We start from the raw sequence: 46731 nt of genomic DNA, 5'->3' as shown, positions 1-46731 counted from the left end.
TGAAACGCTGCTGCGGCAACGATAGTTTAGGGGTTGCCCTACGCAAAAATAGCTCGATGCCAGGATTCATTACTCATACAAACAAAAAGCCCCACGCTCATACAGCCTGGGGCTTTTTGTTTTTCATAAATTGCGTTACTAATGCCACACAGCACTTTTATACGGTATTCGGTTGGGTTAAACGTTTATCGCCTGTCAGTTTATCGTCTGTCACCTGTCACCTATCCTCCTTTGCTTGTCGTGCAGACATGATTTGCTTTTGCTGTTCTTGTAGCCAGTTTTCAAAGAGTTCATTCAACAGGCGCATTTTCATAAATTCATCCAGTTGTGCTGGAATAAATTTTTCTAACCGCAAAATCACAAACCATTCAGCGATACGGGTAGGGGGCAATATCTGACCTGGTTGACTGCTAGAGAGCATTTGCACCATTATCGGATGTAATGCATTCAGTTCAATCGGGCCTACCAAGCCACCAGTTTGGGCTTCCGGTCCGAGTGAGTATTCCCGCGCCAAATCAGCAAAAGAGTTTTCTTTTGCCTGAATTCTGAAGTATAGTTCTTGGGCAATTCCCACATCCTGGGTTCGCAGTAGGGAATAAATTACTTTGTCCAGTTTTGCCTTGGACTGAAAAAAGTAAGATTCCAGTTTATTACCCCAAGTGGCTTGCTTGAATTTTTCAATTTTCAGCTTACGAGTGGTAATAACTTCTAATTGATCGGGAGTCAGCCCTTGATGTGCCATCCAAGCCTGGATGTCTTCTTCATTTTTAAACTGTTTTTCAGCGTAAAACTGTTGTTTAGCTTGGGCTACTTCCTCAGGAGTACACTCTATAATTACCTTAGCAGAGCGTGAGTTTTGCTCTATCGCTTCATCAATGATTAATTCCCGCTGCAACTGTGGCAGCATTTGGTAACTTGCCAGTAAAGAAATCAGTTCACTAGCTGTAATTGTACGATTACCGATTTGGATCGCTTCAGTCATTAGCTTTCGGTCATCTCAAGAATATCTAGTCTGTTAAAGAAGCTATACCTTACCTCATTGTCTAGGAACTTTTACCTTAATTCTACAGAGTTAGGTATATTAACCTCACTTTCGCAATAATTAAATAGTTATTTGCTAACATACTTAAAAATATACAGTTTGTATGAGTTTTTATCAAAGATTCTACGCAAATGCTAGCAGATGTGAAGATAAAGATAAAAGACAGTTTTCGCCACTACGACTTTAGAAGACGAAGTTTATCAGACTAGCTAGGGTGTTTTGAGGTTTCTATTATTATGCGTAGAGGCACAGTGGTCTTAATGTTGCGGTTCTTCTGCCAACCTCGAAAGAGCGTTTGGTAGATAAGGGTAGAAGCCAAGAGCTTTTATGAGTCCGCGTACCACTACGCGAAAGCAAGCTACGCGCAGCGTTTCGCATCTAAGCGTTTAGAATTTTCTCAAGTAGAGCAGGCATGATGTGCTGAGGGCGACGCTCCTATGTTACTAAAGCTTCTTTACAAGACGCTGGGCGAACGCTATCGAGCATCTAGTGGGTCTGTTTACAAGTGTTTTGGGTATAAAGGGGGACGCATTATATACTGCCTTTTCACATAAGGGTATTTATGTATCCTATAACCAAAAATCCTTAGGTCTACAAAGACTCTAAATAATTCAAAAGATCCGCCATTTCTTGAGCACTAGGTTGGAATTTTGGCATTGGCGGTGTTTCGCCACTAATAACTTGGTGAATCAGCCCATACCGAGACTTGTGCTTTGAAACAGCTTGCAAACTCGGTCCCACTCGCCCGTCTGCTTCCAAGCCATGACAACCAGCACAGTTAATTTGAAAGATCGCGTGTCCTTGAACTGGGTTTCCTGTTAGGGATAGAACACTCTTAACGTATGGATCGGAGGCTTGAACCAACTGAACACCAAAAAAGCCCAAAGGGACTCCTAGCAGTATAGCCAGCGTCAATAAAACGATCCGCTGAATCAAAATTTCAGGTTTGGTAATCTGGTTATCCAAAAGGTTTGCTGTGAAAGTCTAGGTGTGCTAAAAAGTTTTCATTTCCTACACATAGCTTAAAAGTTCTTGATTGTGTCTGCAAGCACAGAAGACTATTTTTTTGTGGACAGTCGCCTTTCAAAAGGCTGTAGGGCGCAGGATTCATACGAAATTTGGTAAAATTAAAAACAGGCAACGAATATTTAATAATTACAAAGAGGAGATTTACAGTGGTTGAACCCCTGCTATCAGGTATTGTCCTTGGTCTAGTTTTCGTCACTCTCGCCGGACTTTTTTACGCTGCATATAAGCAATACAAGCGCCCCAATCAGCTGGGGGGATGAGGGAGTGCCCAGTGCTGAGTGCTGAGGAGCCAGTGCGTTGAGCGGCTCTGCCGATTTGTACCCCTGCTCTTAAGCAAGCTACGCGTAGCGTCTCCGACAGGAGAACAACTGGCGTTGCCGAGTAGGATGAGGGAAGGGGGATAAGGAGGACAAGGAAGCAAGTTTTCTTCCCCATTCCCCATTCCTGTCATTCCACAATTCTGTAGAAAGTAAGTGATGTGTTGCCGTAAACTTTCTGGCGGCAAATTTCCCAAGCGGGAATCTCTAGCGGTGTCCAACCTTGTGAGGCGTGTTCAACTGCGATTTCGCCGCTAGGATCTAAAAATTGATGGTGAGCGATCGCTTCTAATACTGGCTGGTACAATCCACTGGCATAAGGTGGATCGAAGTAGATTCTATCAAACTGCTTACCTGATAAAGTCTTTAACTGCTGGGTAATATCTCCCCGCAATACCCGAAATTCCTGGTCGGCATTAGTTAACTGCTGCCAATTTTGTTGGATGGTGGCACAGGCTCGGCTCGATTGTTCAATTCCCACTACTACGCTGGCTCCTCTACACAAAGCCTCTGCGCCCATTGAACCAGTACCGGCGCACAAATCTAGCCAGCGACAACCTGCAATTTCTCCTTGCCAAATATTAAATACTGCCTCCCTTACCCGCGCACTAGTGGGTCTAGTTTCTTTCCCTGGTAAAGTTTTTAGCTGGCGATTGCCGTAAATTCTCAGGCTCATTGGTTATTAGTCATTAGTCATTGGTCATTAGTTTAGACAAAAGACAAAGAACAAATGACAAAAAGAATATTAGGCAGGAATTTTTTCGCGGACTTGAGCAACGAAATTAGACAGGATTTGTAATCCAATATTAGAGGATTTTTCGGGGTGAAATTGGACTGCCATGAGGTTTTCGTGTGCGATCGCAGCTGTGATGGTTTGAGTACCGTGAGTGATAGTTGCTGCACGGATTAGCGGGTCTATTGGGTCAACATAGTAGGAATGGACAAAATACACCCAAGGATCTGAGGGTAAATGCTCCCACAAAATACTTTTTGGTTGAGTAACTTCCAGTTGATTCCAGCCCATGTGAGGAATAGTGATGTCAGGTTCGGGACGGAACCGCCGCACTTTTCCTTTGATAATTCCTAGTCCTGGTTGGGTACCTTCTGCACTTGATTCAAAGAGAATTTGCAATCCTAAACAAATTCCCAAAAAAGGTTTTCCAGATGCGATCGCTTCTTTAATAGGTTGTTCTAAACCACGCGATCGCAGGTGTTGCACTGCTGGATCGAATGCTCCCACTCCCGGTAGGACTATAGCATCTGCTTGCTCTAATTCCTTTGGAGAATAAGTAACATTAGGAGTTGCCCCAGCTTTTTCCAAGCCTTTACAAACTGAGTGCAAATTTCCCATCTCATAATCTACGACCGCAATTACTGGCATTTACCTGCTCCTTGTAAATTTATTATGGAGGGTTTTTCTATTCTAAATAATATTTGTTTGTTATGAAGAAAAGAATTCTATTAACTTCTTTTGACACTTGGCTAAAAGATCAACAGTCAAATTCTTCTGATGATTTATTACTTGAAGTTACCAAACTTGAGTTGATACCACATGACTTAACTTTTTTACGCCAGTTACCCGTAGATGTGCAACTTGCTAGTACTCAGGTAATGGAAAAAATCAAGGCAATCCAACCTGATTACATCATCTGTTGTGGCATGGCTGCAAGTCGTACACAATTAAGTGTGGAAGCAGTTGCTAGCTGTGGAGAAAGTATTTTACAGACAGAAGTTGATTTAGAAAAATTAGTGGTGGGAGCAGAAAAAATTCAGATTAGCCACGACTGTGGGAAATTTGTTTGCGAGGGTCTTTACTATTCAGTGTTGGACTACTTAAGCCAAAATCAACTCACGGCACGTTGTATTTTTGTCCACGTTCCGGTTCTCAATCAAGAAAATTTGATGGGGATTATTGCCGATTTCGTATTAATTATTAACAAACTGGCACTTTCATCAAGCTGTTAATGTCTTTATGGTGAAAGAAATATCTAAGTATATGTTGCCATTGTTACTAATTTTCCCGATAGCCCAATTAACTCCTGCCACGCTACCACCTGAAGAAGTTGTACAACCACAAGAAGTACGACCTTTACCAGGTAAGTTGGATACAGTGCCAACGTTTAACAGCAATAGTCCAGAATTGGTTTTGAAGGAAGGAATCTTACTTTCTACCTTTCCACCAAATGGGAAAAAAGTGCCAACAGCGCATCTGAATTTTCCTTTTCGGGGACGATTTGATATTTTTGCCCATCACGTTGCGAAGGCTGAACCAGCAGAGAATTTACGTTCTCTTTATTTAGGGATAATTTTGCATAACCCTAGTTCGGAAACAGTGAAGGTAAATATTTGGCAGGCGGCGAGTTATTTGAGTCAACCAGATGCACCATTTATTCAATTACCATCTTTTAGCCAAAACCTTTTAGGTAAAGTTTTTGCTGGGCCAGGCGATCGCGTCATGTCTGATGTGCTTCGGGGAGTGCGACAAGAGATTTTTCCTGCCCAATTTGAGATTCCACCAAAGCAAAGTCGGATGTTACTCAATTTACCAATTCCTGTGCAAGGATTGACACCACCCCTGAATGGTCGGTCTACATTCATGCGACTGCAAAGTGATGGCACTGTCTATGCAGCTAGCCTAGCGATGTTTGCACGGGAGAATCCTGATGGCAGCGAGCGATCGCCTACCTTAGAAGAATGGCAGAATTTACTAGATAATGGTGATTTAGCTGGGCCACGAGATAAAACTCCCACTCCTTTAGAAGAAACTGGCAAGCCAAGAATTTATGGGCGTGTTGCGGGAGTGGTTGGTGGTTCGCGATGGACAGCCTTATTAGTAGATAAGCCTAAATCTAGATATCTAACTATTCCCCAGGCTGGTCAAGTGTTTTCCTACGCTCTGAGTACCCTGCATGGCGGTACATTAGGAACTAGTCAAATTCAAAGCGCACCCATGCTAGTGCGCTATCCTGACACCGCATATCGCGCTCATGGAAACTATGGAATTCAATATAATCTGAAGTTGCCGCTATACAACAATACTCAAAGTTCTCAAACTGTTAGTGTGTCGATACAAACGCCACTTAAGGAAGATCGGTTAGTCAAACCAGGGTTACGCTTTTTGAGTACACCCGCTCCTCAAGTATTCTTCCGAGGGACAGTGCGGGTACGTTACAAAAATGAGCTAAATCAGCCACAAACTCAGTTTGTGCATTTAGTGCAAAAGAGAGGTCAAGTAGGGGAACCGTTAGCTTTATTAAAGATGAAAGCTGGCGATCGCTCTTTGGTAGAAGTAGACTTTCTCTATCCGCCAGATGCTACACCACCGCAAGTATTAACAGTTTCAACTCAGATTGAACCTCGGTAACGAGTCATGGGTAATCGGTAAGAGTTTTTTTCTAATTACCTGTTACCAAAAAATAATTAAAGCCTGTTCTCAAGTTTTTCACCCCAAGTTTCTATATTTAGGGTGAATACTTATTCCGCCCCATGCGTTGCAATAGAAATAGCAGACTATAGCAGGCAATAAAGGGACGGCATGGCAACCGATCAAAAAACGAATCAAGAAACTGAATTAAATTTGCTCCAGCCGCTTGTTGGAATCTTGATATTACTGGTAGAGGATGAGCCAGATATTGCAGATTTGCTCATCTTCATTTTGGAAGCAGCTGGTGCAGAGGTAATGGCTTTAACCGATGCAGAAGAAGCTCTTGCCTTAGTTGAATCGCTTCATCCCGATATTCTGGTGTGCAATATGAAATTGCCCGAACATGATGGAAATTGGTTAATTGAGCAAATTCGAATGCATTCTCGCCAATTTTTAAGACAGTTGCCTGCGATCGCCATCACTTCTTATACACGGGAAGTATCAAGCTATAAGGCTTTGAATGCTGGTTTTAATCGATTTCTAGTCAAGCTTGAGAGTCCAGAAGAAATTGTAGATGAGATTGTTCAGCTGTTATCTACCGATCTGTAAATATAACTAGCAGCCTCGATCTCGTTTTTGATACTGCTTTCACACAATAGTCTATGGGAGCGCACAGCTAGCTATACACTCCTAAAAACGATTTTAAGAAAGGAAACCATAGAACCCTAAGTAATTAGGGTAAAATGTTGCATATATATTTGTTAACCTCGTTGAAAACCCTTTGCTGGCTTTTGTTGCCCCTTACCCTTGGGCTTAGATTTGTTAACTTCTCCTAAAGCTTCCTGAAATAAGTTATGCAAATGTATGGGTACACTGGCAATGTCTGGCAGCTCTGGCTCAATAGGTTTGTGGAATTCTTGCAAAAGTGCATCCAAGTCACTTTCAAGCCTAAACTCTGGACGTTGCAAAAATGTTTGCAACACATTTTCTAATTGAGTTGGATGCTGTTGTGCTAATCGATGCCAGATAAAAGCATTAATACTTTTATCTTCTAAGTAGTAGCGAACTAGTTTTTCGGCTCCTTGCACACTTTGCCAGTCCTCTGCCGATAAGATTGCTTGTACTTTACTATATGTTGGTAAAAACATTTGTCCCCAACGCGGATGAGAGAGAGCCGTTACCTGTTCTGCTTTCTTGAGTTCAGCAGGCAAATCAACCTTTGGCATAACCATTTTGCTCTTGCTGCTTTTGCTGTTAAACATCTCAGAGACTACGTTGGAATCTGCACCAAATTCTTCTGCGGCTGCTTTTATTTCTTCGTCGCCAATTCCAGCTGCTTCTGCCACTTCAGCAAGAGATTTAGAAGTATCAATTCCTGCGGCTGCAAAGGTTTTTTCAGTAATTACTTCTTGAAATTCCGCTATTTTTTTATTAACCTGGTATCCAGGTAGTGTGATTTCATCAGTGCCAAAAAAGTCCACAAACTGCTGATGATATTTTTCTACTGACTGCCAAGCTTCTTCTAGTAAGTCTGGAGCATCGCTGTAAAGATTACTTTTATAGTTTTCTTTGAAATTACCAATTGCTACAGCAAGTTTTGGTTTACCTAATTTACCCATTATTGTGTAGGGGCCAGAAAACATCCAATAGCTATCGGTAACGGGAGAAATGCGAGTTAGCAAGATTTCTCCGACTTTCAACCGAGATATTGCCTGTAATGTTTGAATATTGTTTGGCTTGACAATATAGTGTTTATCTGTTAACCAGTTCGTCAATTCAAAGCCATCAGTTAGAATATTCGTTATGGCAAATAAGCCAATAAAACTATGATGCCAACTATTGATTAAGCTGCGATCGCTTTCTGCTAAATCTGGATGGCTTTCGATAAACAACTCTAATGGAGATTTATCACTGACTTTCCCGGCTGTCAAAAAGCTATCGATGGTTAAGTCCTGCTGCGTATTATCCCCACTTCCACGGCGCAACTGTTCTGCTGCATAGGTTTCCAGTGCTTGTGCCAGTTCGCCTTCAGCATCAAGGACAAAATCAACTAAGGCTTGTTTTAATTCGTGCGATCGTTCTAATATGACATCCACAAGTTAATCTCTCGGTGCAACAGATGTAAATTATAGCCTTTGAGAGAATTTCAGCATCTAGCAATAGCTAGATTTATGGAGATGCACACTTAGCAGAATGGCTTTTTGGACACGGGATTTATTTGTTTTTTGTCAAGCCTGTGGTGCATTTGGCATTGTTCACTGGATTGACAGTTTCAGTGGCGACATTGTTTATCAGCTTTAATATTTTGACAGGTAGCCTCAGCTTTTATCTGGGCAATTCCGAAGGACTGACACAACAGTGGTGAAATGCCATGCTTACCTTCAGTACCTATCCAGCAACTTTGTTTTAGGGAACAGTGAAACTGCTGCTGTACACGTTGATTCCAGCTGGATTTGTGATTTATTTGCCGATTGAGGCATTGCGATCGCTAGCTTTGATTCATTCTCTACTAGCTGTGGCTGGTTCAACTACCGTACTATTGGTTGGTGCAGGTGTGTTTTACCACGGTTTACGTCGCTACTCCTCAGGCAATTTGATACAGATGCGAGGCTAAGTTCTTCCAGTGTTTAAAGTTGAGTTACCTTGAGGTAATTAATGAGACAATACACGATTTAACGTTTTAGAAGATTACTGATAAAGCAAAGTTTAGCCTAATGCTCATTTAAAATGGCGAATTTTCTTCATCTATATTAGTTTCTATTACATAGTACTCTACATCATCCCCAGGTTTAGTAGTCAATAAGTTTATTTGTAGTTTCTGTAACCAAGGTAGCTTGTAATAAATCTGCCCAGCCTCAGCTATTTTCCGAATCAGAGCATCGTAGGTTCGGATTTGAAGATGAGGATTATTTTTATTATGACGTGCTTTTAATCTTCGTTTTTCTTCATTATTTTTAAACTCATGCTCTCTTCCAATGATTAAAACACCTTTCGGTTCTGTAAATGTAGTTATTCCATACGCACTTCTTATTGTTTCTTGATTAGTAGTGCAATAGTCAATGTATCTTGTAAGTTGATTAATTTCTCTATTCGCTGCATCTCCAAACCTGAAATCACCGTTCTTATCTTCAATCCAAATAGTTTCATTTGCTCCTTTTAACTCTAGAACCCACCATGCAATTCCATCTGAGTTCTCTCCTGCAAATAAGTAGTCAGGTTTCAAACCTTTTGTTTGTGAGCCAACACGGGGACGAATAAGCTGTTGAGGAATAACCCAAGCGTTATGATGCCCTGTTAAAAAGAAAACAGAAACAAATGCTAGTATTTCCGGATTTGCTCTCAAAAAAACATCGATTTCTGTCTCATCACAACTTCTGAATACAAGGAAGAGAAATTTATTTAATTGTTCTGGAGTAACGTCAAAACGATTAACTTGAAATTCCTCAGGTGGATAGACACTCATTATTTAGTAATTTACAATTTGAGGTTTGCTTCGGCTTCACTTCCGTGTTATTTGCCACCAAGGTTGCCTAATGGACAACCTTTTTATATCATTTATCAATGAGTTACTTAGCAGTCTTTTTAAGACCTTGCCATCTTTGTCGTAGTTGCTGCAAGTTAGGTGTATGACCGCCATAACGCCAGCCAACATAGGCTTGACAAATTTCATCTATAACCTCAGCAGTTGCTAAAGCATGATGCTGGTATGAGACTCTGGCATACTCTAAAGGTGTTTGTGCTGGATGTTTGCCTAAACCTTTTTGGGTTGTCCATTGCAGCATTTGTTGATAAAGGCTTTCCATTGCTGGCAATTTCTTTAACCATCGACGGTTGCGCCACTCTCGCCACTGACCCCAACCCAGCCAAGCCAAGAAAGCTGCTGTAGTTGACAAGATTAAGCCAGTTAATACGCCGAACCAACCTTGAGAGAATAAAGCTAAAAACCAAGCGATCGCTCTAATCACCCACTTAAATATTGTCTCAAATACATTATTCAACAAACCTGTCAGCGGAGAAGGTAGCCAGCCAGCAACCCAATGCCACAATTGGCGCAACACACTAAAAGTCTGAGTGTCTTCAATTGAAGGTGGTATCAGAGGATGATTGGGAATAGGGTCAAAAGCAAACCAACCATATTTCGGAAAATACACTTCCGTCATCGCATAAGCGTCAGTATTACGGACAACATACAGCCCTGTAAATGGATTAAACTCTCCCGCACTAAACCCTGCTACTAACCGCGCTGGGATACCAATGGAACGCAACATTACTGTGAGAACTGTAGAGAAATGGTCTGGATAGCCTCCCTTTTGCTTAAACAAAAAAGTTTCTACCAAGTCTTCTTTTTCACTCAAATAAGGTAGTTCTAAGGGATTTTGAGGAACAGAGTAGCGTTGCTTTAAATATTGAGCTAAGTAGAGAGCTTTTTCGTAGGGTGAATCCAGACTTTTAGTAGACTTTGCGACTTTTTCTTGATTGTAGTTAGCGAGGATTTCTTCGGTACGTTGCCGGACTTTTTCGGCAATTTCGGGAGGAATTTGCAGATAATGCTTTTTAATCTGTTGCGGATATTTAGTAGAAGCTTCACCTAATTTAGTGCGATCGCGGTATGGTACTTCGGAAACTACTGTGTAGGTGAAACCTTCTGATAATTCTACAGGCGATCGCAATCCGTCTTCTTTATCAACAGCGATCACTGGTGCTGGAAAATAAACTTCCTTGGCATTAGCCATCGCTGGAATGAGGTTAGGCAAATCCGACACCACTGTATAAGTTTGTACTACCTCTTGGGTTTTAGCAGTGAGTACAGATGGGGGAATAAAAATTTGATAAGACCAAGGCGATCGCCTGATAGTCGTAACATTTTCATTGCGAGAAACTTCCCAGCCCTTACCTGTATAGCGATCGAATGCTAATACTCGCCAAAAACCCTCAGCTTGCGATCGCACCCGCATGACAACCTTGGGTTTCATCTCGCCCCGCAGGTTTTGATTCATTTGGCTATTGAAACCGTAATAAAAATTATTATCTACTTTACCTGGTTCACCAGTTTTATTTTGTCCCGTACCACCGCTACCACTGCCTTGATTCTCACCTTTACCTTGGCGGACATAACCGGGATTAATGATACTACGACCTGTGAAATTACTTTTTACTTGAATGGCAGAACTTACAGGAAAATTCCGTAATTGATAGCCGGGAAATCTGGGTAAAACAGCAAAAATTGCCAGCCCCAGACCGACAATTAGTAAAAAAGTTAAAATTAAAAATTTAAAATTAAGACTTGAGGAATTCTTCTGATTGAACTTTTCCTTTTGAGTTTTTAATGGCTGCAAACCCAAGCGCGAGCGGTAATCTAGTACTAAAGTTGGCAAAGCGATCGCTAAAAATAACAACAATACAGGTGCAAATGCTAAAGTCTGACTTAGGGTTGCTGCCACACCTAATAAAATAAGTCCGATCACAATCGAATAGCCCAAATTTTTCCGGCGGGGTGTATCAAAGCTATGCAATACCTGGAGTTGAATTAATAACTCTGCCAAACCCAACCGCGTATCATTCAACTCTCCGACTAATCGCCCAAAGAAAGCACCCAGTGCTACTAACATTCCGATGGCGATGCAGAATTTAATTGCAACATTGCGATCGCGGCGACGATAATAACTCCAAATTGCACCCACAACACTCAGGGGTAACGCCCAAAAACTGAATGAAGTCTCAGCGGCAATATCCGTCGCCACAATTCCCAAAATAACCAACGCTAGCACCAGCACCCGCAAAAAAATTGAATCTTCCACTTCAATCAAAGGCGACCCCTGCGGATTTTGCCGCCAGAAATTACCTACAGGGATACGCCAAAACCGATTCATCCTGGATAAGTTAAACATTTGAGTCTAGTAGAAGCAATGATGTAGATGCAAAAAACACAATGCGGGGGACGTAATTGCCTACCCTGGTACTGTGTCAAAAAAAATTAATTATGGATAGGGGTAGAGATGGAGATACACGAGAAATGGGTGATGCGGTGAATTGAGAAATAATCAAATACTTTCTCAATATCCCCATGTCCCCATATTCTCGCGTCCCTGTGTCTTTGTAATAACTGCTTCTCGTAGACACCCTAATGACCGCTTGTTGAAAAATAGGATGAGCTTCAAAACCAGGAAAATCCTCTTAATATATATCGGCGTTGATTGACATAGTGTGCTAGCGGTGGAAATTTAAATTAAATCGTGGGATTAATCACAAACAACAACGACTGTTCGTCTATTTCTGGAAATTCAACTTCCAGGGTATAAGTTGGGTTAAGTTGCTCGCAGCCTAACTCTACATTTAAGTATCCCGAAGTCGAAGATGTTGTCATTGCTAAAGTGCCACTTCCCCGCAGCGTCAAAGTTCCTTTAACAGGTAACTCAGCTTGCACAAGTAACTTCGTAAGTTTACCTAGAGACTGGTATTCTACTCTGATGTTCAAAGCACCAACACTGGTTAGCCACTGTCTTTCTACTACCGGACTGGTTGCTGAAACTGGTAGAGTCAGATTTTCTAGCAGTTGTTTAGCTGCTAGCAACGACAAAGCCATCTGTTGACGCGGTTGTAAATCTGAGTAATCGCTCTGAATAGCGGGCATTGTCTCTAGAGTACTGGCAGACCGATAGGTGCTTCTTAACACCAATCCAGCTATATCATTTAGTGCTTGAGACTCATTGGGAAAAAAGTTCTCCACCACTTGAACTAATTTTGCCCCCAACGGCACTGAAGATGTCACTAAAGCCTGACATTGTTCTAGCAATTGCTGGAAAACTCTTTCCGGTAAGCGGGTTGGCAAGGTCAACTTTGACTGTTGTACCATCCATCCCCAGCTAGGAACGAGTGTCATTGAAGGCTCATCAACAAAATCAGGATATTCGATTAATTGTGTTTCCCAGGGAAACAACGGTGGGTGCTCTTGAGCTTGGATTTGTAACCGATTCTTAAGGACAGCTTGAAAACGATCTTGCACAGTAGGAATTTCTCCCAATTGAAAGGTCTGGGGCGTTCCTCCCAATTTTGGCTCACTGCTTTTTGAAGCAGTGGCTTCATTGAGGAGTTTTTTTACCCCGTCATTTTCCTCACATTCTACCGATTGCTCGTTATTTTTGACATCATCTGTCAACAACCAATCGAGACACCGGTGTTGTAAGGATTCTGAGTCACTATTCATGAGTAGATGCACCTGATCCGGAAACTAATGAGTTACGAATTTCCCAAGCTTGCTCAAGAATCTTAAACCATCGTTTTTGCAGTTGTGCCATTGACAGCCCTAAAGTTTTTGCTATTTTTTCATCAGCTTGTCCTTGTTGCTTCAACTCTAATAAAGACCGTTGCTTATTGTCCAGCTGTGCTGTGTATACTTGCCATTGCTGGGGAGTTAAACCCAAATTGGTATGCAGAGAAGCTTCCAGCCATTCGTGAACTAATTCCCAACGGTGCAACAGGGCGAATCGAATCAAATGATACTTAAAGCGCTGCTGCAAATAATCTCTCTGACGAGGAGTTAAACCTAAAACCGATTCAATTTCCTGTGCTGATAAATCCTGGAGGCGAAGAGAAAAGTAATCAGCACAGTCAGATTGTTGTCGTTGTTCGAGATAATTCATTAATTCCGTAACCACAACGGAACGCAAGGTGTCTTCTTCGGGTTCGGGTTCGGCTTGTGTTGCCATTGTGGAGCGCAATTGGTGAATTGCTGGTTCTTCCCAAGAACCGTCACCTTCATTATTGCTACCTTCTGCGGCTTGTTCTATATCTACGCTGGTTTCTGGAGGCTGCTGTTGGGAAAAAGTTTGCGCGCGCAGGATAATTAGCTGTTGCTGACGGCCTGGTAAAGGAATGCGTCGCTTGCCGTAGCGCTCGGTAAATGCCATATACTCGGACAATTCCAAGAGCGTCTGAGGGCGATAAGTGGCACCAAGTTGATTTTCTCGCCGAAAAGCGTTCAACGCTTCTAGATAAAAACTCTGGAGGAAATCTTCGATGATTGTCAGCCGCCCTTGATAGCTCAATTGTCTCTGAGGAGGATTAATATATCGATAAATAATTGCACTCAAAGTACTGTGTAATTCGACTCTGCCCCGATTTGAACCTAACTGATAGTACCTGAGACACTGTTGCAGCCGATGCCGAGCCAAGGTCATCGCTGAGCTTTCTACAGATCCAGAAGCTTGGATACGTTTACTCTCATGACAAATCCGGTAGACTTCAGTGGTAATACGTCTTGCTACATCGTGGCAATTCTGTTCCGAAGCTTTAGTTGACTGCTGAAACTCCTTGGACAGGAGTTGAAAGATCGCCTCCACGCCTGTAGAATTTTCTCCCAGAATAGTTGCAGATGGAATAGTTGCGGTTGCGGCTGAATTCATAGTCTCGGTTTTCAAAAGACCCTAACTTACTTAAATACAACCTGTACGACTGTGGGTATTGGCTGGTTTGGTTTTACGTATAAGCTAAACGCAGGCCAATCCTATATTGAGGATATGGCTGATTTTATTATTCCCAATTCTGATGGGATTGTTCACACTTGATAGATGTTATTGCCGTTACCCAAGAGTCGTATACAAGTCATTATGGATTTAGAAGCACAAATTCAATTGCTGATTGACAATGCACCCCGCGATGGTATGACACCACATCTTGTTGCAGCAATTGCTCCTGCCCTTAGAGCGATCGCTCAAAAATTACGCTACTCCCAGTACTATATTCTCCAAAATTCGGAGGCAAGCTGGGTTTTAACTACGTTGAGCAATCGTGCTAATCCAGGATTGGAAAAGCGTGTGATTTACGCTTTCCCTACCATACAGGATGTCTCTCTAATTTCCCCTGCTGGGCTTGACCCTCAAATGCTAGCTAAAATTACTCCTGTCACCCATATTTTGTTCCAATTGGTGGCTTTAGAACCCGTAGATAGTATCGTTTTTTTGGAGACGCCGGGTAAGACCACTTATACCGTCGAAGTTCGGCGAACTGAACTAGAAAAACTTATGCAGAAACAGTTACGACAACAGCGATCGCCTAAACAGATCCCCCCTGATATTGCATAGAAAAAATTTGGATGTGGGATTTTTTAGATACAATCCCACATCCAACATTTTAAATCTCAAATTTCTTTAAAAAAGTTTTCTAAATCAGTAAAAAAAGAAATTTTTTCTTTCCGTTACACCATGCGACTAACTCAACTTTCGGTGAAACCTAAAATTGATTAAAAAACAGTTATCAGTGAACATTTTTCCGTTTTCAAGTTTTAGTTTCCTAGTGAAGCAGAGTCTTATACTTAAGAACTTTCACATAAAAAAATATCCCATTCTTTATTATGAAGTGCCCAGTAACCAAAAGCGGCAAGACTTCGGCGTGAGCGCTCAGTCGAATACTATCCACCCCACAAGCACTAGTAATTTCTTTTTTGGAAATCCCTAAGAACTTCCAAATAAAAACCCCACTTTCTACCTGCTAAATAAGTGGATTGAATTAAACATAAAACTGCTTTAGTGTATTAAAGCGTTAACACAACAGAACATTTCAGGTTTTCGGTACGTTACGGAAGCCACAACACACCTACAAAATCCCCACTTTCTACCTGAGAACTCCGATCACTGATTTAATAGAGGCGACTCAGTGTGTACTCAGCGATGTTAATCAATGCCTGGTGGGATTCTGAGGATGGGAGAACTGCAAGATGTTCAATTGCCAACTTCGCATGGTGAGCAGCTAACTCTCGCGCCTGCTGTATACCTTGACTATCTTGAATCAGTGCTAGTGCTTGCTCTAAATCTCCTTCTTGAGCAAATTCTCGTTCAATCAGCACTTCCAAAGATGGTTTTTCCGCCAAAGCAAATAAAACGGGTGCAGTTAGATTACCACTTTTGAGATCCGACCCCGCTGGTTTACCCAAGGTATCCGTTGTACTGGTGAAATCTAAAATGTCATCAACAATTTGAAATGCTATACCAAAATGACGACCGTAGCTATACAGATGCTCAACAGTTTCTCGCGAGACTTCACTGAGTAACCCAGCAGCTTTAGAACTGTTGGCGATTAGGGAAGCTGTTTTGTAGTAACTCTTTTCAATGTAGGTTTCAATAGAGATACCAGTATCAAAACGATTTAGTCCCTGCTGAATCTCCCCAGTAGCCAGATCCATAATGACTTCTGAGAGGAGTTTCACTACTTCTAAATTGTCCAAGTTTGCTAAATACCAGGACGATTGGGCAAAGAGAAAATCTCCTGCTAAGATGGCAATGCGGTTCCCGAACAAACTATGAACGGTAGGAACGCCTCGCCGCACGTCTGATTCATCTACCACATCGTCATGTACCAAGCTTGCTGTGTGAATCATTTCTGTAATCTCAGCAAGGCGGCGATGACGCGGTGTGATATCTTGTTCTAACATTGTTGCCCGCGATATTAGCAGGACAATTGCTGGTCTGATACGCTTTCCCCCAGCTCCGAATAAATGTTCGGCTGCTGCAAACAGAATGGGGTGGCGATTTCCAACTAGCTGTTTTAGGTTATCTGCTAGTAGTCGCAGGTCTGCTTCCACAGGGGTAAACAGGGAGGTGGCTGGGGTCATGTATGGGCGGACTCTGACTTAGGTTACGAAAGTTTACATATCCTATACTCATTTTAAGATAACCCTGTGCCAGCGCAAAGTTTTCATCAGGTAATCCCATTTTTATGAGTCTATGGGTGATAATTAAGGTTGCCGAGGGTTTTGTCAATAAGTAATTATGCTTATTTTGTGGCTACTCAAACTTTAAACTAACTTAAAAGATGAATTCTCAGTACACGGGATAAATTTCAAATTAAATTGTGTTAAGTAGTTTCTCATCTCACCTTTCTTGCCACAGTTCCAAAGATAATTTAAGCAATATTACTTATTGACAAAAATCTAGCGGTTTAAATTCGTCGCTAAGAGGCAAGGCTAAATTTCTCCAGATTGAGGTGTAGCTCTTCAAAAAATTTGAAATTTAGCAGCCGAATAAGCTCAAAATTCAGGGTCGTTGTGTTACGCTAAAATATAGGAATTTTAAATTTTGTAAGATATTCGCACCCCAAAAGTTAAGTCAGCGACTAGTTGATTTTACTGACTTGGTGGTGTGAGTCTAAAATAAATATTCGTTGGTTAGATTAAGGGAATAAATTCTTTAATTTTTCCTACGATAAGCAAAACTCCTGGTTTGGAGCTGTGTGATATCCCTATGGGAAGTCGCTACACGTACTCAGCGCACGTAGAGCGCAAGCATTGCTCTTTTCACAGCAGTTTGAGCAAAAATAAAGCAGATCGGGTAGACCGCTGAGAATCGTAGTTTTAGATTGCTAAACGGCAAACTAACTGCTGTGGGATCTATGGTCTGCTAGAAGTCGCATTAAATCATAAATTCTTTGTCCGTAGAGGATTTCATCTCTATAGGTAATTTTACTATAGGAAACTACAGCCATCAAGAATGCACTTGCTTGGCTGAGGTTCTACTAATTTTATGGAATTTTATATTCGTTTAGAAGGGTGCTAGTAGAACAATGATTTACGGAAATATACCTATGATGATTTTTATTTTAGCCTCTGGATATTTGTTTACAGTCTACCTGTTATTAGCACTGGCGAAGCGAACGGGTACAAAGACTGTTCATAGAAGTTTCCCTTCATCTACTGAAGGAAAACATAAACAGGAGATATCAGTTAATAGTCAGTAGTCATTTGTCATTTGTCCTTAGTCCTTCGTCATTTGTTTCGATAAATGACTAAGGACTAATTAGTTTTATTGGAGTTGGGAAATAGCTATATCAGTGAAGGAAACCTCTTCAACCATTGGGGTATAGCCTAGCCACTGCACTCCTGATTGGGAAAACTGTTTCGGACAACCGCTGACGGCGAAGCGAGTTGGCAATGGTAGGTGAGTATTTTTTAAGCCTAGTAAGTCTAGTTCTTGGGCGCAAGCTGCCACAACATGAACAGCTGGATCGACCAACTGGACTTGAGAGGGGAGGAGCGATCGCAGTACTGGTGTAAGGTGGGGATAATGGGTACAGCCGTGAACTAGGGTGTCAATTTCCTGCTCTAATAAAGGCTCTAGGTAGCCTCGTGCAACTTCCGCAGTGTAAGGATCGTGAATGCGGTTTTGCTCAATCAGTGGCACAAACTCTGGACATCCAACTTGCCAGACTTGGACATCGGGAGCAATTTCAAGAATAGCGTGCTTATAAGCATTACTTTTAGCTGTAGCTGGAGTGGCAATTACACCAATCCGCTTTCCTTGCTGCACCGCAGCTTTTGCACCCGGTAGGATTACTCCCAAAATTGGTATGTTGAATTCTTGACGCACAGTTTCTAGGGCTAAAGCAGAACTGGTGTTGCAAGCCATAATTACCATTTTTACCTGCTGCTGTTGTAGCCAGGTAATAATTTCACGTGTAAATCGTAAAATTTCTGCTTGCGAACGAATTCCATAAGGAAGTCTAGCTGTATCCCCAAAGTAAACAATTGATTCATTGGGAAGTTGTCGATATATTTGTCGCAGTACTGTTAGCCCACCCACACCGCTGTCAAAGATGCCAATTGGGGCACGTTGGGGTTCTTGCTCAGAAAAATCGTCAAGATTCCCTTCAAAAATGGAAGATGAATACACAGGCAGATATATATTTAGGTTTTGGGATTTAAAATACAGAATTTAGCAGACAATCTCCAAATTGACCACTAAATTCTGCGCGTCAAAGAAGTTTAAATACCACCTCTTTAATTAGTAATTTGTACTATATTACCTCTGCTGTAAATATTTTAGAATGCCACGAGCGATCGCTTCTGCCATCCGATTTTGATATTCTCGTGTTCCCAATCTAGGATTATCCTCGTAACCAGTCATATAGCCCGTTTCTACCAAAATCGAAGGCATGGAGCTTTTCCTCAGAACATAGAATCTAGCTTTGCGGGTTCCTCGGTCTTTAATAGTGCCGATATCTTGGAGAATGGTTTTACGAACTACTTCAGCCAGACCATAACCGCTCTCGTAATAATAAACTTCTAAGCCATTGACATCAGGGCGATTATCAACGGAATTGGCGTGAATGCTGACAAACAAAGTCGCGTTAACTCGCTTGGCAATATCTACCCGTCCCTGAAGTTCTACAAAAAAGTCGGCATCCCGCGTGAGTACAGCTTGTACGCCATTTTGCTCTAAAATTGCTCCTACCCTTTTTCCAATAGGCAGAATTACATCCTTTTCTAAAAGTCCCCCTAGACCAGGGGCACCTGAGTCTTTTCCACCATGTCCTGGGTCAATAACTACTAGCAATTTCCCTCTGGGAGCTGAGGGGCGTGGCTGTGACTGGGAGATTGGACGGGGATTATCTATGGAATTTGGTAATTGTCCTTGGTCTGGTAATGGCAGAGGAGGTAAAGCAATGGGCGGTGTGATGCTGCTACTAGAGCGTCGTAATTCTAAAGCTAAAAGCTGGTCGCCAACCTGGTTGAGTTCCCCAATTTGTATTCCAGCGGCTGGTTGAACCAAGACGGTGACAGTGTTGGATTCTTGTGGTTGCAGGCGTACCCGCAGAATCGGGCTATTAGGATTAAAAGTAGGGCCTGTGACTTTGGGAGCTAACTTAGCATTGTTGATAGTGATACGGAACAGACCAGAGGTTCTATCCCAGCCTCCTGTAGCAGACAAAGTTTGATCGGCTCGAATCAGCAATTGTGTACCATTATTAGCCAGTTGCACAGACTGAATGTTAGCAGGTGTGTTACTTGGTGCTATGGGACGTGGACTATTACTTCCAGGCATCTGGGCAACTCCACGACTGGGTAGAACGACGAAACCACCAACACTGCTAGTAGTTGCTCGCCAATTTTGACTATTTTCATCTACTTGTAAAGTCAGGCGAACAACAGATGGGTTGGTTTGCAGTTGGGTGAACTGGATACGGCTAACACCATAACGATTAATCGACAAATCTCGCTGCTCTAAACTTGGTGATAGAGTTGCGCCAGCAATGTCGATGTTAATTGCCTTTTGATCGTTGCTACGATTTACCTGAATCTGAGGATTACCACCATTGGTGCGGACAAAAAAACCATCGCCAGTGACTTGTAAGTTCTCAATTTGAGTAACTTTGGCGACAACCATTCTGTTGTTCAGTGAGCTGGTATTCAGTGGATTTACAGAACCTGCTGTCACCACATTGTAAATATTCCTTGGGGGGAATGTTTGTGTAGATGTTCTGGGTGAGGTATCAGAGGCTATAGCTTGTTCTGGTTGCCCTCCAGTGTTTCTTGCGGGTACATTGTCCGCTTCTGGCGTAGGTAATTGCACTGTCCAGCGATCGCCACTTGTACCCACAAATTGCACTCGTTTGGGGTCTAAACTATAACCAGGAGTCAGTTCAACAACTATGCGCGTTGTTTGTTCGTCAAACTGCCCAACACGAATCGAACGAATTGCACCGCCCACTTGTTGGGTTAGCTGCGGACGACCAAATGAGGTTCCTGGTAAATCAATTACCAGACGAGTCGGGTTAAAAATTAATTGTGCTTGAGGTTGAACATCTCCTTGAGTATTAATTTCCAGCTTGTTTTGATTAGCATCAAAACGCCAAGATTCAAGTCTCGCGGCCATTGCCGGCGACGATAGCATGAAGATGGTTCCAATAGTACTGGATAGTAACCAGCGTAATTTCACAGTCTTTTCTCCTGATTCACATTTATGGGAGCCGTCAACATCTCAACATATTGGCTAATCCTCACACCGTCACCGCGCACACTTGAGTTTTGCGCTGTTATTAAGACACAGCTAATGGCGTAAAATATAGCACGCTCCTCTGATTTTGCCATGCCATTAGCCTATATAAATTTGACTGCCAATTTTAGATTTTAGATTCCCGATTTTAGTTTTCTGCCAGACTAGGGTCTTGCTAGACTAACACCTGTTGTAGGTGATACAAATCCAAAATCCAAAATTGTTCGACTGAGCGTAGCCGTACCCTCCAAAGAAGCAAGCTACGCATAGCGTTCCGCAGGACAGTCTAAAATCCAAAATTTGTTGACTTGCAAAGTATCAAATGACAATAACAAAGAAGCTACTCTTATTCCGCCGCAAGAATACTTAAATTGTTTTACTACTAAATTGGATAAAAATGGTAAAGATTAGATGTACTTACTCAACAATTTAGAAATTTAGACTAAATTACTTATCTTCTCTTTAGATACTGAAGAACGCCACGAGCGATCGCTTCTGCCATTTGATTTTGGTAAGCTGAAGTTCTGAGCCTAGCCATATCCTGCCGACCAGTCATATAACCCGTTTCCACGAGAATGGAGGGCATAGAACTTTTTCTGAGAACATAAAATCTAGCTCGCCGCACTCCCCTGTCTCGGATATTCAGGCTTTGGAGAATACTGTTATGGACAATGCGAGCTAGACCCAAACCACTGTCGTAATAATACGTTTCCAAGCCATTAACATCTGGACGACTCGCACCTGCTGAATTAGCGTGAATGCTAACAAACACATCAGCATTCGCTCGCTCTGCTAATTGCACGCGTCCCGGAAGGGTAACAAAATAGTCAGAATCCCGCGTCATAATAACCTGTACGCCATTTTGCTGCAAAATCTCAGCAAGTCTCTTACCAATAGGTAAAATAACATCCTTTTCGCGTGCCCCCCCAATCCCCACTGCTCCTGAATCTTTACCGCCATGTCCGGGGTCAATAATAACTACAACTCGCCCATTGGTAACTCGGCGCTGTGGTTGTGGTATGGGCTGAGGATTTGGATTGTTTGGGTCAGGGAATGGCCCGCGGTTTGGTGGTGGTAGCCCAGGTAAAGCAAAGGGTGGTCTTCCGGGGAGGGAGACAATTCGCCGAGAACCTTGGATTGGTAGAGCTAAAAGCTGGTCGCCGATTTGCTGGGGTTGCCCAATTTGCACCCCTCCTGCGGGTTGAACTAAAACAACCACTGTATTGGATGCTTGAGGTTGCAGACGTACCCGAAGAATGGGACTATTGGGAGCAAAAGTAGGCCCTGTAACTCTGGGAGCTAACTTGGCATTGGTAATTGTGACGCGGAAAATACCTAAGGATCTATCCCAGATTCCCGTAGCAGATAAAGGTTGGTTGCCTCTAATTAGCAGTTGTTTGCCATTATCGGCAAGTTGCACAGATTCAATTGTTGCTGGCGAGTTATTGGCAGATGGTCTATTGGGAAAGGAAACGGCTTCTGACTGATTGTCCGAATTATTACTTCCAGGCAATCTGACAATCCGACTAGGTAGAACTATCAAACCACCACCGTTACTATTACTTGCTCGCCAATCTGGGCTATTTTTATCTACCCGCAAAGTTAGGCGGACACCAGGAGGTTGGGTTTGCAATGAGGTAAATTCGACGCGGCTAATACCATGTTTGTTAACGGGTATATTACTCTGCTGCGTCAGACGTGGTGATAAAGATGCACCAGAGATATCTAGGAAGATGGTAGCGCGATCGCGGCTGCGAATTACCTGAATCGGCGGATTACCACCACTGGTGCGAATGAACAACCCATCACCTGTGACTTGTAAGTTTTCAATTTGAGTTGCCCCTCGTGTAGTAGTAGCAACCCTTGAAATATTAGATTGACGTTCTGAGTCTGGGGTAACTACACTGTAAGCACTTCTAGGAGATGAAGCTACTTTTTCGACTTCTGGCGTAGGTAATTGCACCGTCCAGCGATCGCCACTTGTACCAACAAATTTCACCCGTTTGGGGTCTAAACTGTAACCAGGAGTAAGTTCGACAACTATGCGTGTTGTATCTACATCAAACTGTCCAACACGGATTGAGCGAATTCCACCACCCACCTGTTGGGTTAACTGCGGACGACCAAATGTAGTTCCCGGCAAATCAATTACCAGCCGAGTTGGGTTGAAAATTAGTTGTGCTTGGGGTTGAACTGCTCCCACAGTATTAATTTCCAGCCTGTTTTGATTGGCATCAAAGCGCCAAGATTCAAGTCTCGCGGCCATTGCTGGCGACGATAGCATGAAGATAGTTCCAATAGTGCTGGCTAGTAACCAATGTAATTTCACAGTCCTTTCTCCTAATTCACATTCATGGGAGCCGTCAATATCTCAACTCATTGGTAAATCATCATCACACCATCACCACCTAAACTTGACTTCTGAATCCCTTGTTTGATTTTTAAGCCAGTATTTAGACACACTTAAATCATTTATCGGGTTTCAAATTAAGTTTAAATCCCCATGCCAAACCTTCCACCTTTACAGGTGGAGAACTTTGACTCCCAATAAAGCTAGAAAACTGATAATTGATAGCTGTTTACTGATAAGTGTTTGTTCTTTGCTGCCATCGATGCACTGAGTAAATAATTCCCATTACTGTCAAACGATCTAGCAAGATTTATGGGTGTTACTCCCCAATTATCTGGAAAATATTCAGATAAAGGCTCACAAGCTGAGGGAGACTAGAAATTAAGTAACATTCTGAATGTTGGTAGAAATTATAAACAAATGATTATTCTACAATCACACGGGACGGAGATTTGAGGATAGAAGTTTCCACTGCGCAATTGGAGCAGAGGGGCAGGGGAGCAGCACTTCGGCTACGCTCTGTTACCGAGGAGCAGAGGGGCAGAGGGGCAGAGGGGGAGATTATATTGAACAAGTTTCTTCCTTATCTCTTCCCAATGCCCAATGCCCTATTCTCAATAATTAACGATCGCCAGAATCTGGAGTTACTCCCAAATTGCTGCTGTCATTTGATGCTGGCACCCTCGACTGAGGTGGTTCAATTACCAACGAAGTCCCAGAGGAACCGTCTAAAATTAGTTGCTCTGAGCTTCCGTCCACGGTTTTTGGATCTGGAAACACAAATCGTAACAACGGAGGAGCTAGAAAGGTTGTCAAGATAACCATCATGATAATTGCTGCTCCTAACGGTTTCGAGAGAGCGCCACTGGCAGCGCCGACACCAGCAAACACTAACCCAACCTCGCCTCTAGGAATCATTCCCACACCGATCGCTAAACGGTTGATTTCCGGTTGACCAAACACGCTTAAACCTGTGATTACTTTACCGAGAATGGCTACTGTAATCAGGAAAGTTGCCATAATTAGACCTTCTCGATTGTCGGGAATTGCTGGGTTTAATACTCCTAAATCGGTTTTTGCCCCAACAGTCACAAAGAAAATTGGCACTAACATATCAGCAATGGGACAGACTTGCTTTTGCAGTTCTTTACGCTTATCTGTCTCTTCTAGAACTAAACCAGCTGCAAAAGCTCCCAAAATTGCTTCTAAGTGGATGACAGCGGCAAGGTATGCCATCGCAAAAGCGAAGACGAATGCTGGTATTACTAGTCCCCCACGTGTTTTGAGTTGATCGGCGATCGCTACAAAGGACTTATTGAAAACATTGCCTAGTAGGATTGCTCCCAAAATAAAACCAGTGGCGCTGATAATCAAATAAATGACTTTGCTGACATCCACCACGCCGTCTTTAGCTAAACTGGCAACTACCGCTAAAACGATGATTCCTAGAACGTCATCAATTACAGCAGCACCCAAAATAATCTGCCCTTCTTTAGAATTGAGTCGCCCCAGTTCTGAAAGCACTTTGGAAGTAATACCAATACTAGTAGCAGTCAAAGCCGCCCCTGCAAAAATTGCGGGTACAGCCCCAATCCCAAACAAAGTCATCAGCCCCACAGTCCCAGCCGCAAAGGGTACTACTACCCCAACTACTGCGACAACAGTGGCTTGGATACCAACTGCCATTAAATCTTTTAAATTCGACTCCAAGCCGATTTCAAACAGCAGAATAATCACACCCAATTCTGCCAAAACGGAAATGACCTCAGACTGGGCTGCAAACACTGCTGGAGTGGCTTCAGATGTTAAACCAGCAGTAGTTTGAAGGAAGGACATAATCAAAGAGTTAGAACTGTCTGTGCCGCCTTCTGGAAATACCAAAAGGTGGAAAACAGAGATGCCAACTACTACACCGCCAACGAGTTCACCTAAAACAGGCGGCAAACCCACTTGGTTTGATAACTCTCCACCAACTTTGCTGGCGAGATAAACGACTACTAAGCTTAGTAGTACTGCTTCGACTACCATTGAACTGTCTGCGGCTTGTGTTGCGCTGGCCAGCAGAGGAAAAGAGAAGTTGATTGGATCTAACAAATGCATTAGGTTCTCTGAAAATCCTTCTCTTTGATTTTGACGCGTTTCTGAAAAACATCCTATGGTGAAGCAATCCGAATTCAAAAGGAATACGGCGTAAACGTTTCATTTACGCTGTGCAGTACTAGTGTAATTTTTTTAGTTTCAAAAAATGTAACCATTTCAGCTTTTGACGATCGCAGTGTCAAAGTAAGAACATATAAATCGTATCTAGCGATCGCACTTGAGTTGTGAAAAACTGATGGTGGCTGTTGGCTCTCAACGACCACCAGAAGATTGCTACATACCTTTATTCAAAACATCTGTGGATACTTTGAGGAGTGCAAATATGATGACTAGAGCCGCTTTACCCGGTTCTCAGTTTCCATCTGGAAACCTGTGGAAAATACTGCCTTTAGCAATGCTTGTATGTGCAACTTTTGTACTACCTGCATTCGCACAAGAAAAAGATAAATTGTGGCGAACCCTTAGTGTAAGTGGTCGCGGAGTCGAAACAATTCCAACAACTCTGGCACAAGTCAATTTAGGAGTGGAGATTCAAGGGAAAACAGCCCAAGAGGTACAGCAAGAAGCCGCTCAGAGGTCATCGGCGGTGGTTGCGTTTCTCAAGAGCAAAAATGTTCAAAAATTACAAACTACCGGTATTCGTCTCAATCCGGTTTACAGCTACACCAATAATGTGCAGCGGATTACAGGCTATGCTGCCACTAACACTGTGAGTTTTAGTATTCCTGTTGAACAAGCTGGGACATTATTGGATGATGCAGTCAAAGCCGGTGCAACACAAATTAACGGCATTAGTTTTGTTGCGAATGATGAAGCGATCGCAGTGGCTCAAAAGCAAGCATTAAAAGAAGCTACTCAAGACGCGCGGCAGCAAGCTGATGCGGTTTTCAGTGCCTTGGGTTTTAAATCCAAAGAAATAGTCAGCATTCAAGTTAATAATGCCAGTGCGCCTCCACCACCACCAATGTTTTTACGGGCTGAGGCTGCGAAATCAGCTGATGCTTCCACCCCGATTGTTGGTGGTGAACAGCAAGTAGAAGCATCGGTGACGTTGCAAATTAGTTATTAGTCATTTGTTATTTGTCATTAGTCCTCTCTTACAAAGTTCTGATCGCCGGAAGCCGGCGCTCAGACTTTGCGCTTTGTCATTTGTATAGGCAAAAGACTAATAATCAATGCCTAATGCCCAATGCCCAATGCCCAATTAAAAATGTTCTGAAGACATATCTCCTGTACCACCTTCTGCATCTCGCTTAGAGCCTAATAAATCCAGTTGATCTACTTGGATCACTGGGGATGAGCGGTTTGCTCCTGTTTGGCGATCGCTCCATGTGTCAAATTTCAAAGAACCTTTGACAGCAATTTGCCTGCCTTTACGTACATAATTACCTGCCACCTCCGCCGTTTTTCCCCATAGTTCCAAATTAAACCAGTCGGTATGTTCACCTTCTTTTGTGCGACGATTAACAGCTAGTGTCAATCTACACTTCACACTACCAGACTCAAAATACTTAATCTCTGGGTCGCCGCCTACACGACCAATGAGGGTGACAACATTGATACTCATCGCGTTACCTTTCAGTACAAACGTACTTAGCAATTCTGACTTTCATCATAGCGAATTGTGAAAGACTTGAAAATAATGTGTTAAACAGTTAACAATATAATTGACTTGAAAATTTATACACACTATTTGGAGAAACACATAAAAATATACGGATATACTAATCTAACCAGAGAATATCAAAAAGTACGGGGCTTGAGACATACTACATATTCCTGGGAATCATATAAAAATATTGTCTAACTGACTCAACTCAGGATAAGAACTTTATCAAATCCGGCACAATTAACTATTACCGTTGTAGTCAAAAAGTATCGCACATAGGGGGCTTACAGACGCGTGGGTATTTTTAGGAACTTTCGCACTTCATGGGATATGGGTATCGACCTCGGTACCGCGAACACCCTGGTTTATGTATCTGGTAAAGGTATTGTACTACAAGAACCTTCTGTAGTTGCTATCGATGTCAACGAAAAGGTTGCACTAGCAGTAGGAGAAGAAGCCAAAAAAATGCTCGGTCGCACACCGGGAAATGTGATTGCCCTCCGTCCTTTGAGGGATGGTGTAATCGCTGACTTTGAGATCGCCGAACTGATGCTGAAAAGCTTTATTCAGCGTGTAAATGAAGGTAAATCTTTGATTTTACCCCGAATCGTCATTGGTATTCCCAGTGGTGTCACAGGAGTAGAAAGACGAGCGGTGATGGATGCAGCTCACCAAGCAGGAGCCAGAAAAGTCTATTTAATCGATGAGCCTGTAGCTGCGGCTATTGGTGCAGGACTGCCTGTTGCCGAAGCAACTGGCAACATGATCATCGATATTGGTGGTGGGACAACAGAAGTTGCAGTGCTGAGTCTTCAAGGTACAGTAATCAGCGAATCAGTACGCATTGCTGGAGATGAACTGACTGATGCGATCGTTCAGTATATTAAGAAAGTTCATAATTTAGTCATTGGTGAACGTACTGCCGAGGAAATCAAGATTCGGATGGGTTCTGCCTATCCAACAAATGATGATAATGACGCCATGATGGAAGTTCGAGGCTTACACCTGCTTTCTGGTCTACCGCGAACTGTAACAATCAAAGGGCCGGAAATTCGTGAAAGTATGTTGGAACCACTATCAGTAATTATCGAAGCTGTGAAGCGGACACTAGAACGCACACCACCAGAACTGGCAGCAGACATTATTGACAGAGGTATTATGTTAGCTGGTGGCGGTGCTTTGCTCAAAGGCATAGATACCCTCATTAGCCATGAAACAGGGATTATTACCCACATTGCTGCCGATCCTTTGAGCTGTGTTGTACTGGGAACAGGTCGTGTGTTAGAAAACTTTAAACAGTTGGAACGAGTTGTTACCGAAAGCTCTCGCAATATGTAGCAAAAAAAATATCAGAATTGAGTTCTATTTGAGTTCTATTTGGGTTCTATATAAATAGAATCCAAGTAGAACTTAATTTATATAAGTACATACAGGTATATATGGTGACAATACGGCGTTGGTGGGATCGTAAAGGGTTGCAAATTGGGTTGTTAGCTTTAGTAGTTGGTAGTGCTTGGATCTTGCGACAGACTCAAGGTGAGCTAGTGCTTGAGACATATCAGGCAATTACCCGTCCATTAGAGATGTTGCAGTCAGGGCCAACTCCAGAAGAACGTCTCAGAGATGCCCGGATGATGGAATTGCAAACCCGTATAGTAGATTTGGAAAGTCAAAAGACAAAGTTACAAGATTTATTAGGCTATGTGGAAAAAGAGCCATTGGCATCACGACCAATTCCAGCACGGGTGGTAGGACGTAGTGCTGACCAATGGTGGCAACAAGTTACGCTGAATCGCGGTGCGAATGCAGGAATTCAGGAAGGCTTCGTAGTCAAGGCAGAAGGCGGATTGGTGGGTTTGGTGGAGAGTGTAACTCCCAATACTAGCCGCGTGTTGTTAATCAGTGACCTCAAGAGTCAAGTGGGTGTATCAGTTAGCCGCACAGCAGCTAAAGGTGTTTTGCGAGGAGATTCTTCTGCTGAAGCTGTATTGGAGTTTTATGAAAAAGTTCCAAATGTGAAAGTAGGAGATTTAGTTTCCACATCTACTTACAGTCAGAAATTTCCATCCGGTTTGGCAGTAGGACGAATTAAGTCGCTAGATTTAAAGAAACTTCCGGCATCAGTGGCGAAAATTGAGCTTTTTCCGCCAATCCGCTCTCTCGATTGGGTAGCTGTTTATCCCAAGCCAGAAAATCAAGAGTCGGCAAATCAAGTGCCGCAAAAGTCTAAGTAAATTCTTTGAAAAAATCCATAGAAAAATGAAGATTCCTGCATTTGGTGCTAGCAGGCAGAAAAAGCCAAAATCGTCAGAGCGAAAATCGAAATTCCGAATCCAGCCGCTGGCTCGTTGGCATCCCGGTATACGTCAGTTGTTGGGTTGGCTCGTGACGGCTAGTTCTGTACTATTATGTTTACTATTATTACCAACCCGATTCCCAGGTATGGAATTGTTGGGAATTGGCCCTAACTGGTTATTAATTTGGGTGGTAGCTTGGAGTGTGAAGCGCACGGTGTTTGCCGGAGCATTGGCAGGTATAGTTCTGGGGCTACTTCAAGATTCGATGACATCACCTAGCCCGACTCATGCCATCAGTTTAGGTATAGTGGGGGCTTTAACTGGTCTGCTCCAGAAACAGCGTTTTATCGAAGAAGATTTTATTTCGATTGCTGTAATTGTCTTTGTTTTGGCAGTTTTGGCAGAAACTATCTTTGGGTTGCAATTAACTTTGCTCGGCAATGAGCGCAAGGTGACAGATATTTGGACATATTATCAGCGCGTCGCTCTTGCCTCTGCCATTCTGAGTAGTCTGTGGGCACCTGTCGTCTATTATCCGTTGAATCTTTGGTGGCAGCGGATGAAATTATTGGAGCAATAAGGGAGAGACGCGATTAATTACGTCTGTACAAGAATTAGGAGTAGAGACGCGATTAATCGCGTCTGTACAAGAATTAGGAGTTAAGAAGGGTTACAGGTGACAGTCAAGAAAATTATCTTCTGTACCCTGTAACCTAAATTTTTATGGAATTTGGGCAACCTCTGGCAATATGGATTCAAGCTACAGTGAACTGTAAGTGTGAATATTACAGACTCATGTAAGTTGAGACAGCCAATAATAGCGCCTAGATATTACTGTTTAATTATCAGGAGCAAAGCGCGATTCTCTTGTGGAGAGGCTGCGCGATCGCGTGCAGAATATTTACAGTGTTGCCTAAAATTATGGATAATTCCCCAGTAGTGGCTCAAGCAGATGCATCCTTACCAAATGACACTCAGAAAAATACACGAATAGTGGAGTCAGCATCTGGCTCGAATTCACCACCGAAGCAAAAGGTAGGAACTGACTTTGACTCTCGCATGATGCTGCGGTGTTTGGAACTTGCCCGTCGCGCTTTAGGGCGGACTTCGCCAAATCCGTTAGTGGGAGCGGTGATTGTCAAGGATGGCGAGATTGTCGGCGAAGGATTTCATCCTCGCGCAGGTGAGCCTCATGCAGAAGTGTTTGCTTTGAGGGAAGCAGGCGATCGCTCTCGTGGTGCAACAATCTATGTCAGCCTCGAACCTTGCAATCACTACGGACGTACTCCCCCTTGTTCGGAAGGATTGATCGAAGCAGGAGTGGCAAAAGTAGTAGTGGGTATGGTTGATCCCAATCCGCTGGTAGCTGGAGGTGGCATCGCCCGTTTACGGGCAGCGGGGATCGAAGTGTTGGTGGGAGTAGAAGAGGAAGCCTGCCGTCACCTAAATGAAGCTTTTGTGCATCGCATTCTCTATAAGCGACCTTTGGGAATTTTAAAATATGCCATGACTTTAGACGGCAAAATTGCTACTACCTCTGGTCATAGCGCTTGGGTAACAAGTCAAGAAGCCCGCAGCGAAGTACATCTAGTGCGGGCGGCTTGTGATGCCATAATTGTCGGCGGTAATACAGTCCGACAAGATAATCCTTATTTAACCAGCCATCAGGTAGGGGCACATAATCCCCTGCGGGTGGTAATGAGTCGCCATCTCAACTTACCGGCCAGTGCCCATCTGTGGCAAACCGCGGATGCTCCAACTTTGGTGTTGACACAGAAGGGTGCTAACCCCGATTTTCAAGAACTGTTGCTCAAACAGGGTGTGGAGGTGGTGGAATTAGCATCACTGACGCCGGATAAGGCAATGGTGTACTTATATGAACGAGGTTTTTGTAGCGTGCTGTGGGAGTGTGGTGGTACTTTAGCTGCTAGTGCGATCGCTCAAGGAGCAGTGCAAAAAGTTTTGGCATTTATTGCCCCAAAAATCATTGGTGGTAGTATTGCTCCCACACCAGTGGGCGATTTAGGTTTTACTACCATGACTGAGGCGTTGTCTTTAGAACGTGTTCGTTGGCGTGTAGTAGGTTCTGACTGCTTAGTGGAAGGTTATTTTTCCCCAAAACCTAATAGTCAACAGTAATAACACTTGACGATCGATCTATTTATCTTGGTTTTGCGTTGGCGTAGCCCGCCGTAGGCATCATGAACACTGGCGTTCATGTGCAAGATCGCGTATGAGGGCTAGTCGAGATTGAATGTAGTGGCTAAGAAAATCAGTTTCGTTAGAATCTAACAACACTTGCGTTTCGGTTTGTTTCACTAACCACTGCACCAAGCTAGCATCATCCAGTTGTAAAAGGAGTTTGGCTTGAGCGGTTTCAACCACTGACCAAAGCTGACGCATGATTGTAGGAGTCATCAGACCTCAATTGAATAATTTAGCTTTGCTGTCTTCAGATTACACAATTCCAATCGAACTTTACGACATGAATGTAGAAGCTGAGACAAGTATTATTAAAAACTTAATAATGGTATTTATAACTTTATGAAGATTAAGGATTGGAAACTCAGTTTGACAATCTATCTTTAAGCATTGGGTCAACTGCGAAGATAGATTGTCAAGACTTAGAGGATGTTTTAAAAGGGTATTTTGCTTTCATGACGATCGCAGCAAAGAATTTCGGTACATGACTGGAACCTTAATTTATCTTTGCAGTCGATCCAAATCAAAAGGGCAATAATTATACCTTTCAGGACTTTTATAAACAGCCTCTTAGTATACGCAGTTCATGAAAACTTATTATCCTATTCTTTTATCTTTGGAAATCGGATATATTTCACGGACTATTTTCAAAAACTGATTTCTTGCCCGGTAGGTACACAAAGTTAAAATTACCCAAGTCTGCCAATTCATTAATATAGAACTATTTTGAGTCCCTAGAACGACGGCGATAACTATAAATCCAAACAGAACGAGAGTAATCATCTTATGGGGTAAATCTTTTAACCACTCACTATTCACAAAACGATAAACAAAATAGCGTATCCAGCGACTAATCACTTCTGCTATGAATAATATCGCCCCGATGATATTGGTTTTTGTCACTACCAGAAAGGCAAAGTACTTATAAGCTTGCAATAAAAAGTAAAGCCAAATTCGTGTCTGCTTATCAACATGGTTGTAAGCATAAAAAGTTACTCTTACGACCAGGAGCATACCGATCCAGGATGCCGTATTAGTTAAAACTGTTACTAAGTCAATAGCCCTAACTTCAAAAGCAAAACTCTTATCACTTGAAACAACTTTAGCCAATTCCAAAACAATTATTCCGGGAACAGCGAAAATTATAGACCAAAGCCAAGCCTGCCATATACTGATTCGGTTCTTATATTTTAGGTAAGTTTCTGAAAGCGTTGGTTTTTTCTCAAACCTTTCAGCAATTATGTCATTTTCTACATAGCCTAGTTCATAGATGCACCAGAAAGAAAGTACTAATAAAAGCATACTGATGGCATGAAGGATTGGTTGGCTATTCACCCAACTCAAAGCTACTATCAAAACCACAAGATCGTCTAATAATATCACTTTGAGAAAATATTTCTTACCTGGTCGCTTCGCTCGCTCTAGATACAAAAACGGAATATAAAGATCAGCCATAGCCGAAACATACTTTGCTTCTGGCCAAATAACTAAGCATGGAGTCGCTACACATGCAAGTAATGGGTTATCATCCTTTGAGTCTGTGATTGCGATCGCACGGACAACTTCATTATTACCCAATGATGCTGTCACCAAGAAGTGTTTTCCTCGCTGTCGATCTATCGCTCCTTGCCAAAATCGACAAGCTATGATGCCATCAAAATTTATGGGGAAGTGTTTGGACAGCGGACGAACAATGAAATCAAACCCTTGGGTGGTCAGTATTACACGTGAATTTGGATTCTTAGTAAGTGCTTGTATCAGGGTAGTATTCCCATAATCTTGAGCTAGCTGTTTAGCCCGCCATTGCCACAAAATTACAGTCCAGGGAAAAAGTAAGGTTGCGACTAAAACCCTCATCCAATCTCGTGACACCTCTCCTTTAATTTTCCCTGGCAACCAATTCCACGGTTTGACAAAATTCAACAAAGTGAGTAACAACCACCCAAGTACGCGGGGTTGTAAAGTGTTGAGGTACTCTTGCGTTGAATTGCGTAGGAAAAGAGTTTCATCTAAATCTACTAGGATGGGTGTACTATCCGGTGCTATTTGAATGATGTTTACTACATCAGGTACGGAAGTTTCATGACTTAGTGCATTTATCATAAGGCTTATAACTTGATGTACTGATGCAATTTTTAAGTTCTGTCAATCTTCTAGGAGATTAACACTGTTTTGCTGTAGATGGACTCACAAAATCATGCAAATCTGCATCCCAAATGCTGATGTAAATAAAATCACATTCTTGGCGGATAATTTGACCCTTGACTGAGCCATTCTTAAAACTAAAATTATCCGATTGGCGCTGTTGTACCTGTTTGAGTCCCTGCTTAATTTCTTCAGTGGCTTGCCCTGCTAACATTCCATTCAAGGTAGTCTCCATGACTTCTGGATCTACCGATTGAGCAAAAGATACCTCAGTTTGACGCAGCGTTTTAGAATTACGATCGAATAAGTAGCCAAGGTCAATTTTGTTTGGCACTAGTTTGTAAACGACAGCACGAGTCTTGCCCCATGCGCCTCTTAAATCTTGATTTGGTTTGCCGAGGGTAGCTTCTACGATATTTCTTGTTGTACCTGTAGGGAATGCGGGAACGCTTTCTTTGCTGGCAGTGGCAGCTAATTTACTGCGCGGCTTGTTTTGTGGTGTAGAACGCGCTTCTGGTGTGGGAACTGCACTTGCCTCACTCTCTGGTTCTGGCTGTGGTGTGGATGTTACTACGGGCGCAGGAGTCTCTGAAGTTATAGGCTCTTTTTCTGGCTGTGGTATGGGTACAACTGGGGGATTAGAGGTTGGTCGCTGTCGTGGTGATGAGCTAGGGATAACTGGAACTGGAGAAGTTTGGGAGGAAACGGGCGGTTCGGTTGATTCAGAAGTCGGAAAAGATTCTGGTGATGGCGTGGAAGTTGTGCCAATGGTTGTTTCTGGTTGTTGCTGACGAATGATGCTAGGAATTGCTACTGCACCAATCAAGCCGCCTATGAGCAAACTACCAATAATCACAGCAGATTTTTGCCAGTTCCCAGGAGTGGAAGACCCTGGAATCGCAGAATTGTTTTGCGGAGAATATAATGCCTGAGTTTGTCGAGTCGATGCAATGGGAGAAAAACTAACTGTGGGAGTATTTGCAGTTAGCTCAGGAGGTATATTAGTAGCAGACTGCAAGGCATATAGCATTTTACTGGCAGTGCTGTAGCGATCGCCAGCATGAGGTTTAATTGCCTGATTGAGTACTGCCGCCAATTGAGAAGACACGTTAGGGGCGTGCTGCTGCCAAAGTATTTCCCCAGTTTTTAGATCGGTTACTAGTTCTTGCGGGTGTTTGCCAGTCAGCAGATAAATTGCCGTTAAACCTAAACTGTAGATGTCAGTGGCGTAAACTGGGCGGCCAACGGCTTGTTCGCTAGGCATATATCCAGGCGTACCAATAACAAGCGATCGTGTGGGGTATCCTGGAGAATTCACCACTGAACGAATTGTTTCTTTCACTGCACCAAAATCAATCAAAACTGGCTCGTTATCAACAGAACGCAGAATAATGTTATCTGGCTTGATATCTCGGTGAATAATGCCTTTACTGTGAACATAATCTAAAACTGAAAGCAGACTCAAGAGAATTTGCCGAACAGCAGTTTCACTCTCAAATCCTTTGGCTTCGACAATTTTTGTCAGGGTTAGGCCGTGAATCCATTCTTGGACGAGATAAAATTGTCCATTTTCAGAAAAGTAGGCATAGAGTTTGGGAATTTGGTGACTACTTTCACCCAAATACTCCAAGGTTGCGGCTTCCCGTTCAAACCGTTGTTGGATAAGTTGGTAGGTTTGCGGGTCATTATTGGTTATCGGTTTTAGTTGCTTGATTACACAGCGACGGCGAGAAGGCATGTGGACATCTTCTGCTAGAAAGGTTTCGCCAAACCCACCAGCGCCGATTACCTGGATAACTTGATAGCGATTGTTCAGCAGGGTTATTGTCATGAAAAATTATAAGCGTAGACACCCAGTGCAGAGCCGGGGACTTCTTGTCTTCTCCGAACTTGTCGTCAGACATCGCCCTTTCCAAATGTACATCACATGAGCGAAGCCAGGGCGAATATACTCTGGTGAAATTAAATATGCGTTATCCAGAATTCTTGTAGAGACGTAGCAGTGCTACGTCTCTTCATTCTTATGTCTAATGCAAGCCGATGCATTGGTATCGCAGAATCCTGCCAAATTTAATTCGCCACGAATGAATGAAATACTGTACTAAGTGAACTCTATAGTCTCAACAAACTCTAAAATACTTTCTTTGATGTCTTCAGCCTCTTCTTCAACAGAATCAGGAATTTCACCGTTAATAAAACTGTGCTGACTACTAACTATATACAAAAATTCACCACTGATAAAGGTGAGCAATCCTCGGTACGCATCTAATCTGATCGCAGTTCCATTATTTTCTTGCTTAGAAATTGTAGAACCTTTGGGCATATCAATTAACACGTAGTAAGCGCCTCGCAAAGTATTTTCTAGATATTCGGTATACTCCACAGAAGCATCTGGTACATTGGCAAAAATCGCTTGGGGTACATACTTATCTACTAAAATTGTTTGTAAATATTCTTCTTGTCCAACAGACTCCAATTCCTCTAACTGTTCTAAGGGGAAAGGATAATAATCAATTCTCAGCAAAGTACCGATGTCATCAGAAAAGCCAACTACTCCTTCCTGGCTTTGAATTCTACCGCCCTGCTGCGGATCGACAGGAATCGGCACGGTAAAATTACCTAAAGGGGATTGATATGTCTGTTCGCTAAAATCTTCGATGACTACTGTCTCATCTTCGTCGTCTGCATATTCTTCATCTTCTGCTTCTTTAAAGGCTGCAATTACCTCCTTGATGATTTCCTCTGCTTCTTCATCCTCTAGTTCTAAGGCTGCTTGTAGCTTTTTGAGGTAGGCTTGTTTCGGTTTGGGAATGGCGAGGTCATCGTCTAAAAGCACTATTACCCCAGCGGCAAAACCATCTAGCACTAATTCATCCGAGAGAGATATTTTGGCGGCATTAAACAGGGGCCCAATTCCCTCTTCTTCTGCAATGGAGATGAGTCTATCAACTATTTCTGCAATGTCATCTTCTGAGTATTCCTCGAAAACCTCGAATTCCCAGAGGATACCCGCTAAACTTTCTGCATCTACCTCTTCAATAAATGAATCAGCGATCGCAGTCACAGTTGCGATCGCCGCCACCGCTTCCTCTGGACTTAGTGATTCCTCTGATGTCTTTGGTGAGTTAAAAACCTTGTCATATTTGGTCATAATTGCTACCTAAATTAATTCCTTGATAGTAATAACAGATTGAAAGTGACAATGGTCAGTTTACCAATGGAGCGAATCTTCTAGAGAAAAAGTTAGCTGATACGTGGTTTAATCAGTATTGCTCAGGTGTAATAAAACCTGATTTACAAATGATTTTCCCGGAGTTGAGGTGTTTTAAATTTGTTGTTAAATATACACTTAAACACGAGCTAGGCTCAATATTTACCGCAAGTCAACTGAATTAAATATTGTAAATTTTTGTGACCGAGCAATTATAGTAAATAACTGCTATAACTTTCTATATTTATCCTCTAGCAGATGAATTATATCTATCGATAGAATTATAAACTAGCTAGCGATAGATACCTATACCGTGGGCAGGATGTCACAATACCGAAGTTTGTAGTGACACACAATACCCGAAACGTTGTACTGTTGGTTCTGCAAGTGTGAATTAGATGAAATTTTGAGTTTTTTATGGTACAGACCCCACCATCCCAGTTTTCACCAGATCAATATAAAGTAGATCCTGCAAAGGAAAATGTAGAAGCTCTTATACAAGAACCGCAGTTAGATATTGAGATTGCTCTAGAGTTCCTTTACACCAGAGATATTGAATTTCGTCAGGAAACAATTTATTTTCTCGTAGTCGATCGCTTTTATGATGGCGATCCAGATAACAGCGAAGGTGCAAACTCAGAACTGTACGATCCAACTAGACAGGATTGGGGTAAGTATTGGGGTGGCGACTTGCAAGGTGTCATCGATAAATTAGATTATCTCAAAAATATGGGAGTGACTGCCATTTGGCTAACTCCACTGTTCGAGCAGGTTGAAGAGTTATTTGTTGGCAATGCAGCAATACATGGCTATTGGACAAAAGACTTTAAACGGCTTAATCCTCGATACATTGCTGACGGAGACAACCCTTCTTTAAACGCTACTCAAGAAGAAAAAAATACAACCTTCGATCGGTTAATTACAGAAATGCACAAGCGCAATATGAAGCTAGTGCTGGATATTGTCTGCAACCATAGCACACCTGATACTAGCGGTAGTAAAGGTGAATTGTATGATGATGGTGTCAAAATTGCTGACTTTAATAATGATGTCAATAATTGGTATCACCACTATGGCGAAGTGCAAAATTGGGAAGACGATTGGCAAGTACAAAACTGTGAACTATCTGGTCTAGCAACCTTCAATGAAAATAATACGGAATATCGGGAGTATATCAAGTCAGCCATTAAACAATGGCTAGACCGGGGTGTGGATGCACTGCGGGTGGATACTGTCAAGCACATGCCGATTTGGTTTTGGCAAGAGTTCACTGGCGAGATGACGAATCACAAACCAGATGTATTTATTTTTGGTGAATGGATTTATAGTAATCCTGATGACGAGCGCTCAGTGGAATTTGTTAACCACTCAGGCATGACACTTCTAGACTTTGGCTTGTGCGTGGCAATTCGAGCCGCACTAGGACAAGGTTCAGAAATGGGATTCCAAACAATTCAATACATTTTTGACCAAGATCATCGCTACAACGGGGCAACAGAGCTAGTTACCTTCATTGATAACCATGATATGTGCCGTTTCCAATCGCTGAATCCCGATCCAGCGATGCTGAAGGTTGCGATCGCCTTAATTATGACCTGTCGCGGCATTCCCTGCATATATTACGGCACAGAACAGTATCTGCATAACGACACCGATGGCGGTAACGACCCATATAACCGCCCAATGATGGAAAATTGGGATACTGAGAGTGAGATTTATCGTTGCATCAGGCTGCTGTCTGGGTTACGGCGACTGAATCCAGCCGTGTCAATGGGTAGCCACTGGCAAAAATACCTAACACCGGATGTTTACTGCTATTTACGCCGCTATCGCGACTCTGCGTGTTTTGTCGCTTTAAACCGGGGAGGAGAAGTTACTTTACCAGAAGTAGAAACAGAATTACCCGATGGCGAACATACCTGCGTAGTGACTCGCAACAAGTATGAGGTGAAAGATGGCAAGATTTATGACCTAGTACTAGAAGAAAGGGGAGTGCTTGTTTTCAGCCACGTTGGCGAACGGGTAAAAGCACAAACAATTGTCCGCGTCCAACTCAATGGCGTAGAGACTAAACCTGGTGAAATTATTGTAGTGACAGGAGATTGTCCAGAGTTAGGTAACTGGGATATTGGCAAAGCCTATCCCCTAGAGTACATCAACACCAATACTTGGTTTGCTGAGATTCCCTTTGATGAAAGTGCTGGTAAGCTAATTGCTTATAAATATGCCATGTGGCGGGAAGGGCGATCGCCTCTACGCGAAAATCTCGTAAATCGCCGCTGGGTAATTGCCAAAGAAGGTACTGTCAAATGGCGTGATACCTGGGCATCGGGAAGAGAATCATAGAAATAAATATCGAATCAAGTATGAAGAGTGAAGGATTAAAATTTCGATTCTTCACTCTTCATTATTTATAAATTTTGAGTACTCAAAAATACACAAATTGAAATTATACCAATTTGAAAAAAGAATGCGACAAATAGACCATTTGTAGAGACGCGATTCATCGCGTCTTTACCCAAGGATGTGTTGCAATCATTAATTGAATTGGTATTAATAAAAGGAGTAATTGCTAGATTCCTTTTGGAAGATTAAGTAGGACAGCATCAATAATTAAAGGTTTGTAGTCAGCGCTTTCGCCCTACTTTGTTTGTAAAATGTCTAGTAAAGCACTGCATTGAGCAAAAATAGGCAAATTCTTTCACTATGAAACAACTTCTCGATCCTGAATTTATCTAAGTACAATGTTGCGTAAAAGCGTAGCGTTTTTAATGCAGGGAGATGCAATGGCATGACAGAGGCACGCATTAACATTGTATCGAGATGCATTGGCATTGCAGAGGCACGCATTAACATTGTATCGAGATGAATTGGCATGACAGAGGCACGCATTAACATTGTATTGGGATGCATTGGCATGACAGAGGCACGCATTAACATTGTATTGGGATGCATTGGCATTGCAAGGTATTGTCAAATTTAATTCGCTACAAATTAATGAAATGCTGTATTAAGTTAAACTGGTGAGACTCAGTAACTAAGCATAGTAGGCATAATTAAACATAAAATAAAATCTTAGTTCGTAGTGAGTTATTCATCGCTCAAAACAAAGATGATCGGCTTCCTCAAGGTGGGAGAACACTACTGTAATTTAAGATTGTGGGTGCATAGGCTAGCAAAAACCACAGGCATCGCAAACTTATAATATTGATGATATCTATCCACCTCTGACTTTTTATTGCGATAATTCCCAAGGGGGACGCGCTCTCCACTGGTCAGTTAAAGGGGGATAGATGACACTCAAGCGGTTGGTTTTATTTTTTGTGATGACGCCGATAGCAGTTCTGTTGGCAGTTTCGGCTTTATTCGGTAGTTGGCAAGAACCTCAATTTCAAAGTCGTTTGGAACTATACCAAACAAATATTGCTTTACAAGCTCAAGCTTGGCAATCAGAAGATAGCGGTGATGACAAACTCCAGACGATTCGGGAAGCAATACTTGGCGAGCAACCTCTAGAAAGCGCTACAAAGCAGTATCAGGAGGCGCGTCAATCAGTTCAAGCTAATTTAGACAAAGTTAACAATCAACTTGCACAATTACGCTCTCAAGCTGAAATAACTCCCACGCCTCCGAAACCTCTACCAGACGCTCCTCCCACTATTAAAACCTCTAAACAGGGACAGCAACAGTTACAACAGTCTTTTAAGCAATTACAAAAATTACTGGCTGAATTAGACCTGCGCTTGGGAATCTTACAAGCACAGCAAGGACAGACTGATATAGCTTTCAAGACTTGGAGTGAATTACAACAACGCTCAGATATTAATTCAGGGTTTTGGGAAACCGCCGCTGTATTGACTGGACTGTGGAGCAATCCTCCTCGTATCCTCCCAAACGCTCAAGAACCAATTCAAAAGAATTTAGAAGGTTGGTTTCGCTCTACTGCTTTGGTTAAGTTATACCAACTCCAGCAACGACAAGATGCGCTGTCAGCAGTAAAAGCCGCACAACAAGAATCTTCTGCTCAAGCAGTGATTAAATTGGCAGTTATTGGCACTATTCCCACCTTGGCAGCTTTAATTGGTCTAATACTGCTGATTTTATTATTTGCTCAACGCTTGTTGAAAGGAAAAGCCTCTTTATTAGCTCAAAATGCTGATATCCCCTGGTCAACGCCTTGGGGTGGTGAAACGGTTTTGCAGGTTTTTATCATTGGCTTTTTCTTCATGGGGCAAATTTTTGTGCCCTTAGTAATATCGTTGCTACCTATTCCGCGTCCTATTGTGGATGTGCGACTTCAGGCATTTTCTGTGTTGGTTAGCTACTTCTTGGTGGCATTAGGTGCGCTGTTAGTGCTGTATTTCTCTCTCAAGCGCTTTTTTCCACTACCAGAATTCTGGTTTCGCTTCCGTTTTCAAGATAACTGGTTTTTGTGGGGGCTGGGAGGCTATTGCACGGCTTTACCTGTAGTTGTGGTGGTATCTTTGATTAATCAGCAGCTATGGCAAGGACAGGGTGGGAGTAATCCTCTGTTGCAACTAGCTCTGGAAAGCCAAGATAGTATCGCACTTGGTATATTTTTCTCCACAGCGGCGATCGCAGCTCCATTTTTTGAAGAAATCCTATTTCGCGGTTTTTTGTTACCCTCTCTAACTCGTTACTTACCCGTGTGGGGATCGATTCTGATCAGTAGCTTGTTGTTTGCGATCGCTCACCTCAGCTTATCGGAAATTCTCCCCCTGACCGCATTGGGCATCGTCTTGGGAGTAGTTTACACGCGATCGCGCAATCTCCTCGCTCCTATGCTCCTCCACAGCCTTTGGAATAGTGGTACACTATTAAGTTTATTTATTTTAGGTAGTAGTTAATACAGATGCAGTACTGTTGCCAAAAACAAAAATATCTGATTTTATCTCCATAGGTAGAGACAATTTACTAGTAATAATTGGTTATAAGCATAAATACTGGCTGAAAACCCAATTACGATAATGGCAAAAGCAAATTAAAGAATGCTATTAACATTCTCATTCGGGTAGATTTTAGCCATTTTTCGAGATGTTAATTGTCTTCTTGAACCATTTTTAGCTGTCATAAATTGGAATGCAATTCCGGTTTGCGCTCATGGAAGTGGGGATCGGTAACTAAAAAGCGGTTAGAAAGATATGGAAGATGCCTTTTGCGCTTCTAGATTACCACTAGCCACATAATTGTCTTGCCGGTGCGATGGCGTTTTACATTCGCTAGAAGCATTGCAAAAGAATCCGGAAATAATACTGATGGACTTGTAAAAAGTGGTGTATGTAGCAGCTTTTGCTGATTATTTAAGATTTATTCTGCTCAAGATAAATGTCTGAGCTAAAAATCTGCAAAACTGCTGCACCAGGGTTTGCGATCGTCAAATCCAGCAAAAGTCATCAAGGAGTACCAGTTCGGCCTAAACAGCAAGACATTTTGGCGTCTCCTCTGGAATAGAAGCACGCTGATTTTAATTATTCATCTTGAGACTTACTCAGACTGAAAAAATTAAAAATCTATTTATTAAGCAAGTAAATGTATTTGCTTCCATTACAATAAAGACTTTATTTTTATACTCACTTATCAAGGAGCAGCACTTATATGGCAAATCTTAACCCCAGTCACCCTACCAAACAACTTCTAGCTGGTTACTGTGGCATTATCCTGGGAGCGTTTGGGGTTCATAAGTTTATTCTAGGATACGCTTCGGAAGGCTTTATCATGTTAGTGATTTCTGTAATTGGAGGTTCTTTTACCTACGGCGTTGCTTTGTTAGTTATGCAACTTGTAGGTCTAATTGAAGGCATGATCTACTTAAATAAATCCCCTGAAGGATTTGTAAGTACCTATTTTGTGAATAAGCAGGGCTGGTTCTAGTGCAAGAATAGCTTTCTTACTAGAAGCAGAGAATGATACCCTCTTCCCAACTTAGGATTGCAGCAAAAGCGCAGGGATAAAGGGCAGCAACCAAAGAAAGATCCTTTTCCCTTCCGCTTCACCCTTAGCAGAAGTTATATAGCACTTCTACCTCCTATATTTATTTTTATTGATATGCTCATTTTCAAACCTAAACAGCTTAACTGGGCAATGTTCTTCTTGTTAGGCTTAGGATATTTCAGTGTTATGTCTCATTTAGAAATCAACTATTTCTTAAAAAACCTGATTGCGATCGCGCCAATACAGGTGGCTGCTATTATTTATGTCACTTATCGACGTTGGAACTGTCAACCCCCTGTAGGGGAATTTAAAATTCCAAATTTAAAATTTAAAATTCAGAACCCTACAGATAAATCTGAAAACTTGGAACCTTGAATTAAGTACAGCGATAGTCTTGATGCTCAACAAAGTACGATAAATTAATAATTTTAATATGGTTGACATTGAGTCATAGTTCCATATTTAGCCTACGCTCGAATTAGAGACGCTTTTAGTCAGGCGTTGAATTTCTGTAGCGAATCTAAACACAAGCCATGCAACTTGTCCCGAAAACTAAGCCAGCCCTAGAACTTGACCCAATCCTAGAGAAGATTATTCTAGATGTTGGGGGTATGAAGTGTGCTGGGTGTGTGAACGCTGTAGAACGACAGCTGACCCAACATCCAGGAGTCAAGAGTGCCTGTGTGAACCTGGCCACAGAGGTAGCAGTTGTAGAATCAGAAGTTGGTGCAATAGATGCAGATGCACTGGCACAGCGATTAACAGCTGTTGGATTCCCGACTCAACCCCGAAAAGCTAATGGCATAGCGGGCGAGATATCGACTTTACCAGATCCAGCAGAACGACAACGCCGAGAAATGCGTTCTTCTCTATGGCAATTAGCGATCGCAGCGGTGTTGCTGATCTTGTCGGGAAGTGGACATTTTGGTAATCTTGGTAGCTCAGTGCTGCCAGTCCTAAATAACATCTGGTTTCACTGTGGACTGGCGACAGTAGCGCTGTTAATTCCCGGCCGCCCGATTTTAGTAGATGGCTGGCTGGGCTGGCGACGAAATGCGCCTAACATGAACACTCTGGTGGGATTGGGAACGCTGACAGCCTACATTGCTAGTTTAGTAGCGCTGCTTTTTCCCCAATTGGGTTGGGAATGCTTTTTTGACGAGCCAGTAATGATGCTGGGCTTTATTCTCTTAGGAAGGACATTAGAGCAACAAGCTAGAGGTCGTGCGGCGGCTGCATTTAGGAAATTGCTAGCACTCCAGCCACTCTTAGCGCGATTGATTGCCAACCCAGAGAAAGCCGGAATGGGTTCTTCTAGTGTTGAGATTCCTGCTGAACAGGTGCGTGTCGGTGAATGCTTACAAGTGCTGCCAGGCGATAAAATCCCCGTTGATGGTGAAGTGGTAATTGGTCAAACAACGGTTGATGAATCAATGCTAACCGGGGAAGCAGTGCCAGTAATCAAGAAACCAGGAGATATGGTGACAGGGGGGACACTAAACCAGTCAGGAGCGATCGCAATTCAGGCAACCCGGACTGGAAGTGATACAACTCTAGCTCAAATTGTCGCCCTAGTAGAAGCCGCCCAAACTCGGAAAGCACCAGTACAGAAATTAGCAGATACAGTAGCTGGTTACTTTACCTACGGGGTGCTGACAGCATCTGTCTTAACATTTGGATTTTGGTACTTTTTCGGCACTCACATCTGGACTGATATCACCATGTCTGGTGGCATGGAAATGATGAACCACGCTACACATGAAGCACAGCACGCGCTAAACGCCCCGCTACCACTAACAGCACTCAGCACTCAGCACTCATCACTCCTAATCAGCTTAAAACTAGCGATCGCAGTTATGGTAGTCGCCTGTCCCTGTGCTTTGGGACTTGCCACACCAACAGCCATTCTGGTTGGAACTGCTATGGGTGCAGAACGAGGTCTGTTAATCAAAGGTGGCGACGTTTTAGAAAAAGTACACCAGTTAAACACCGTAGTATTTGATAAAACTGGCACTCTGACTACAGGTAATCCCATCGTCACAGATTGTCTGTTAATTGAGGAAATGGGTTCTGGGGAAGAGGCAGAGGAGCAGGAGAAGAATAATAATGCCCAATCCCTCATTCAACTAGCAGCAGCCGTAGAAAGCGGTACTCACCATCCCCTAGCAAAAGCAATTCAGCAAGAAGCACAGCGGCAACAGTTATCTATTCCAGAGGCTGTAGACTTTCACACGGAACCAGGACTAGGGGTATCTGCTGTGGTAGAGGGCACAGTTGTATTGTTGGGTAACTGGGAATGGTTGAGTTGGCACGGCATTGCCATTAACGAAACCGCACAACAGGTAGCACAGGATTTAGCAACAGATGGTAAAACAGTCGTTTGCGTCGCGATTGGAGGAACTTTAGCCGGACTAATTGGTGTTTCTGATACCCTCAGACCTGATGCTCGATCCACCGTAGATAAGTTGCGTCAGATGGGCTTACGGGTCATGTTGCTCAGTGGCGATCGCAAAGAAGCAGCTAGCGCCATAGCCAAACAACTAGGATTAGATAGCGCTGATGTAATAGCAGGCGTTCCCCCAGCTAAAAAAGCAGCGGCAATACAGTCTCTCCAGTTGGAAGGGACAAGGGGGCAAGGAGACAAAGGGACAAAGAAAACTCCCCACTCAGTTGTGGCAATGGTAGGAGATGGAATCAACGATGCTCCAGCTTTATCTCAAGCTGATGTAGGAATTGCTTTACACTCCGGGACAGATGTGGCGATGGAAACTGCTGAAATTATCCTAATGCGCGATCGCCTAAACGATGTCGTCGAATCTATTCAGCTTAGTCGCGCCACCTTCAACAAAATCCGCCAAAATTTATTCTGGGCTTTTGCATATAATACACTTGGCATTCCTTTAGCAGCAGGTGTTTTATTCCCTAGTCTGGGTTTTGTGCTTAACCCATCTGGTGCTGCTGCATTAATGGCTTTTAGTTCTGTTAGCGTCGTCACCAACTCAATATTATTACGGCGATTCGCTCATCGCCCGTAGAATACTCCTTTACACGTCTAATTTGCCATCACAAATATTGGTTATCAAAACACAATTCAGGAGTCAGTTGTCAGATTAAAACACTTACCAAAGCTATCATAGCTACTGGAGTAGAACGGCCATGTTCTACTCTTTCAAGGTATTATGCAATTTTAAAGCTTATTTAGATTAGCACCACAGACTGATGGTGCCCGAAAATGGCAAGATACGATACTAAACAAATCTTAATCAATTACAGTTCCACCGATTTGTCAATGGCAGCAGAAACCAATGAAAACCATCTACTGATTATTGAAGACGATCAAGGTCGCAAAGAATTTTCTCTGGAGCACCCCGTCTACTCTATTGGTAGAGACCGCGAATGTAATATCCGTTTAATGTCGCAGTTTGTCTCCCGCCGCCATGCCACATTAGTGAGATTGCCACGAGAGCATAATAGTCATAGCTACTATTACCGGATTGTAGATGGCGATGCCAAAGGTAAGCCTAGTTCCAACGGTTTGATGATTAATGGACGCAAGATACCAGCCCACGATCTCAGAAATGAAGACGAGATCGTTTTTGGGCCTCAAGTACGTGCCATTTATTACCTTTTAAGAAATACTCAGCGTTTAGGACAAACGGATTCGAGTGAGTATGATATTACACTAATAAACCCCGGTATGGCCGAGGATTTAGAGGAGTAAGCGAGTGAATTATAACTACCAATTACAGTCTGACACTTCCACAGCTTCAAGCCGTGGGAGTATCAATTCAATCACCAAAGCTATCCTGCAATACTTTCAATCAAATGCCAATGACGGCTACTTTCAATAGATTGCTTGATTAACTCAAACATTTGTCGGCAGTAATTATCTAGGTGAATTGGTAGTTCTTCATTTTTAATCACAATACTCATGCGAGTTTCAGTTTCAGTAGATTTTGATTTATCAATCAGTACTTCTACTGTTATTAATTTAGGAAAAGGAACATTCCCAGGAACCTCACGACCGATAATATATTCGGCTGTGTGATATTGAATATCCAACTGACAGTCCTGTAGAAGTTCTACAAGTAACGGCAACAGATGGTCACTAGGAACAGAAACAATAAATGAACAGGTATAGCGAGCCATAATAGCCCCAAGCCTTGCAACACTCCGTCCATCCTATAATACCGAAGTATCTAAATATAAAGTCATTAAAAAATCAAAGTTTTTGAGAGCAGGTACTACCAGATATACAGTCAATGAAGAGGCAGGGGGCAGGGGGCAGAGGGGCAGGGGAGCAGGGGAGCAGAGGAGATATGTTTTAGAATGCAAGTTAGTGTCACTATAA

The 46731-nt window shown here is 42.6% G+C and carries 40 protein-coding genes; 19 read left to right on the top strand and 21 right to left on the bottom strand.

Going from position 1 to position 46731, the window contains the following annotated elements:
• Positions 1-217: 217 nt before the first annotated feature.
• Both AC1F2U_RS29530 and AC1F2U_RS29525 read right to left on the bottom strand, forming a co-directional pair.
• Complete coding sequence (locus AC1F2U_RS29530; protein ID WP_480264362.1) at positions 218-982, bottom strand: peptidylprolyl isomerase; 765 nt, start codon at positions 980-982, stop codon at positions 218-220.
• Positions 983-1633: 651 nt separating this feature from the next.
• Positions 1634-2008 (bottom strand): c-type cytochrome, encoded by a 375-nt coding sequence (locus tag AC1F2U_RS29525; protein ID WP_094352507.1) that lies wholly within the window; start codon positions 2006-2008, stop codon positions 1634-1636.
• A 209-nt stretch (positions 2009-2217) separates the two neighbouring features.
• On the opposite strand from AC1F2U_RS29525, the gene petG reads away from it, so the two are divergent.
• Positions 2218-2331: a cytochrome b6-f complex subunit V gene (gene petG / locus AC1F2U_RS29520; RefSeq protein ID WP_063721252.1), complete on the top strand. Its 114-nt coding sequence runs from the start codon at positions 2218-2220 to the stop codon at positions 2329-2331.
• A gap of 187 nt (positions 2332-2518) precedes the next feature.
• Here the strand turns inward: petG and rsmD are convergent, their stop codons facing one another.
• Complete coding sequence (rsmD, locus tag AC1F2U_RS29515) at positions 2519-3064, bottom strand: 16S rRNA (guanine(966)-N(2))-methyltransferase RsmD (protein ID WP_480264361.1); 546 nt, start codon at positions 3062-3064, stop codon at positions 2519-2521.
• Positions 3065-3133: 69 nt separating this feature from the next.
• A complete protein-coding gene (gene hisH / locus AC1F2U_RS29510; protein WP_480264360.1) occupies positions 3134-3769 on the bottom strand; it encodes an imidazole glycerol phosphate synthase subunit HisH in 636 nt (211 codons plus the stop codon).
• Between the two features lie 62 nt (positions 3770-3831).
• Here hisH and AC1F2U_RS29505 point away from each other — a divergent pair, with 62 nt between their 5' ends.
• The 3 genes from AC1F2U_RS29505 (at position 3832) to AC1F2U_RS29495 (ending at position 6361) form a co-directional block, all read left to right on the top strand.
• Positions 3832-4353 (top strand): pyroglutamyl-peptidase I family protein, encoded by a 522-nt coding sequence (locus AC1F2U_RS29505; RefSeq protein WP_334837925.1) that lies wholly within the window; start codon positions 3832-3834, stop codon positions 4351-4353.
• Between the two features lie 31 nt (positions 4354-4384).
• The gene (locus tag AC1F2U_RS29500; protein ID WP_480264365.1) at positions 4385-5752 is read left to right on the top strand and encodes a DUF3370 domain-containing protein; all 1368 of its coding nucleotides are present in this window, start codon (positions 4385-4387) and stop codon (positions 5750-5752) included.
• A 171-nt stretch (positions 5753-5923) separates the two neighbouring features.
• Positions 5924-6361: a response regulator gene (locus AC1F2U_RS29495; protein ID WP_480264359.1), complete on the top strand. Its 438-nt coding sequence runs from the start codon at positions 5924-5926 to the stop codon at positions 6359-6361.
• A 152-nt stretch (positions 6362-6513) separates the two neighbouring features.
• On the opposite strand, the gene AC1F2U_RS29490 is transcribed toward AC1F2U_RS29495, so the two are convergent.
• Positions 6514-7848 (bottom strand): hypothetical protein, encoded by a 1335-nt coding sequence (locus tag AC1F2U_RS29490; RefSeq protein ID WP_480264358.1) that lies wholly within the window; start codon positions 7846-7848, stop codon positions 6514-6516.
• Positions 7849-7970: 122 nt separating this feature from the next.
• On the opposite strand from AC1F2U_RS29490, the gene AC1F2U_RS29485 reads away from it, so the two are divergent.
• Together AC1F2U_RS29485 and AC1F2U_RS29480 are read left to right on the top strand one after the other, a co-directional pair.
• Positions 7971-8117, top strand: a complete 147-nt coding sequence (locus tag AC1F2U_RS29485) for a hypothetical protein (RefSeq protein ID WP_480264357.1) — start codon at positions 7971-7973, stop codon at positions 8115-8117.
• Positions 8118-8168: 51 nt separating this feature from the next.
• Entirely contained in the window at positions 8169-8366 is a 198-nt protein-coding gene (locus AC1F2U_RS29480; RefSeq protein ID WP_480264356.1) for a hypothetical protein, read from the top strand.
• Positions 8367-8474: 108 nt separating this feature from the next.
• On the opposite strand, the gene AC1F2U_RS29475 is transcribed toward AC1F2U_RS29480, so the two are convergent.
• The 4 genes from AC1F2U_RS29475 to hetZ all read right to left on the bottom strand — a co-directional run bounded on the left by AC1F2U_RS29475 (position 8475) and on the right by hetZ (position 14154).
• The gene (locus tag AC1F2U_RS29475) at positions 8475-9215 is read right to left on the bottom strand and encodes a Shedu anti-phage system protein SduA domain-containing protein (RefSeq protein ID WP_480264355.1); all 741 of its coding nucleotides are present in this window, start codon (positions 9213-9215) and stop codon (positions 8475-8477) included.
• A gap of 103 nt (positions 9216-9318) precedes the next feature.
• Positions 9319-11622: a transglutaminase TgpA family protein gene (locus AC1F2U_RS29470; RefSeq protein ID WP_480264354.1), complete on the bottom strand. Its 2304-nt coding sequence runs from the start codon at positions 11620-11622 to the stop codon at positions 9319-9321.
• A 356-nt stretch (positions 11623-11978) separates the two neighbouring features.
• Positions 11979-12956 carry a PatU gene (locus AC1F2U_RS29465; RefSeq protein WP_334894541.1) on the bottom strand — a complete coding sequence of 326 codons (978 nt, stop codon included), beginning with the start codon at positions 12954-12956 and terminating at the stop codon, positions 11979-11981.
• The gene (gene hetZ / locus AC1F2U_RS29460; protein WP_292784242.1) at positions 12949-14154 is read right to left on the bottom strand and encodes a heterocyst differentiation protein HetZ; all 1206 of its coding nucleotides are present in this window, start codon (positions 14152-14154) and stop codon (positions 12949-12951) included. Before hetZ ends, AC1F2U_RS29465 begins: the two co-directional genes overlap by 8 nt.
• Positions 14155-14358: 204 nt before the next feature.
• Here hetZ and AC1F2U_RS29455 point away from each other — a divergent pair, with 204 nt between their 5' ends.
• Positions 14359-14832, top strand: coding sequence for a hypothetical protein (locus AC1F2U_RS29455; protein ID WP_480264353.1), 474 nt, complete (start codon positions 14359-14361; stop codon positions 14830-14832).
• A gap of 554 nt (positions 14833-15386) precedes the next feature.
• Here AC1F2U_RS29455 and sds read toward each other — a convergent pair.
• From sds to AC1F2U_RS29425, 6 genes are all read right to left on the bottom strand, one after another.
• Positions 15387-16358, bottom strand: coding sequence for a solanesyl diphosphate synthase (gene sds / locus AC1F2U_RS29450; RefSeq protein ID WP_480264352.1), 972 nt, complete (start codon positions 16356-16358; stop codon positions 15387-15389).
• A gap of 1186 nt (positions 16359-17544) precedes the next feature.
• A complete protein-coding gene (murI, locus tag AC1F2U_RS29445; RefSeq protein ID WP_480264351.1) occupies positions 17545-18411 on the bottom strand; it encodes a glutamate racemase in 867 nt (288 codons plus the stop codon).
• Positions 18412-18540: 129 nt separating this feature from the next.
• Complete coding sequence (locus AC1F2U_RS29440; RefSeq protein ID WP_480264350.1) at positions 18541-20457, bottom strand: N-acetylmuramoyl-L-alanine amidase; 1917 nt, start codon at positions 20455-20457, stop codon at positions 18541-18543.
• Positions 20454-20609 (bottom strand): hypothetical protein, encoded by a 156-nt coding sequence (locus tag AC1F2U_RS29435; RefSeq protein ID WP_322690425.1) that lies wholly within the window; start codon positions 20607-20609, stop codon positions 20454-20456. Before AC1F2U_RS29435 ends, AC1F2U_RS29440 begins: the two co-directional genes overlap by 4 nt.
• Positions 20610-20965: 356 nt before the next feature.
• Positions 20966-22843 carry an N-acetylmuramoyl-L-alanine amidase gene (locus AC1F2U_RS29430; RefSeq protein ID WP_480264349.1) on the bottom strand — a complete coding sequence of 626 codons (1878 nt, stop codon included), beginning with the start codon at positions 22841-22843 and terminating at the stop codon, positions 20966-20968.
• Positions 22844-23485: 642 nt separating this feature from the next.
• Positions 23486-24964, bottom strand: coding sequence for a cation:proton antiporter (locus AC1F2U_RS29425; RefSeq protein ID WP_480264348.1), 1479 nt, complete (start codon positions 24962-24964; stop codon positions 23486-23488).
• A gap of 325 nt (positions 24965-25289) precedes the next feature.
• Between AC1F2U_RS29425 and AC1F2U_RS29420 the strand changes: the two genes are divergently transcribed.
• A complete protein-coding gene (locus tag AC1F2U_RS29420; RefSeq protein WP_480264364.1) occupies positions 25290-26033 on the top strand; it encodes an SIMPL domain-containing protein in 744 nt (247 codons plus the stop codon).
• Positions 26034-26168: 135 nt separating this feature from the next.
• Here AC1F2U_RS29420 and AC1F2U_RS29415 read toward each other — a convergent pair whose 3' ends face one another.
• A complete protein-coding gene (locus AC1F2U_RS29415; protein WP_194040300.1) occupies positions 26169-26531 on the bottom strand; it encodes a single-stranded DNA-binding protein in 363 nt (120 codons plus the stop codon).
• Positions 26532-26903: 372 nt separating this feature from the next.
• On the opposite strand from AC1F2U_RS29415, the gene AC1F2U_RS29410 reads away from it, so the two are divergent.
• From AC1F2U_RS29410 to ribD, 4 genes are all read left to right on the top strand, one after another.
• Complete coding sequence (locus AC1F2U_RS29410; protein WP_104908541.1) at positions 26904-27911, top strand: rod shape-determining protein; 1008 nt, start codon at positions 26904-26906, stop codon at positions 27909-27911.
• Between the two features lie 101 nt (positions 27912-28012).
• The gene (gene mreC, locus AC1F2U_RS29405; protein ID WP_334837950.1) at positions 28013-28807 is read left to right on the top strand and encodes a rod shape-determining protein MreC; all 795 of its coding nucleotides are present in this window, start codon (positions 28013-28015) and stop codon (positions 28805-28807) included.
• A 25-nt stretch (positions 28808-28832) separates the two neighbouring features.
• Complete coding sequence (gene mreD / locus AC1F2U_RS29400; RefSeq protein WP_334837951.1) at positions 28833-29450, top strand: rod shape-determining protein MreD; 618 nt, start codon at positions 28833-28835, stop codon at positions 29448-29450.
• 341 nt (positions 29451-29791) lie between these two features.
• Positions 29792-31009 (top strand): bifunctional diaminohydroxyphosphoribosylaminopyrimidine deaminase/5-amino-6-(5-phosphoribosylamino)uracil reductase RibD, encoded by a 1218-nt coding sequence (gene ribD / locus AC1F2U_RS29395; RefSeq protein WP_480264347.1) that lies wholly within the window; start codon positions 29792-29794, stop codon positions 31007-31009.
• Positions 31010-31069: 60 nt separating this feature from the next.
• Here ribD and AC1F2U_RS29390 read toward each other — a convergent pair whose 3' ends face one another.
• The 4 genes from AC1F2U_RS29390 to AC1F2U_RS29375 form a co-directional block, all read right to left on the bottom strand.
• Positions 31070-31288, bottom strand: coding sequence for a hypothetical protein (locus AC1F2U_RS29390; protein WP_292740664.1), 219 nt, complete (start codon positions 31286-31288; stop codon positions 31070-31072).
• A gap of 381 nt (positions 31289-31669) precedes the next feature.
• A complete protein-coding gene (locus tag AC1F2U_RS29385) occupies positions 31670-33175 on the bottom strand; it encodes an HAD family hydrolase (RefSeq protein ID WP_480264346.1) in 1506 nt (501 codons plus the stop codon).
• A gap of 58 nt (positions 33176-33233) precedes the next feature.
• Positions 33234-35048 carry a protein kinase domain-containing protein gene (locus AC1F2U_RS29380; RefSeq protein WP_480264345.1) on the bottom strand — a complete coding sequence of 605 codons (1815 nt, stop codon included), beginning with the start codon at positions 35046-35048 and terminating at the stop codon, positions 33234-33236.
• 270 nt (positions 35049-35318) lie between these two features.
• On the bottom strand, positions 35319-36368 hold the full coding sequence (locus AC1F2U_RS29375; protein WP_480264344.1) for a tellurite resistance TerB family protein: 1050 nt from the start codon (positions 36366-36368) through the stop codon (positions 35319-35321).
• A 477-nt stretch (positions 36369-36845) separates the two neighbouring features.
• Between AC1F2U_RS29375 and AC1F2U_RS29370 the strand changes: the two genes are divergently transcribed.
• The 7 genes from AC1F2U_RS29370 (at position 36846) to AC1F2U_RS29340 (ending at position 46101) form a co-directional block, all read left to right on the top strand.
• Positions 36846-38774 (top strand): alpha-amylase family glycosyl hydrolase, encoded by a 1929-nt coding sequence (locus AC1F2U_RS29370; protein ID WP_480264343.1) that lies wholly within the window; start codon positions 36846-36848, stop codon positions 38772-38774.
• 947 nt (positions 38775-39721) lie between these two features.
• Positions 39722-41296: a CPBP family intramembrane glutamic endopeptidase gene (locus tag AC1F2U_RS29365; RefSeq protein WP_480264342.1), complete on the top strand. Its 1575-nt coding sequence runs from the start codon at positions 39722-39724 to the stop codon at positions 41294-41296.
• Positions 41297-41774: 478 nt separating this feature from the next.
• Positions 41775-41900: a hypothetical protein gene (locus AC1F2U_RS29360; protein ID WP_334843083.1), complete on the top strand. Its 126-nt coding sequence runs from the start codon at positions 41775-41777 to the stop codon at positions 41898-41900.
• 144 nt (positions 41901-42044) lie between these two features.
• The gene (locus AC1F2U_RS29355) at positions 42045-42320 is read left to right on the top strand and encodes a TM2 domain-containing protein (protein WP_334843085.1); all 276 of its coding nucleotides are present in this window, start codon (positions 42045-42047) and stop codon (positions 42318-42320) included.
• A gap of 174 nt (positions 42321-42494) precedes the next feature.
• Positions 42495-42755 (top strand): hypothetical protein, encoded by a 261-nt coding sequence (locus AC1F2U_RS29350; RefSeq protein WP_480264341.1) that lies wholly within the window; start codon positions 42495-42497, stop codon positions 42753-42755.
• 158 nt (positions 42756-42913) lie between these two features.
• The gene (locus AC1F2U_RS29345; RefSeq protein WP_480264340.1) at positions 42914-45415 is read left to right on the top strand and encodes a heavy metal translocating P-type ATPase; all 2502 of its coding nucleotides are present in this window, start codon (positions 42914-42916) and stop codon (positions 45413-45415) included.
• 197 nt (positions 45416-45612) lie between these two features.
• Positions 45613-46101 carry an FHA domain-containing protein gene (locus AC1F2U_RS29340; protein WP_094352473.1) on the top strand — a complete coding sequence of 163 codons (489 nt, stop codon included), beginning with the start codon at positions 45613-45615 and terminating at the stop codon, positions 46099-46101.
• 80 nt (positions 46102-46181) lie between these two features.
• On the opposite strand, the gene AC1F2U_RS29335 is transcribed toward AC1F2U_RS29340, so the two are convergent.
• A complete protein-coding gene (locus AC1F2U_RS29335; protein ID WP_289798874.1) occupies positions 46182-46529 on the bottom strand; it encodes a hypothetical protein in 348 nt (115 codons plus the stop codon).
• Between the last annotated feature and the right edge of the window lie 202 nt (positions 46530-46731).

The sequence above is a fragment of the Nostoc sp. LEGE 12454 genome (assembly GCF_056620565.1).
Note: the sequence above shows the minus strand (reverse complement) of the source record. Positions and strands in the feature narration are given on the sequence as shown.

What these genes read in the sequence shown, in the direction of transcription:
- AC1F2U_RS29465 (WP_334894541.1), bottom strand. Translation starts at nt 12,956, where the DNA reads ATGAATAGTGACTCAGAATCCTTACAACACCGGTGTCTCGATTGGTTG.
- AC1F2U_RS29470 (WP_480264354.1), bottom strand. Translation starts at nt 11,622, where the DNA reads ATGAATCGGTTTTGGCGTATCCCTGTAGGTAATTTCTGGCGGCAAAAT.
- AC1F2U_RS29500 (WP_480264365.1), top strand. Translation starts at nt 4,385, where the DNA reads ATGTTGCCATTGTTACTAATTTTCCCGATAGCCCAATTAACTCCTGCC.
- AC1F2U_RS29475 (WP_480264355.1), bottom strand. Translation starts at nt 9,215, where the DNA reads ATGAGTGTCTATCCACCTGAGGAATTTCAAGTTAATCGTTTTGACGTT.
- AC1F2U_RS29415 (WP_194040300.1), bottom strand. Translation starts at nt 26,531, where the DNA reads ATGAGTATCAATGTTGTCACCCTCATTGGTCGTGTAGGCGGCGACCCA.
- mreD (WP_334837951.1), top strand. Translation starts at nt 28,833, where the DNA reads ATGAAGATTCCTGCATTTGGTGCTAGCAGGCAGAAAAAGCCAAAATCG.
- rsmD (WP_480264361.1), bottom strand. Translation starts at nt 3,064, where the DNA reads ATGAGCCTGAGAATTTACGGCAATCGCCAGCTAAAAACTTTACCAGGG.
- AC1F2U_RS29350 (WP_480264341.1), top strand. Translation starts at nt 42,495, where the DNA reads ATGCTCATTTTCAAACCTAAACAGCTTAACTGGGCAATGTTCTTCTTG.
- AC1F2U_RS29355 (WP_334843085.1), top strand. Translation starts at nt 42,045, where the DNA reads ATGGCAAATCTTAACCCCAGTCACCCTACCAAACAACTTCTAGCTGGT.
- AC1F2U_RS29435 (WP_322690425.1), bottom strand. Translation starts at nt 20,609, where the DNA reads ATGGCAAAATCAGAGGAGCGTGCTATATTTTACGCCATTAGCTGTGTC.
- AC1F2U_RS29375 (WP_480264344.1), bottom strand. Translation starts at nt 36,368, where the DNA reads ATGACCAAATATGACAAGGTTTTTAACTCACCAAAGACATCAGAGGAA.
- AC1F2U_RS29340 (WP_094352473.1), top strand. Translation starts at nt 45,613, where the DNA reads ATGGCAAGATACGATACTAAACAAATCTTAATCAATTACAGTTCCACC.
- mreC (WP_334837950.1), top strand. Translation starts at nt 28,013, where the DNA reads ATGGTGACAATACGGCGTTGGTGGGATCGTAAAGGGTTGCAAATTGGG.
- hetZ (WP_292784242.1), bottom strand. Translation starts at nt 14,154, where the DNA reads ATGAATTCAGCCGCAACCGCAACTATTCCATCTGCAACTATTCTGGGA.
- AC1F2U_RS29360 (WP_334843083.1), top strand. Translation starts at nt 41,775, where the DNA reads ATGTCTGAGCTAAAAATCTGCAAAACTGCTGCACCAGGGTTTGCGATC.
- sds (WP_480264352.1), bottom strand. Translation starts at nt 16,358, where the DNA reads ATGACCCCAGCCACCTCCCTGTTTACCCCTGTGGAAGCAGACCTGCGA.
- AC1F2U_RS29420 (WP_480264364.1), top strand. Translation starts at nt 25,290, where the DNA reads ATGACTAGAGCCGCTTTACCCGGTTCTCAGTTTCCATCTGGAAACCTG.
- AC1F2U_RS29335 (WP_289798874.1), bottom strand. Translation starts at nt 46,529, where the DNA reads ATGGCTCGCTATACCTGTTCATTTATTGTTTCTGTTCCTAGTGACCAT.
- AC1F2U_RS29455 (WP_480264353.1), top strand. Translation starts at nt 14,359, where the DNA reads ATGGATTTAGAAGCACAAATTCAATTGCTGATTGACAATGCACCCCGC.
- AC1F2U_RS29365 (WP_480264342.1), top strand. Translation starts at nt 39,722, where the DNA reads ATGACACTCAAGCGGTTGGTTTTATTTTTTGTGATGACGCCGATAGCA.
- AC1F2U_RS29390 (WP_292740664.1), bottom strand. Translation starts at nt 31,288, where the DNA reads ATGACTCCTACAATCATGCGTCAGCTTTGGTCAGTGGTTGAAACCGCT.
- AC1F2U_RS29370 (WP_480264343.1), top strand. Translation starts at nt 36,846, where the DNA reads ATGGTACAGACCCCACCATCCCAGTTTTCACCAGATCAATATAAAGTA.
- hisH (WP_480264360.1), bottom strand. Translation starts at nt 3,769, where the DNA reads ATGCCAGTAATTGCGGTCGTAGATTATGAGATGGGAAATTTGCACTCA.
- AC1F2U_RS29380 (WP_480264345.1), bottom strand. Translation starts at nt 35,048, where the DNA reads ATGACAATAACCCTGCTGAACAATCGCTATCAAGTTATCCAGGTAATC.
- AC1F2U_RS29345 (WP_480264340.1), top strand. Translation starts at nt 42,914, where the DNA reads ATGCAACTTGTCCCGAAAACTAAGCCAGCCCTAGAACTTGACCCAATC.
- AC1F2U_RS29425 (WP_480264348.1), bottom strand. Translation starts at nt 24,964, where the DNA reads ATGCATTTGTTAGATCCAATCAACTTCTCTTTTCCTCTGCTGGCCAGC.
- AC1F2U_RS29410 (WP_104908541.1), top strand. Translation starts at nt 26,904, where the DNA reads ATGGGTATCGACCTCGGTACCGCGAACACCCTGGTTTATGTATCTGGT.
- AC1F2U_RS29530 (WP_480264362.1), bottom strand. Translation starts at nt 982, where the DNA reads ATGACTGAAGCGATCCAAATCGGTAATCGTACAATTACAGCTAGTGAA.
- AC1F2U_RS29495 (WP_480264359.1), top strand. Translation starts at nt 5,924, where the DNA reads ATGGCAACCGATCAAAAAACGAATCAAGAAACTGAATTAAATTTGCTC.
- ribD (WP_480264347.1), top strand. Translation starts at nt 29,792, where the DNA reads ATGGATAATTCCCCAGTAGTGGCTCAAGCAGATGCATCCTTACCAAAT.
- AC1F2U_RS29385 (WP_480264346.1), bottom strand. Translation starts at nt 33,175, where the DNA reads ATGATAAATGCACTAAGTCATGAAACTTCCGTACCTGATGTAGTAAAC.
- AC1F2U_RS29505 (WP_334837925.1), top strand. Translation starts at nt 3,832, where the DNA reads ATGAAGAAAAGAATTCTATTAACTTCTTTTGACACTTGGCTAAAAGAT.